Here is a 57671-nt window from a genome sequence, read left to right as displayed (position 1 = left end):
CCTGCGCCACTTCTACATGCATCTCGTTGTTAGCGCTCTCCGGAATCTCCAGTCCGAGCAGACGATAAAAATCCAGTGCTCTCTTCATGTCCTGCACGACGATTCCCACCATATCGAGTTTGATTCCCATCGTATTGTGATCACTCCTTCTATTCGGGGAGGGAAAGCTCCTGTCTCACGCGTTTCGGCAGCTTTTGAAGGACCATCTCATGGGCGTGAGCGATGAGCCGCTCCCACAGTTCATGGGGAATATCTGCATCAAAGTAAATGGAATTCCAATGCGTCTTATTCATGTGATAGCCGGGTATGATCCCCTCGTAAATTTCACGCAGCTCATCCGCACGAGCCGGATCACATTTTAATGTGAGGATGTCTTTCCCTTTCGCATCGCCACCGATCATGGCGAACATTTTTCCACCGACGTGATAGCGATCACACTCCCAGTCGACCTGATAATCATAGGTACAGCCAGGCAGCTTTCGGCAGTACGCGTCCAACGTTTCCTTGTTCACCAGTCTGCTCTCCTTTCGCAGGCAGCATTTCCCGCCCTTCCTCTTGCTTCCAGTATAGCCAAAGCACGAATGCCCGACTTGTAAAAAACGGACAAGTTTACGAGCGCACTTTCTTTGGTTCGCCGGCCATAAATACGCGGGAGGGAGGTATGCCGTAGTACCGTTTAAACTCTTTTATCAAGTGAGGCTGATCAAAATAGCCGTATCGATGCGCAAGCTGCGTCAGCTGGTCCTTTGGTGTCCGGAATAGCGCTTGCAGCATGCTTTGAAAACGTATAATCTGCGCCAGCTCTTTGGGCGAGACTCCCAGCTCGTAGTGAAACATCCTGCGCAAATGCCGTTCGCTGTAGCAAATCTTTTCAGCCAGCTCCTTTACAGACAGGCTGCCGTGTGCGTCGTACAGATAGGCCATACTCGTTTGCAAAAGGTTCTCCGAGAGCGATATCTGCTGCTCCAGGCAGTTGTACAGCTTTCTTTCTACGATCGCAATCCTGCCTTTGATGTCTTGTACTTCCTGCATTTCTTCTACCAGCAAGCCCGCCTCACTCCCCCAGAGATCCTCGAGCAGGGGATGACTGCCGTGGAATGCAGAAGCCGGGTAACGCAGGAACTTCCGGACCGTCGAGGAAAAAAAGCGAATGCCAAAAAGCGATTGAGGTTCCGTGAGATGGATCACTTCAAAGCTCGTCATCAGCTCCGAGATAAACGCTCCCTTGGCCACGTTCGCAGCGCGCAAATCGACGATGATATCGATGCAGCCATCCGGAACAATGCGATGCAGCTGTGTCTGCTCCCCTGGCAAAAACTCGCTCGTCCAGTAACACGCCACATAGGGCTCCAAGCTTTTGCCAGGCTCGTACTCGCGGTATAGATAATGCGGCTGCGAAAGCCCCTTCTCAAGGATCGGCGGCTGCAGCGGGCGATTCTCGCGCTTCATGGAAACCACCTCCCTTTCCCTTTTGTTCTCGGCGCAGATTCCTAGCTCTCACGCTTCTCCTGCCTGCCGTATATCATAACGAGAATGGACTATTTTTCAAGCGAGGTGCCTGGTGTATGATCTCCTCCTCTAAATGGAGCCTCCACAAGTTCTTTGCCAAAAGCCCGCACATCCGTCCTTTTTTGCCGCCGACCTCTCTGTATCAGCCCGCTTTGCTCAGCACCTATCTGGGCAAGTACGATACCGTCTACATCAAGCCGACGAGAACGCATATGGGAAAAGGCATTTTACGCGTACAAAAGCTCGATGACGGCTATCAGTTCGTGAAGGAACGAGGGGAAGCGGTTCGCGTCTCCACTCTCGAAGAACTGCAGAAAATGCTGGATAAGCAGCTTGTGGAGAAAAATTACATCATTCAGAAAGGAATCGATCTGGCACAGTTGAATGGACGTCCCTTTGACATCCGGGTCATGATGATGCGCAACGGCCTCGGCAGGTGGCAATACGCGGGAATGCTCGCAAAAGTAGCTGGGTCTGACAGCGTGATTACCAACGTAGCCCGAGGTGGCGGCTATGCGGTCTCGGTACCTCATGCCCTGGAAAAATCACTGTCCATGGGTGCCAGCGAGATTCGCAAAATCGAACAAAATCTCATTCGACTGAGCTATCAGGTGTGTTCTCATTTCAATAAATACAGGCACTCGGCCCAAATCGGCGTCGATTTTGCCATCGACAAGCACGGGGAGATTGTGGTGATCGAGGTCAATTACGACTTTCCCTCTCATGGACTATTCGCCAAGCTCAAGGACAAAACCTACTTTCGAACGATCAAACGGCTCCATTATCAGTACCGCAATCGGGTGAAACGAAAAAAGGCAGTGAAAAAGCGGCCAGTTACGTAGATGTAGGTACGGCTCCTTTCACGACGTTTCAGCAAAAAGGAAACAACCTGAGTCGCAAGAATTCCGAACTCAGGTTTCCCTCACGCCCTGATTTCTACGAATGGGCAGGCTGCGTGCCTTCCAGCATGGAGGTGCAATTCGGGCAGCGCGTCGCTTTGATCGGAATGGATGTGATGCAATGCGGGCATTCCTTTGTCGTTACTTCCGGTTTGACCTCTGCCTGCTTGCGCTTGAAGCGGTTCAGCTGCTTGATGACCATAAAGATCGAGAAAGCGATGATCAAAAAGTCAATGATACTGTTGATGAACAAGCCGTAGTTGAGTGTCGCTGCTCCTGCAGCCTTTGCATCTTGGAGTGTCGCATAATGCGATCCGTTCAGGCTGATAAATAGATTGGAAAAATCAACTTTGCCAAGCAGCAATCCGATTAAGGGAGTAATGATGTCATTTACCAAGGAAGTCACAATCTTACCAAAGGCCCCCCCGATCACGACACCGACTGCCAGATCGAGTACATTTCCTTTCAGGGCAAACTCTTTAAACTCTTTTATCAAGGCTATCCTCTCCTCATTCCCGTTTTATACTCCAAATGCTCTACATGACGTACTTCAAAAAGTGCTCGACAAAGCGCTCATGGTCTACCTCGAGGCAGACATCGACATTTGACGCGGAAGCAGGCTGCTCCCGTCTGTCCCCAATGGTGCGCGCGTCGCTGGCACTTCCTGATGTATCGACTTGGACGTGCATCGGATATGTCGTCACAAAGCTAGGGTCAATCACAACGCCGACTGCCAGCGGATCGTGCAGACCGCAGCCGAGTACATTTCCCACCTTGGCATAGGCGTCCATATAAACCTCGCACATATCCGCGAAGAAATGGCTGATCTTCGTATCACGCTCTCGCCACTGCTGCAGATGCTCTCTCGTAAGCAGCGTCTGCATCGTGACATCCAAGCCAACCAAGGTGATGGGGATACCCGACTGAAAAACGTAGGATGCGGCTTCTGGGTCTGCACAGATGTTGGCTTCTGCTACCGGCGTGCGATTCCCTGGCACGGTCACCGCTCCCCCCATCACAACCACTCGCTCTACCAGTGAGACGATTTCTGGAGCGGCCATGATCGCAAGTGCCAGATTGGTCATGCTCCCAACGGTAATCAGCGTGATTTTCTGCGGGTGCGCTTTGATCGTCGCGATCATGAATTCAGCTGCACGCATCGCCTGTGGTGCAGCGAAAGGAAGCGGCAGCTCGACATTTCCCAATCCGTTTTCCCCATGAAACAGCTTTGCTTTTTCCTTCAGCTCACGGACGAGCGGCTTGGATGCTCCTGGATAGACCGGAATCTCACCTGCTCCTACAAGCTCCAGCACCTGCAGTGTATTTCTCGTCGCTTCCTCCACCGTGATATTGCCAAAGGTTGTCGTCACGCCACAAATCTCCAGATCAGGAGAATGTACCGCGTAGGAAAGCGCCATGGCATCGTCGATCCCCGTGTCTACGTCAATGATGACCTTTTTCATGTCTACCAGCTGCCTCCTTCTGCTCTGCAAAGTCCACGCAGCCACTCTCGGAGGGAATCTGCTTCAACAGCAGCTGCAACTTCCGTATCGACCCCCACACTCGGCTTTTTGCGCAGATCCGCCAAGACGGCTCCACGAGACAGCGTGCTGTGACACTCTATGGAAAGCTTCATCTGCTGCTTATGTATGAGTTCCGGATGGATAGCGGCGACCATCGCGCCCCATGCGTGCAGGCGGGTACTCGCCCTTAGCGCAAGTTCGCCTGCTTCTTCTGACGCCGGCAGCATTCCTTTTTGTAAGGCTGCAGCCAAAATCGCTTGCCCCTCTTCCTCTGTCAGCCGCAAACGCTCTGTCGCGTCGAGTGGGACCAGCAGCAAGGGAAAACCAGCTGCCCATACGAAAGCAGCGGCTTTTGGGTCCGCATACATATTTTTTTCCGCGACAGCCGTCACATTCCCCGGTACACGAATAGCACCCCCCTGCACAACGACCTGCTTCACTTTTTCAGGCAGTCTAGGATCGATGGCCGCTGCCTTTGCCAGATTGGTCAAGCTTCCCAGCGTGATCACGGTAAGCTCTCCCTTCCATTCCTGCGCCTTTTCAACCAACAGACGTGCTGCCCCCTGATCCTCTACTTTCGGAGTAGAAAAAAGGGAGGCACCGTCACCCATCGCAACAGGAATCTCTACACCCGGCTTTGCAAGCTTCATGCACGCAGAGATGATGGATCTTCCCCATTCCGTCTCCGTGCTGCTGCATCCGATCCCTACGATCTCCGCAGCTGGCGATTGCAACGCATACCATAAGGCGATCATTTGATCACTGCCACCGCTGCAATCGATAAACAGCTTTTTCTTTCCAGTCAATGTACTCACCTCTTACCCAGCCTCTCCTATAACCCAATCAGGCACTACCCTATGTAGGAGTATTCATACTACTTCTCGCCTATTGCATCCTGCTAGCAACTATTTTACACTTAACGATGACTTCGACAAAATCCGCCACATTTCGCAAATTTCCTGACACGACCCGTCGGCTGTCGAAGCAATGAACCATTGGTCATGAACCAACAAAGGAGACAGGGTCATGTTTTCGCTTGAATCCTCGACAAATGAACTACTTTCCCTAGCCAAAGCACAGCTCATACGTGCGCTGCATCAACACAAAACAAAGCCTTATTTGCCCATATGGGGGGAGCTCTACACCTCTTTGCGTGACATCGTGCGGCACGGCCAGCAATGGAAGGAAGACGTTCTCGTCTATCCGATGCGCCCTACCGGAACCCTTTGGTATCTGTACAAGGACAATCACTTTCTGGCTGATCTCCCTGATCCGGGCATTACCATATCCATGACTCGAGAACAGCTGTTGGAAGCACTGCTCAAAGGCAGTTTTCCTCCTCTGCATAGCGAAGATAGGTCCATCGAAGGATAGTCGATATCCAGATGGGCCTTTTTATGTATGCGGTCCGATAGACAAAAAAAAAAGCCCAGGTAGCAAACCCTGGGAAGAGGTAGTACGGAAGTAATTACGTGAATAGCTTTATTTTATATCGAAAGACTTATATCATCTAGCTGTATTTTTAGGTATATGTACCTAATTTCACCTATTACAAAATGATTCAAAAAAAGTAGGCGGCCCTCCTGCACAGTTTGGGTGCCGCCATCCCGAACTTCCCCAAGTTCGTTCATACAGGCATTGTACTATGAATCTCTGATATCGAAAAGTGTCAGGTTTTGTTTTATATCAAAATATTGAAAAAATCGATAGCTTTGTCCAAGATTTTATGAAAGTGCCCTGGTTCTGTGTGTAGAGCCAGGGCAGCTTCTTTATTTGTTATCGCCACCTACCGCATCAGCTGCCCTAGGCCCAAAGAGAATGTACAGATAGACGTATTGACTTACACTCACTCTGGGAAAAACAAACGCGATGCTCGTCTTGCCTTCCATTTGCCTGACCATATACCGCAGGTTGCTCGTTTTGATCTTTTTCATAATGCGGGACGCTTCTCGCCACGTTACGGAAAATTGGACGTTTTTTTCCATCAGCCATACACCTCACGCGGCTAGTATGCCCGAATTGGAAAAATCCAACACCTGGTGTCATTCGTAACGCAGCGCATCAATTGGTTTTAACTGTGCTGCTTTTCGAGCCGGATAGACCCCAAAAACGACCCCTACCAGCGAAGATGTCAAGAACGCATAGAGAATAGGGGATACACTAATCGCGGTCGTCATGCCACCGAACTTGCTGATCAGTAGAGCTGCCCCCACGCCGATCACGATTCCGACAATTCCCCCGATGAGACTGAGCGTCACTGCCTCGATCAAAAACTGGCGCATGATGTCTCCCCGTTTTGCCCCAATCGCTTTGCGGATACCGATTTCTCGCGTGCGCTCTGTGACAGAGACAAGCATAATATTCATGACACCGATCCCGCCGACAATCAAGGAAATCGCGGCAATCCCTGACAACAACGCGGTCATGGAGCTGGATACCTCCTGTGCCGTGCTGAGAATGTCAGACTGGGAGGTAATGCGGAAGTCGTCTGCTGCTTGCGGTCGGAGATTGTGCTTGGAACGCAGCGTGCTCTGAATGTCTGCCTGCGCCTGCTCCATCTGATCTGCTGAAGCCGCTGATACATAGATGGTTCCCACGTTTTTGCCACCCGTCAGCCGACTCATCGCCGTGGTGATCGGGATGAGGATTCTGTCGTCGTTGTTCGTCATCCCGGAGCTTCCCTGGCTTTTTAAAACCCCGATAATCGTAAACGGTATCCGGTTGATTTGCACCGTCTGCCCAATCGGGTTGGTGCTATTGTTCGCAAACAGATTGTTGGCTACCTCGGTTCCGATTACCGCAACGTTGAACTGCTGCTTGACCTCAAAGTTGGAAAAGAAGCGCCCGCTCTCCACCTGCGCGTTTCGCACCTGCAAAAACGCAGCTGTCGTCCCTTCCAAGGAGCTGGAGTAGTTGCTTGCTCCCCAGACAATCTGGGCTCTCCCGTTGACGCTCGGTGCGACACCAGACACGGACTCCTTCTGCTCGATCGCTTCGGCGTCCGCCAGTGTCAGCGTATTGAGAGAACCCGCTCCCAGATTGACTCTCCCCTGCGTCGCCTGTCCCGGCGATACGATCAACAGATTACTCCCCAGCCCATTGATCTGGGAAGCCACACTGCTGGATGTCCCTTCTCCGATTGCGACCATCGCGATCACGGCTGCGACCCCGATGATAATACCGAGCATAGTGAGAATGGAGCGCAAACCATTGGCTCTGATGCTTCGAAATGAGATGCGTACACACTCGATAAAACTCATCGCTTCACTTCCTCTAAAAACGCTCTTCTACGCTTCGATACCACTTCATTGGAGACGATTTGCCCATCCCGAAAACGGACGATCCGCTTGGCGTATTCTGCGATATCCGGCTCATGCGTTACGAGAATCACCGTCTTGCCGGCGTCGTTTAGCTGCTGAAAGATCCCCATGATCTCTTCACTGGTCCGGGTATCCAAAGCCCCCGTCGGCTCATCTGCCAGCAAAATCACAGGGTCGTTGACCAACGCTCGTGCGATGGATACACGTTGCTGTTGTCCACCGGAGAGTTCGTTGGGTTTGTTGTTCAGCCGCTCTTCCAAACCTACATCGACCAAAGCTTGAATGGCTCTCTCTCGTCTTTCCCGAGCAGGTGTGCCTCCATACAAAAGCGGAAGCTCCACATTTTCTACCGCTGTCGTACGCGGCAGCAGATTAAAGTTTTGAAAGACGAACCCGATTTTTCGATTGCGAATCACAGCAAGCTCGTCATCGTGAGCTTCCGATACGGGATAGCCATCCAGGTAAAACTCCCCGGAGGTCGGTTTATCCAGACAACCGATCACGTTCATCATCGAGGATTTGCCTGAGCCGGACGGGCCCATGATCGCGACGAAATCTCCTTCCTCGATCGTCAGGCTGACACCTCGCAGCGCTTGAATTTCCTGATCTCCGATGCGGTACAGCTTTTTTAGGTCCTCGATTTGTATGACTGGTTTCATTTTCTATCGACCTCTCATTCCGCCGCCTCCCCCGCTTGGGAAGCCACCACCCATTCCTCCACCGAAGCCGCCCATGCCGCCGCCTAAGCCGCCCATTCGGCTGGAGTTTTGATTTGTCGAGGAAGAGGTCGCTGTATTCGCCAGGATGACGACTTTGTCCCCTTCGCTCAAACCTTCTGTAATTTCTACGCGATCTGAAGCAAAAAAGCCGATCTTCACGGGCTGAAAGCGATACTGTCTTGCCGCATTTCCTGCGTTCCCGCCGTTGCCGCCGCTTCGCGTGTTACCGGCGTTCTCTGTACCGCCTTTGCCTCGCGCATTGCCTGTGTTCTCTGCATTTTCAGTAGTAGCCGTATTGCCTGCCGTGTACAGATAGACACCGTCTTTCCCGTTCAGCGTTTGCAGGGCTTGAGCCGGAACGACCAGAACGTTCTGATGGGTACCGATTTCGATGGAGACATTCATATTCATCCCGATTTTCAGCATCCCATCCTTATTGGCTACCGACAGCAGGACATCGTAGGTCGTCACCCCGGATTCTGTCTTCGCCTCCGGATACACCAGCTTCACACTGCCGGTAAAGGTTTCGTCCGGATACGAGCTCGTCGTAAAGTTGACCTTCAGCCCTTCCTTCACTTTTCCGATGTCGCTTTGGCTAATTTGTGCCATGACTTCCAGATTTCCTGAGTTGGAGTTGTCCATAATGATGAAATCACTGCCGGGTATTTCGCCAACATTCCCATTCAGCTGTACGATCACTCCGTCCATCGGCGCTTTTAACGTTACGGCATTCAACGCCTTCTGGGCTTGCTGGAGCTGCGCTTTCGCCTGCTCTACCGCCGCCTTTGCCGACAGAACCGTCGATGCGTCTGGCCCTTCGTTGGCTTCATTGACAGCTTCTACAGCCGTATCATAAGCAGCCTGTGCCTGCTCGATTTTGCTGCCGGATTGGCCTTTGGTCTGGCTTGCTGTCAACACAGCGGTATTGTAGTCCCGCTGAGCAGAATCAAGATCGGTCTGCGCCGCATCGTACTCCGTCTTGGAAATCGCTCCTGCTTCATAGAGCGCTTTTTGGGAGGTATACGTTTTCTGTGCATTTTGCAGGGCAGTTTTCGCCTTTGCTTCATCGTTGGTCGCTTTTTGCGAATCGATCGACTGCTTCGCCTGGTCCAGCTCGATCTTCGCCTGATTGACCGCTGCTAGCAGCGTCTTCATCTCCGCCGAGGTTTTGCGTTTCTGCGCTTCCTCCAGCTTCGCCTGGGCCGATAACAGGTTTGCTTGCGCATTGGTTACCTGAATTTGCGCTACAGAATCATCCATCGTCGCGAGCACTTGGCCGGCTTTGACCTGATCGCCTACCCCTACCTTGATGGAGGAAATCGCATCCTTGGCGTCCTCGGCATCCGAAAAGGACAAGGAAGTACGCTTCGATGCCTGTACAGCACCTGATGCCAAAACCGTCTCCGAGACGTCACCTCTTTGTACATTCACGACCTGAAAGGCAGCCTGTGCTCTGCTCGGTGTTGAGAGAGACTGATAGCCGTACACCCCTCCTCCGATCAGTACGACTGCCAACCCTACTATGATCCATCGCTTTTTGTTCGTTCTCCCTTTGGAGAAAAACGTGCGTTTCTTATCGGTCTGGGTCACTTTTCAAACTCCTCCCGTGGCTTTCTTGTTTGTTGCTAGTAGCATCTGATGGGATCAATATACGGAAGAAATACGTCAGCATCGCGTCAGATTTGAGGAATGAATGGTGAAAAAAACGACCCTGCCAAAAAAGGCAGAGCCGTTTTCCTTCCAACACTATTTTCGTAGAATCAACGTAAAGGTCGTCCCTTGTTCCGAGCTTTGGGTCAGCACCAGATTTCCGCCCAATGCCTGCGCGATCATCCGGCTAAAGGACAGTCCAAGGCCAAGCCCCCGCACCGTATGCTTCTTCTCCTCTCCTCGATAGAAGCGATCGAATACATACGGCTGCTCGGACAAGGGAATGCCCATCCCATCGTCCTGCACGACGATCAAAATCTCTTGATCCGTCTCGGACAAGCGCACATCAATCCGTCCGCCAGGGCCTGTAGCCTGGGTAGCGTTGTTCAGCAAATTGTACAGCACCTGCTGGATGCGCAGGGGATCTGCCTGGGCAACGATGGTCTTTTCCGGCTTTTCAACCTGCAGCATCAGCGTGTCGTCTTCTTGACCAATCCGCCATTGATGCGTGATTTCCTGGACCAGCTCGTGAATGTTTTGGCTCTCCAGGCGAATACGAATATCCCCTACCGCAAACGAATTGAAATCGAGCAGATCTTCTACCATCTTTTGCAGGCGAGCCGTTTCCTTCGAGCAGATTTCCAAAAACTCTTTGGCTTCCACGCCACTGACGATATCATCCTTGACCGCCTGCACCAAACCGCTGATCGAGGTGACAGGCGTTTTCAGCTCGTGTGTTACTCCTGCGAGCAGCTCAGTCCGCATCATTTCCAGCTGGCGCAGACGATCCGCCATCTCTTTGAAGGAGTGAATCAGCTCGTAGATTTCGGTTTCCCGACTGCTTTTTTCCAGATGAATATCGTAGTCGCCTGTGACGATTTGCTTGGCCGCATCCGCCACGTCCTTGATCGGCTGAGACAGCTTTTTCGTCAGCAGGTAGATGACGAGCCAACCGAGCAAGCCCAGACTGACCAGCATGATAAAGAGCAGCTGAAACTCCGTGGTGCTGCGAATCATTTCTTTTTGCGGGGAGAACAGGACGACCCAGCCGATCTGCTTCTGCTGGTACGTAATCGCCCGCTTCACAAAAAGCAGTTCTTCTCCGCGCGAGGAAGTCAGCTCTGTAACGTCCTCCTTTGCACCCACTACTTCAGCCGCTCTCTTGGACAGCTCGCTGGCAAAGGGACCTGGGCCATCGAATAAGGAGCGTTTGTCCGCGTCAAGAATGATCATGGATGGCTTGTAGCTCAGCCGCAGGGATTCCTGTCGGCTATCCAAAATCCGAAACAGGAACGGCGCAATTTTGATGTTCCCTTCGCTGTCAACCACGCGCTCTGAAATTTCCGCTGCCGTCAGCCTCATAAAATCCAGACGTTTTTGCTTCTCGTTATAGGTGATCCACAGGCTGGAGGCAATTCCTACGACTAACAACCCGATGCATAGTGTAATGAGATAGCGTGTCGTCCAGTAGCGGAACAGCGTCGTTTGCTTTTCTTTACTCATACACACACAGCTTGTAGCCCAGTCCGCGATAGGTGCGAATTTCTCCCTCTGAGGCTGGCCAGTTCTCCAGTGATCTGCGGATGCGCTTGATCGCCAGGTCCACGGCGCGGTCGCTTCCTTCGTAATCCATCCCCCACACCTGCTCAATCAACTGCTCTCTGGTAAACGTCTGGTTCTTGTATTGCGCCAAAAACAGAAACAAGGAGAGATCTTTTGGGGTGAAGGCCAATTCAATTCCGTGCAAGGTGACGGTATACGCCTTGAAGTCTACCTTCAGGCTGCCGAACTGCTTGAGGGAATTGCCCCGGGTAATATTCGTCGATCGGCGCAGCACCGCCTGGACACGGGCAACGACCTCATCGGCGATGAACGGCTTGGTGATGTAGTCGTCTGCCCCCTGGTGCAAGCCCATCAGTTTATTGTCTATTTGTCCCAGTGCCGTCAGCATGATCACCGGGCACGAGCTCTTTTTTCGTATGTATTCCAAAATGCTCCAGCCGCTCCTGCCTGGAAGCATCACATCCAGCAAAACCAGTGCGGGGCTTCCCGCATCAAATTTTCGGACGGCCTCTTCGCCGGTAAACGCCTGCTCTACCTGAAACTGGCTCTTTTCCAGGTACGCCTTCAAGACGCGAGAGATCGGCAGTTCGTCCTCCACAATCAGGATGTTTTTCATTCCGGCTTCACTCCTCTCTCGATTGCACAGACTCTCCTCTTAGCGTATGAGAGGAATATGTCAAGCAGATGTCTGGATGGAATCCTCTTTCCCTATTAAAATGAGAGAAAACAGCTAGGATCAGGAGGGCTTTTCCAATCATGATTCATTTGACAGAGGAAGAAAAAATCGGATTGTACAAAGCGATCAGCAATCGCCGGGATATCCGCTCGTTTCGCAGCGACCCCATTGAGTCTGAAAAATTGACCATGATCTTCTCGGCTGCTCATCACGCCCCTTCCGTCGGGTTTATGCAGCCATGGAATTTTATTCTGGTTACCGCGGATTCCCTCAAGCGCGAACTCGCGGACAGTGCGGATAAAGAGCGGCGTGCGCTGGCCATTCACTATGAAGGAACAGGCCGCGAATCTTCCTTCTTGGAGCTGAAAATACAAGGAATCAAGGAAGCGCCCGTTACGATCTGTGTGACCTGTGATCCAACCCGTGGCGGTGACCACGTTCTCGGGCGAAACTCGATCCCCGAGACAGATATCATGTCCGTCAGCTGCGCCATTCAAAACATGTGGCTCGCGGCTTATGCGGAAGGCCTCGCTATGGGGTGGGTCAGTTTTTACAAAAAATCCGACGTTCGCCGAATACTGGACATCCCGCCGCACATTGATCCTGTCGCTTTGCTGTCCATTGGCTATACGGACCATTACCCGGATCGTCCATTGCTGGAAATTCACCAGTGGGAAAAACGGCAGGAGCTGCAAAAGCTCATTTTCCGGGAACGCTGGGGACAAAGTTCGTCTTAGCGCGTACACGAGCCGTAACAAAAAAATGGGCTGCTTGCGTACAAGCAACCCAATGAGTAGAGGGGTAGTTACGAAATACACTTACCTCCCAGACGTAGCTACCCTCCATGAAAGTTTCAGAACATTGCCTACTTACGAATATGGAACTACACAAATGAGTGGATACTCCCAAAGCTGCAAAGGTCAACTAGGAACGCGGTCGCGTCCGATTGGTGGGAATCGCCTGCAGTGGATCATCCGGCCAATAATGCTTTGGATAGCGTCCCTTCAAATCTTTCTTCACTTCGAAATACGTGTTCTGCCAAAAGCTCGCCAAGTCTCTCGTCACTTGTACAGGACGCTGGGCGGGTGACAGCAAATGAAGCGTCAGCGGTATGCGGCCCATGCCGATGCGGGGCGTCTGGCTCCAGCCAAACAGCTCTTGTAAACGAACGGATAGAACAGGCGACTGCGGACTGCTATAGTCGATCGGGATTCGAGAGCCGCTGGGAACCACGATATGGGTCGGAGCATGCTCGTCCAGCTCACGCCGCTGCTTCCAGCTCAGCATCGCTTCCAAAATCGCGGTAAGGGAGAGGCGAGACAGATCATCCCGGCTTCTGCAGCCATGCACATGCGGTCCCAGCCACTCTTCCAGTGCTGCGAGCAAGGCTTCGTCCGATACATCCGGCCAGGCGCTGTCCAAGCGATGCATAAAGACGAGCCTCTCCTGCATCTGACGGGCAGAACGGTTCCACGGCAAGAGACCAAGCCCCTCCGAAGCAATCCCGCTCAGTAAAGCTGCGGTCACCGCCTCAGGATCTGCCTGGGAAGCAGGTGTCTCACGCAAGATCAACGCCCCAAGCCTCTTTCGCTTGCGAGCCCGCACCGATTGAGACGATTTTTCCCACCATACGGCCGTCTCTTCCTCGATGCTCTTCACGCAGACCTCTTCCAGCTGGGCTTCTGTCACACTGGCTGCCAGCACAATGCGGCTGTCTGTCCCTTGATCATCCAGCTCTGCCGCTACGATGTACGGGGCATAAGCCAAGGCTTGCTCAGATGCGAATACTGCCCCTCGTCCATTGCGAAGCAAATACTTTCCGCTATCCCTGCGTTGTCCGATTCGATCGGGATAGGCTTCTGCCAGCAAGGAACCGATCTGGCTGAGCGGATCTCCCGCTTCGTAGTTCTCCTTTTGCCTGTTGACCCATCTCTGTTTGAAATGGCTAGCCTCCTGCCAGATTCTTTGGCAGGCACCTTCGTCCACTGCCACGCCAGCCAGACTTGCCACTCCCTTCTGGCCAACGGAGCGCAAGGCTTCCAGCCGCAGACGCAAATCAGCATCGAGATGAGCCCTTCCACGCAAAATATCGCGCTCTCCTAGCAGCGCTGCCAGCTCACACGCCACTTCTGTCAGTCCTCTGTCCGTTGCTGCCCGAATCATATGGGCGATCCGCGGATGCAGCCCCATTTCCACGAGTTCTCTACCATGCGATGTGATTTTTCTGCCAGAATCCATGGCACCTAACTGAATCAACAGCTCCTGCGCATGCTCAAGCGCTGCTTTTGGCGGTTCGTCCAGCCATGCCAGCTCAGCAGGATCATCGACACCCCATGCAGCCAGCTCCAGTGCTAGAGAGGTCAAATCCGCCTCTCTGATCTCCGGTGTGGTATGCGCGGTGAGCCCACGCTGCTCCTGCTCCGTCCACATCCGATAGCACACACCTTTTGCAAGACGTCCGGCGCGGCCTCTGCGCTGGTCTGCCGAAGCTTTGGAGACCCGAGTCGTCTCCAGACGCGTCATCCCTGTTCGCGGCGAGAATCGCGGTACCCGCATCAAGCCGCTGTCGATGACAATCCTCACACCTTCCACCGTCAAGCTTGTTTCGGCGATCGATGTGGCGAGAACAATTTTTCGCTGCCCAGCTACACCGGGTTGGATGGCCATATCTTGTGCATCCTGCGACAGGGCACCATAGAGAGGAGCTACGACGGTATTCGCCGGCAAGCTGCTCTCCAGCAAGCCTGCCTCCACTCTTCGAATCTCTTTCGCACCTGGGAGAAAGACCAGGATGTCCCCTTCGTCCTGTGTCAGCGCCTCTCGAATCTTTTGGACGACATTTGGCTCCAAGCGCCCGGACATCTGCCGGTTGAGATACCTCGTTTCTACCGGATAAGCTCGCCCCTCACTCTGAATGACAGGCACTCCCCCCAGCATCTCGGCTACAGCCGCTGCATCGAGGGTAGCCGACATGACAACCATACGCAGGTCCTCTCGAAACAGATTTTGCGTTTGCAGACTAAGTGCCAGTCCAAGATCGGCGTGGAGACTTCTCTCATGAAACTCGTCAAACAGGATGAGTCCGACATCCTCCAACGCAGGATCTGCCTGCAGCATCCGCGTGAGCACGCCTTCTGTAATCACCTCGATTCGCGTACGGGGGCCTACCTTTGCCTCCATTTTCACCCGGCAGCCGACCGTCTCTCCTACCTGCTCCCCGAGTGCTTGTGCCATATATCGCGCGGAAGTCCTCGCAGCCAGGCGCCGGGGCTCCAGCAGGAGAATCCGACGCCCTGCAAGCCACGGCTCATCTCGCAGCGCCAGTGGGACGCGTGTCGTTTTGCCTGCTCCCGGTGCTGCGACGAGAACGGCGTTTGGATGCTCCCGAAGCCTCGCGATCAAGGATGGCATGATTTCTTCAATAGGAAGTTGCATTCATCTTTCACCTCTTGCCAAACAGCTTCATCCTCTCATCTTACACACCTTCCCTCGCAGCAAAAAGACTCTTGTAAATGACAGAATAGTCAAACAATCGTATAATAAGCAGGTGAGCTTGCTTTTTTCCACGGACAGAGGATCTTAAAGCAGGAAGGATTCCATGTGATTCACATCCACCATCATGAAGATGTCGTCTGCGTAGAAGGGATTGTCAGCAGGCAAGGACGCGATTCTTCCATCTATGTCTTTTTGACGGATGGCACGCTGATCGATACCGGACCGAAATTGCTCGAAGCCTCGTTGATCCCGTTCTATCAGTCTTCAGCCTTTGAGTCGGTCGTTCTCACGCACAGTCATGAAGACCACGTCGGAACAGCCGCCTGGATCGAAGCCAATCTCCAGGTTCCCATCTACATCCACGAGAAGGGAGTCACTCGTTGTTCTCACCCTGCCGATTACCCGGAGTATCGAAAGCTTACCTGGGGGGTTCGCGATCCTTTTGACGCCCATTCCCTCGGAAAGTCGTTCCATTCTCGCACGCTGGACTGGAAAGTGCTCGAGACCCCTGGCCACGCCCAGGACCATATCGCTTTGATTCACGAAAAGACTGGCCGTTTGTTTGCTGGAGACCTGTATCTGGGCGTAAAGACAAAAGTCATTTTGCGGGAAGAGTCGATCCCCACTATCATGAACTCGATTCGGCTTGTACTGGCTCACGATTTTCAGGCCATGTACTGTGCACATGCCGGCTATGTTCCCAATGGAAAAGCGATGCTGCAAAAAAAGCTCGAGCATCTGGAGAACCTCACAGGAGACATTCTGCACCTGCACAGCAAAGGACTGAAAGCAGACGAAATCAATCGGGCCCTTTTTCCCCTGCAGCTTCCCCTCGTAGAAGCATCCGAAGGCGAATTCGATTCGATACATATCGTCCATTCCATCCTCGCAGCCTATGAACAGCACGAGAGCATATGCTGAGAAAATGGAATTGAACCAAAAAACGCGGAACCGTTTTTGCACGGCTTCGCGTTTTTTTGGCTGTTAGTCCTTTGGAAAGATCTGATTCAAATGGTGCGCCAGATGCTCGACATAATCGCTCATCAACCATTCCAAGGTGACGGTGGTTCCATCGGGCAGCTCACAGGCGTTTTGCCCATTTGCTGGGGGCATAGACGACATCACTCGCAAAATCGACTGGTTGAGTCCGACCCATAGCTGCAGGATTTCCTCCGCAGGACGATCCTGATAGGCCTGGAGACTCACCCACTCATTTTGCTGGTAGGAAATGACGCGGTAGGGCTGCTCCTGCTGTGCTCGTATAAAACGCCCCAGATTGTTCGTTGCGGAATCGCATAGATGGCCCAGTATTTCAAGCGGCGACCATTTCTCTGGAGCTGCTTTTTTCGTTACCTGTCCAACGGGTAATGCGCGAAAAGCTTGAGGAACCTCTGACAAATGCGTGTGCAGCTGGGCGATGGTCTTTTCCATCGGATCACCTCCTGATATTGCAGACTACACTATCAGGAATTTCCAGAACCGTCCAATCAATAGATCCGATGGCAGGAATCACGACTTTCAATGGGTTTTCATGTTCCGCTTGATCCGCAGCGCGAACATTTCCAGCAGGATTGCTATTGCCAAAATGAAGTAGGTGATGGCCCCGACTTCCCGCATGTCATAGTAAAATCCGCTTGCCATAAACATGTCATACCCGATCCCGCCTGCTCCTGCCGCTGCCCCCATCGCCACCGCGACAGAGAAATTGATCTCAAACCGCAGAAACGTCCAGGAAATCAGGTACGTAGCACAAGAAGGCAGGACGGCCTGGAAAACGATTTGCCACCAGTTCGCGCCGCTCGCCCTAAGTGCCTCGATGACGCCTTTGTCCAGCTCTTCGAATGCCTCGGAATACGCTTTGATCAAATAGCCAACAGAGTGGAAGGTCATACCGATGACAGCCGCTACGCTGCCCAAGCCTGCTGCTACAGAAAAGATCAGGACCCACAGTACGGTAGGGACCGCCCGAATAAACGCCACGACACCCCGAATCAAGGTAGAAGCGAGCTGCGTAGACAGGTTGCGGGCAGCCAACAGCCCTAAAAACAGCGCAATGACTGCTCCGAACAGCGTCGTTAGAAATCCTAAGCCCATCGTTACCAACACCTGATAGATCGCTTCGCCGAACCCAACGTGCTGCAAATGCGGCTCCAGCAGCACCGTTTTCATGGATTCCAGCGATTTGAGGATCGCTTCGCCGATGACGACATCCTTGTAGTCAAACGTCAGAAACCCGTAAATCGTGGCAGCGACCAAAACGAGCATCGTGAGCTGGATGATGATGGTTTCCCGATTGACGGTCTTCACCTTGATTGCTTTGATTGGCAAGGCTCCTTTGTGCTCTCTCGACTCCATGGACAGTGGCTTCAAGGACTCTTCCATTTCCACTACAAGATCTCCCTCCTAATGTAGTTGGACACGTTCTCGATGACCAAAATGGCGAAGACCACTACGAGGACAACGAGACTTGCCGCATGGTAGTTCAGATTTTTGTAGTACAGGCTAAAAGCAAAGCCGATTCCCGTCCCGGTCAAAATTCCGATAAGTGTCGCACTGCGGATATTCGTTTCGATCATAAACAGAATCCAGCTGATGATTTGCGGGATGCAAGACGGAATGACAGACTGAAAAATGATCGAGAAGTAGCTGGCACCAGTCGCTTGCAGGGCTTCCACCGAGCTGCTGCTGACTTCATCAATCGTTTCGGTAAAAGCCCTGGTCAAAAAACCAAAGGAGCCGAAGAACAGGGCAAAGTAGCCAGTCAATGCGCTTTGCCCAAAGGAGAACAGCAAGATCATGGCCCATGCAGATACATCAATATTGCGGAACAGCGTGGCGATCATTCTGGTTACTTTTCGCGTAAAGCCGTTGATGCCCGTCGTCTCCGAACCAAAGATGGCAAACAGCAGGGCAAAAAGCGACGCAACCGAGGCAGCTGCAATCGAGATCAGCACCGTTTCCTGCAGCTTGACCAAAATATCGGGCAGCCTCGTCCACGACTGTTCATTCGGATAAAAGTTGGAGAACGACCATGTTACCGCTTTGGGGATCGACGTAAAGCCTTTTTCCACATCGTACTCTGTTATCACGATGGCGACGAAGGTGACCAGAAGGAGCAGCGCCAGGAAGACGATAGAATTTCTCCGCCGTTTGGCAAAAAAGTCAGCCTGCATGTTTCCCTCCTACATCCATGATCAGATCCCCCATCTCAGAACCGTAGATTTCGTGAATCTGATCCGTCGTGATGTCATCGGGGGAGCCGTCATACACGACTCTTCCTTTGTTCACGCCAATAATCCGATCGGAATATTTCAAAGCGACCTCGACCTGATGCAGATTGATCAGCACCGTGATACCCATGTTCGTCGAGATGTTTTTCAAATGATCCATGATGATTTTGGAAGCATTCGGGTCCAAGGAAGCGATCGGTTCATCACACAAGAGCAGCTTGGGAGACTGGATCAAGGCCCGGGCAATGCCCACCCGCTGCTTCTGACCGCCGCTGAGCTGGTCTGCACGCTTGTACATCTGCTCCTCCAGGCCGAGGATCTGCAGCAGCGACGCAGCCTGCTGCTTCTCCTCCTCCAGATAGAGTCCGAGCATACCAGCCAGCGTCGACTTGTATCCGAGACGTCCATGCAGAACATTTTCGATCACCGACAAGCGATTGACCAGGTTGTAGTGCTGAAAGATCATGCCCATCTTCCTGCGGATCATCTTCAGCTCCCGCTTGCTGCTCCCACGCACATCTTGCCCGTCGAACCTGATCTCTCCGCTGCTCGCCTCGATCATCCGGTTGACGCAGCGCAGGAGGGTCGATTTCCCCGCCCCCGATGGGCCGATGATCGAGACGAACTCCCCCTCCTTCACGGAGAAGTCAACATCAGATAACGCCTTCGTATTTCCACCGTACTGCTTGGATACTTTTTTCAATTCCAGTAGCGTCGTCATCTTCGACTCTCCTCGCTCCGTCTGATTGTATGCGTCCGCCATTATTTCCCAAGCTCGCGAACGGGATTGAACCAAGCGTCTTCCACCTGAACAAATTTCTCATCACCAGAAGCCTTCTCGTACAGCGCCGTCTCCTTGCTGTCCTTGGGTGCGAAAATCTTCGGATTGCTAGCCGTTTCCGCCGCAGTGAAGGCAGCGAGGATCTTGTTTTTGTCCTCTTCGCTCACCGTGCCTGTGTTGATTACAAAGGGAGCGTTCAATACCGGTGTTACCGCGATGGAGACAAACTCCTGGCCTTCCAGCGTGTTAAATGGCTCGGCAGCCCCTTGTTTGACCTTGTACACAGCACCTGGCTTGTTTTTCTCTCCATCTGCCAGCTCAATGTAGTTATTGACACATGTATCGCAAAACGCGGCTACATCTGCCTTGCCTGTCAGCAGGTTCACTGCGGAGCCTTGGTGGGAGCCGCCGTACAAGACTTCACTGAAGAATTTGCCAGAACCACCCTCAAGCAAATCCTCCGCCTTCAGCGACTTGAAAGCGTCCTGCTTGCTGAAATGGGAAACGATCCCGGTAGAAGGAACTTTAAAGCCGGAAGTAGAGCTGTTGGAAACAAAGGAGAACTTCTTGCCCGCGATCTTGTCGATGGAAAAGCCGTCGCCGCTCTTGTACTGGTCTTCCTTTCCTTTTTTCACGTTGAGCCAGCTGTAGTATACCGCGTCCTCTAAAGTACCGGACTTGCCGCTCGGTACGACGAGAGGAAGCACTTTTTGGTTTTTGTCGTGTGCCTGGATGTAGCCTTCTGCGCCCAGGAAGGCCAGGTCCGCATTGTCATTGGCGATCGACTCGACCGCAATAATGTAGTCCGTCGTCGTCTTGTGTTCGACCTTTTTCCCCGTCGCCCTTTCAATCATGGCCCCTATTTCATCACGAGAAGTCTTCATGTCTTCCCCTGATTCGTTTGGCAGCCAAGCGATGGTGAGTGTGTCTTTCCCTTTGCCAGAGCCTGCTTCGGTTGTAGAGCAGCCTGCTGCTACCGCTGCGGCAAGAATACCTGTGAGTATCAAGGACCATGTTTTTTTCATCGTCATGCTTCCTCCCGATTGATCATTCGAATTATGATTCGGATATCAAACACCAGCGCCTTGCCTTTCTACTGCATCTACGAGCCTTCCATTTTGCATGCTGTACTCTCTGTCGCACAGGTTGTTCATGAATTCGAGGTCGTGGAAAATGCCCAGCATCGTCGTGCCTTCGCTCATCAGCTGCTCCATCAGCTCACGAACCTTGATTTTGGAGGCATTGTCCAGGCTTGCGGTCGGCTCGTCGAGAAGCAAGAGTCTCGGGCGCTTGACCATAGCTCGCGCGATATTCAGGCGCAGCTTTTCCCCGCCTGAGAAAGTAGCCGGATAGCTGTCCCACAGACTCGGATCGAGCTCGAAATGACGGAGAATCTTCTCGGCTTCCCGCCTGGCTTCTTCGTGCTCGCGGCCCATCTCCAGAAGCGCCTGTTGGACCAGCTCTCTCGCTGTCGTACGCGGCATGACGTGCAGAAACTGGGAGACGTACCCGATCTCGTTTTTGCGCAGATCGATCATTTCGCGTTCGGAAGCGTGAACGAGGTCGATGGGACCGTACCTCTGGGAGTTGTACCAAATGCTCCCTCCTTGGGGCAAATAGGTTCGGTAAATGCACTTCAGCACGGTCGATTTGCCGCTGCCGGACTTCCCGGTGATCCCGACAAATTCGCCTTCTTTTACATGGATGTCGATTTGTTCGATGGCCTTGATCTGCTTGTCGAGATTGTGCAGCGTAAACGACTTGGACATATTTTCAATGGTCAGTATGCGTTCCACCCTATCACCCTGCTTTCCCCTTGCTTGGAGGTATCGATCAAATGCGGTAATTGGTCTTCTGGACGAGTTCTCCATCTACAAACACGGCTGTGATCACCGGAAAGTCCGGATCAATTTTTTCGATGATTAATAGGTCTGCCTTTTTCCCTTCCTGAATCGAGCCGATCTCTTGGTCCAGACCGACCGCTTTGGCGGGGTTGATCGTGATCAGCTTGAACATCTCAGCCAAATCGAGGCCGTAGCTTTTGTTCAGCTCAAAAATGGCGTGGAGCATAGCTGCGGGGTAGTAGTCGCTGCACAAAATGTCGATGTAATCGTTCTGGATCGCTTCTGCCGCCGACAGATTTCCATTGTGGGAGCCGCCCAGCATGACGTTCGGAGCGCCTGCGATGGTGTGCATGCCTTGCTCTTTCGCTTTTTTCGCGATTTCCAGTGTGATCGGAAACTCGCTGATGGTCGCGCCAAAGGTCTGCACCAGCTCCACTTTTTCGATGCTGTCATCGTCGTGGGAGGCGATGGAGATCGCCACTTCCTGCGCCATTTCTGCAACCTCGCGGATTCCTTCGATGGTCATCTTGCTCTGCGACTGACGATTGGCGATCATCGTCTCGATCTCTTCATCCGTCATGTTGCCATAGCCTTTGATCGTCTTGCGATACATCTCCAGATCGCGGTATTGTCCCTGGCCTGGCGTATGGTCCATGAACGACACGAGATGGACTTTGCGCTCGGCAATAAAGCTTTTCAGATTATCGATCTGGTCGATGTTGTCGATCTCAAAGCGCGCGTGCAAGCGATGGCGCACCAAATGCTTGGTATGACGCGTCTGATCGACCAAATCGATGAACTTGCGCACATTTTCCGGCTGGCGAATCGGCTTGTAGTTATACTCGGACCCTTTGTACAACGAGAGCGAGTGGTACATCGTCGTGATGCCGTGCGAGATGAGCTGTTTTTCTGCCTCTCGCAGACTGAGATGAAAATCCATCAGAGAGGTTGGGCGTGGTGCTGCCATGTGCTCGATATAATCGGAATGAAGGTCGATAAAGCCGGGAGAAACGTACCCGCCTTTGGCATCGATCATTTGCGCATCGTGCTCTGGTGCAAGCTCCCCCGCACGCGCGATTCTCTCGATCCGGTTTCCAGACAGGAGCAGATCAAATCCGGTCAAGATCCCTTCTTCTGTGACGATTTTTCCGTTGGTGATTACGTACACGCGTCGTTCCTCCGTTTCTGATAGGGCCTGTGGTATCTAGACCAGGGAATGCACCAGCTGCTGGGTATACGGGTGCTGCGGGTCCTCGAGAATCTGATCCGTCAGCCCTTGCTCGACTACCTTTCCATCGAGCATGACCATCGTGCGGTCTGCCAGCATGCGAATGACACCCAGGTCATGCGACACGATGATGATGCTGATATTCAGCTCGCGTTGCAGCTGCTTGATCAAATCCAGCACGCTTGCCTGCACAGACAAGTCCAGTCCTGTCGTCACTTCATCCAAGAGCAGAATCGGCGGATTGTTGGACAGTGCCTTGGCAATTTGCACCCTTTGCTGCATGCCGCCGGAGAAGTTCTTCGGCGCTTCCTTCATCCGGTAGGTCGGGATATTCACATGCTCCAGCAGCGCCATCCCGCGCTCTTCCATAGCGCCAACGTGCCGGCTGCCTGCTGCGATCAGCTTTTCCGCAATATTGCCGATCGCCGAAAAATTCATGCGCAGACCCAGAAGCGGATTCTGGTACACCTTGCCCAGCACATGATTGCGGATGTATCGCTTTTGCTGAGCGGATTCCTCGAAAACGTTTTTGCTTCCGTCCTGATACGTGCGAATATAAGCCTCTCCGCTCGTGACTTCCTGGTCAAAGTACAGACATCTCATCAGCGTCGATTTACCGCTCCCGCTCTCCCCGACAATCCCAAGAACCTCCCCAGGATACAGGTCAAAGGAGATATTCTGGCAGGAGTAGACCGTTCGGCAGACCGGACAAAAGTTTTTCATCAAGCTGTCTGGCGTAAGGACACGACAATGGTCGCAGCCGTTACCGAACTGCTTGTTTACTTCCCGTACGGATAAAAGGGGTGTCGCAAACTCATCCATGAACGGTCACCTCCACCGGTTTTTCCTGGCTGTTCAATCGGGACAAGCAGTAGCTCGTGTCATTGCATTGGTGATACGTCTCCCCTGATTCCTCTTCCACCAGCTCATCCATGAAGACCCCTGTTGCACCGCACACCTTGCAGCTTTGCTGAGAGGATGCCTCCGGTTGGAAGGGATAGTCGTCAAACGCAAGCGAGACAACCTTTGTATAGGGAGGAACGGCAAACACCTTTTTCTCCCGGCCCGCTCCAAGCAAAATCAATGCCTCGGAATGATGCATTTTCGGATTGTCAAAGCGCGGGATAGGACTTGGCGTCATGACGTAGCGGTCTTGAACCATCACCGGATGAGCGGCCCCAGTCGACATGCTGCCATAGCGCATAATCTGTTCAAACAGCATCAGCCATGCCCCGCTGTATTCCTTTTCGCCGTGCAGCTTCTTCGTTTCCCGCTCGCTCGGCTCATACTCGCGCAGGGGCTCGCAGATCGGAACCTGCAACACCATGATTTGCTTGGAGTGGAGCGGAATCTCCGGAATGCGGTGGCGGGACTGAATGATTGTCGCTTCGCCCGTTTCCTCCGTCTCACGAATTCCTGTGGTTTTGTTTACCAGCTTCTTGATATTTACGGCATTGACAGACTCATCGGAGCCTTGGTCGATGACCTTGAGCACGTCGTCCTTTCCTACGAGTGAAAGGGTTAGCTGCAATCCGCCCGTTCCCCAGCCTCTTCCGATCGGCATTTCCCGGGAGGCAAAAGGAACCTGATAGCCCGGAATGGCGACCGCCTTCAAAGTCGCTCTCCTGATTTCCCGCTTGGAGCCTTCATCAAAAAAGGCAAAGTTGTAGTCGCTCATCAGTTGCCCTCCTTTTGCTCGCTTGCTTCCTTGCGCTTCGTTTTGCGTGCGCTGTCCAGCTTCGATTGGAATGTGACGTAGTGCGGCATTTTCAGGTGCGAGATGAAGCCTGTCGACTCGACCGAATCGATGTGGAACAGGACGAACTCCTCATCGCTTGTCGGGTATTCCGGATTGCCCTTCTCCAGGCTGTTGTCCAGGATTCCCATCGCGATCGCTTTGGTCTCGTTTTGTCCATAGCACAGACCGTAGCCGATCTGAAACTCGATTTCCTTTTTGCCGTGCTCCTTTTCCACTGTGACGGGAACGATCATTTCAGCCTCGGTCAGCTTGATCGCCCCGATGTAGTACGTATCCTCATCCTCCGTTTCCGGATGGATCGGGTTGTCGATGTAGATCGGTATTTGTCCGACACGCAGTTCCCCTACTGTGGGATGAATCACGCCATAGGCACGGATGACAGCATAGGCGAGAGAGGTAACGGCTCCTGTCTGCCCCCGTGTCAGTACCTGCAAACGCTGGCTGCGGCTCGTCGGAAACGTCAGGCTCTTTCTCGTGACATCATCTGGCTCCAGGTCTTGATCCTCGCAGTCGGCCAGCAAGCCTTCCTTGCGCAAATAGTCCATCACCTTCGGATAGCGGATCAGGTCCAGCTGCTCTTGCTGCCCCTCGTTTTCCTCTGCAAATTGCACCAGCCACTCCAGCGCTTCTTTTTGTGTCTCCTCGATCAAATCAAAATCCAGCAAGCGATGCGTGTAATCCTGGGTCGCCCCGAGGATTTGCCCGCCGGGAATGTTTTTGAAGGAAGCTGAGATTCGGCGCTCAACCCGCATCTCTTCGGACTCGATGGGGCGGGAATAATGCTTTCTCGGAAGCGTCGAACGATAGGCACGGAGCAGGAATACGGCTTCCTCTGGATTTCCCTCCGCCTGCTTGATGGCGATGGCCGCCAGCTTTTCATCGTATATGCTTCCTTCTGACATGATCTGATCGATCAGACCTCTCATTCCGCCTTCGATCTCTTCAATCCCTAGCACCGTGCCTTTTTTCACTCGTTCGTATTTCAACCGTTTTATCGACTCTTCAATCGCGAGTGTGCCGCCTTTAACCGCTATGTAGCCCATTTATGCCATCACCTGCTCTATTTGTGTCGTGCGGGGCAGCCCCAACAGCCGATGCTCTTCATCTACGAATAAAAGGTCAATCCCCAGAGGGAATTCTGCATTTTTCTGTGCGCGTGCACGCATCCATTCGCCGCTGCGCTCGACGCGAGCCATGCTTTGGGTCTGGATGCCGGGTCCTTTGAGCAGCATCCCTCGCTCGTTGCTCACCAGCTGTGCTTCTACGATAATCGTTGCGGATTCGTGCGGATTGATCAGCTCGCCCGCTTTCGCCAGTTCGATTGCCGCCTCCAGCTGCTGCGGTTCGGCGCTCTTCAGGACGAACACATAGTTGGCCTGGTCAGCGTCTACTTCCTTGGCATACGTAAGCTGGTTGATCAGCCTTTTGACTTGCTCCTGCTGCTCACGGACACCTACTACCGCAAATGTCACTTCCGTATCGAGCAGCATCAGGGCTAGAATCAAGGTCGTCGGGTAGCAGTCGCAGTCGATATCCAGACGATTGGCCTGATCTGCCAGATGAGATACCAAGCCTGGGCGTGACAGGGAATCCAGTACGCTGCGATAAGCAGTCTGTATGTCATGAACGATGTCCAAACTCATTGATTTCCCCTCCTTACTCCTCATCCATGGTTTCAAAGCTGACCTTTGTCTTGAGCACGCCGCTCTGTTCTGCCAGTCTTTGCTTTTGATACGCTGCTTCTTCCTGGATCAATCGATCTGTCCAGTCAGCTGTCTCTTTCAATCCCGCTTCATAAGCGGCATCGATGACAGCCAAATGATAAGCCAGCTTTCGATCATGCGAGTGGAGGACGCCCAGACCAATCGATCCGTTGATCTGTACCTTGCACTCGGTTACGAGAACTTCCCCGAGGTAGAACAGGCTTTTTTGCGCCGTCTCCCTGACTTTGACCATGACCAGACCTTGATTCGGTTCTTCTATCGTTTTCACGTCATATCGTTCCAAAATTTCCTCTGCCAATTGGGCTGCCAGATTTCTGGAGCCATTGATCAGGATTTCTGTTCTCCTTTTCCTCTTCATCCGCTTGCCTCCCTAGCTCGTAATCTCCTTGCCCTTTCAATCTATCTTGTTGCCAAGTTCGTGGAGGTAAAGACTGCGTTAAGGATGTTTGCGTTTTGTATAGGAACTGTTTCTTTTTTGTTAGGCTACAGCACATACGTGAAGCAGTCGCTTCGATAGAGCGTCCGGGTGCATTCGAGCATTTTGCCCGCTACCAGATCTCTACAGCCGGACTCCAGGACAAGCAAGGGTACTAATCCTGCGCATTCCAAAAGTTCGCGTTCGTATTTGGTAGGCACCATGACGCTTAAAATGGTCTTCTCGTAGGCACGCTCCGTGAAGCCCTTCTCCTGATAGAAGTCGTACATCGAGGTGATCCGGCTTCCTTCCGTGCGAATGTCGGGAAACACGGATTCTGCCACAAAGGAGGTATGCAGTGCGATGGGCTTTTGATCTACGAGACGCAAGCGGCCGATTTTAAACACGCTATCCTTCTCGTCAACACCGAGTGTTTGTGTGAACAGGGAATGGTCTTCTACTTCCTCGCAGTAAATATTGCGGGATTCGTAGTTGTACCCGAGCTCGATCATCTTTCTGCTGAAGCTGGTATTTCCCGTGAGAACCAGCGGAATTTGCTGCAGCCTGTCTTTCACATAGCTCCCCATTCCTTGTCTGGAATACACATACCCAAGCTCCTGCAGACGATTGTAGACTTTGCGCGCTGTCATCCGAGGAACCTTGTACTGATCTGCCAGTTCATTTTCGGAAGGCAGCTTGTCGCTTGGCTTGTATTTGCCCGCGTGAATATCTGCAATCAGATGATCGATCATTTCCATTTCCTCTACCAATTCCAACCGCCCCTTTATCCTCACAATCAAAGGAAAACGGCATACCCAACCGCCCTGCGAGGTATGCCGTTTTCCTTTGTGATTGAATCAAAAAGCTTTTCCCTTCCGATCCGTCATTATCCAAAGTGTCCGTATTTTTCTATAAAACTGTCCAGGTCATTGAGTTCATGGAAACGTTCCTCGATCATCTCGCGCGGCCACTCCCACCAGGCAATTTGCAGCAATTTCTCGCGTATTTCCTCCGGGAAGCGCATCTTGATCGGCTTAGCTTGGACGCCAGCGACGATCGAATACGGCTCTACATCCTTGGTCACGATCGCCCCGGAAGCAACGACTGCTCCTGTGCCGATAGTGACTCCCTTCATGATGATCGCTCCGTGACCGATCCACACATCGTGGCCGATTTTCACCCGATTTTGCCGGCGCCAGTCAAAAATGGACTCGTCATCTGTAGCTGCGAAGCCATAATCGATTCTGCGGTAGGTCATATGATGCTGAGTGACACGATCCATCGGATGCTGAACGGGATTGATACAGACGTGAGAGGCAATCGAGCAGTATTTTCCAATCTCGGTATAGTTGATCGTGACGTCATCCATCGTGTAGGTATAGTCGCCGAGGACAGATTCGATGATCTTGTTGGAGGAACCTATGGACGTCCAAGCCCCTGCCCTGGAATGGACGACATTTGCTGTCTCATGGATGATCGGCTCGCCGGACGAACGGGTAGGCTGTGCAACTTGGTGAATGGTCTTCATATCGCTTTGCACCTCTTATCGCTGTGTCATTTGCTGTTCGGCAATGGCATTTTGGCGGGCCTGGATCGCGTGAACGGCAGAGATACCCGGACTTTTTTCTCCCAGCACAACCTCTTTTTCGCCGTAAAAGCCGTGGAAATCGGTGCCGCCCGTCATAATGAGATCGTATCGGATTGCCAGCTGCTTGGCTTGTTCCTCCATAGCCGCATCGTGCAAAGGGTGACGGACCTCGATGCCTTCCAGTCCGCAGTCAACCAGCTCCGGCACGGCTTCAAAGTTGCCGTATTGCCCCGGGTGAGCCAGAACCGGAACGCCTCCTGCCTGGCGAATCGCGGAAATGGCGTCTTTTGCAGCCACATACTCGAGCGGCATGTACGCAATCCCTGGCTTCTCACCATTTTGGCCACGGGAAAACAGCTTTTTGTACAAGTCCCCGTAAATCGATGCTGTGTAGCCTTTTTCGATCAACGCATGCATAATATGCTGCTTGTAGACGCCCGTCCCGCCTTTGGCATATTCCATGACCTGCTCCCACGTAATTTCATAGCCTGCCTCCATCAGAGCCTGTACCATGACAGCGGAAGCCTGGTGGCGCTTTTCGATCAGCGGCGCGCAAATACGGTCAATGGCAGGATGACCGGGCTGGATATAGTATCCGAGTACGTGGACTCTCCGGCTTCTTGCAAAGTCGTAGGCAGATATTTCAATTCCGGGAATGATCTCGACGCCTTTTTCTTTCCCCAGCTCGACCATCTCGGCAAGCCCCCCGGTTGTATCGTGATTGGTAATCGCCAAATGAGAGACTTGTTCGTTTACAGCCAACTCTATGATTTCTTCAAAGGTCAGTGAACAATCCGATAGCTTCGTATGGCAGTGCAGGTCTACCTTCATAAAATGACCTCCTCCCTTTCCATTTCCGAGTGGGCGGTGCGTATGAAGTAACTGTAACTTGGCACCAAGCAGCACGGGTTAATTCCGCTTGAACCCGGCGTAAATATCCTGTAAAGGCACATTTACAATGGAAGCTCAATGGAAGCTCCATCCATTGAAACAAAAAAAGGCCTCCCGGACGACACGCGTCCCGAAAGGCCTCTTGGGTCTGTTCCTTATTTTTCTACTTGGATAAACGGAGTCGCTCCCCCCGTTACATTTGGCAGCTTTCCGTCCCATTTGCGGATAGCTTCCAGCTGCGCCTCGATCTGTCTGAGCTGAATCAGCTCCGGAGTGACCTCCTGTTTTTGCAGACGCAATGCTTCCGCCTGAGCCTGCGCTTTCGTAATCTCCTGCTCTTTCTCGATCTTGATCCGCTCGAGGTCCAGCTTGGATTTGAGCGCTTGCTGCTCCGCTACCTGTTTGGATTCAATCGCTCGGTTGAATTCGTCGCTGAATGTGAATTCGCGGATGTTGATCTCATCCAGAATGATATTGTAGGTCGAAAGCTTTTGCTTCAGAGCATCTTTTACTTTGTTGCTCACCTCGGACCGCTTGGAGATCAGCTCCTCTGCCGTATACTGCGCAGTTACCGCCTTGAGTGCTTCCGCGATCGCCGGGTCTACAATCCGACTGGCGTATTCGAGACCGACCTGCTGATACAGCTTGTTGACGTTTTCAGAATCCAGATGGTGGTTGACCGCAATCGTCGTCGAAACCGTTTGCAAATCACGCGATGCAGAGGTCTGACTCGTCTCGGACTTTTGCACCCGTACCTCCATAGGAATAACCGTTTGAACGAACGGAATCTTGAAATGAAGCCCTTCCTGTAGCACTTTTGGCTGTACCGCTCCGAGCTGCAGGACCACTCCACTGTGACCAGCTGAAATAATCGTAAAGGATTGAGTTCCGAGCAACACCACGACAAGAATCACTACGATAGCTGTAAGCAGCCGTCCGGATTTAAAGGGACTCATTTTCACCACATTATCGTCTGCCATGTTCCGCCTCCCCTTTTCTTTTTTATATGTCTATATAGGCATACGGATAGGGGGGATATAAGTTTCGTTTGATTTCTTTCTGGTTGCTGGTAAATATATGAGGCGGCTGAAAAAATTAGACGGCCGTTCCTGTTTCCCACTGGGACGCCCCATTCCCAAGCCTCCGCTTCAGCCCTCCATGAACTGATCTAACGGCTTGCAAAATCGATGGAATAGACCTTCTTTGGCCGCCCTTTCAGCTTCTCTTGCTTCTTGTACGAAATTTTGGCGGCACCGCTTTCCTCCAGCCTTTTCAAGATCCGATTGGCCTGACGTAATGTCAGATTTAAATGATAAGCCAGCTCCTCGCCTGTGAGCTCATTACTTTTCCGCTTGGCCAGGACAGCAAGTATTTTTTGGATTTGCAGGACAGAGACGCCATGTGCTTCACTGAGTCGTTCCACGTGCGGCTCAACGGTATGGGTGAAATGAATACAGGTGTCCTCTCCTAACGGCCCGATCACTTCCTCGTTTTCCGTTATGACATAGGAGCAGTCAAGCTCATGGGAGACAGCCGCATGACTCGCTTTTTGCGCACAAATTTTCGCCTGATAGAGCGTAGAGCCGACACCCCAGCCGATGTTTACGGGAAACGGCAAGACCTGCTTCAAATACTCGAGGATGGCGCATGCCGTGAACTGATTCGTCATTTGCTTTAATTCACCAAATGTCGTAATCACTTCAAAATGCCCCGATTTCTTCTGAATGACGGACAGTACCTTTTCCTTGTTGTGAAACTCAAGCAAAGCCTTGTGCAGCAAAATTTCCTTGAAATCATCTGGTTCTGACAGAGAGAGGATGCCGACCGCGCTCTGGTTTTCCAGCAAATTGGTGATTCGCAGCTCGCTTACGATCTGCTCGATACGCTCCACGATCGTTTCCTTGGACGCCAGCATGACAATATTTGGAATCCCCACTTGATTTAAACGCTCGACGACGTTGCCCAAACCGGTAATGGACAGATCGATTTTTCCCTGCTGCCATAGCATTTGGTGATGCTTAAACACTTCATCGTAGACGTCATAGGTGTATTCCAATTGTATGTAATGGGGGAATTCCTTCTCTGGCAAGGCATCCCTCAGCCCCATGAAGTTGTTCTGCTCATGGATGAAATCGATGAAAACCCGAGAAAAATCCAGCTGTTTATTCCCGTTGCTGATGGAAAAAAGACGTTTATAGAAGTCCCCTTCTTTCATCGTCACAAAGTACGTGGGGGTTTCAAATTCCTGCCATTCCTGCTTCGCGATCGAGTAGCCGAGCGGTCCACTAAACAAAATACCGTGGACATAATGCCGGTGCTTTTCATACAAATCTTTGATTTCATGCAGCTGGGCATAAGGAATCGGGACAAGCTCGCATTGCCCTTGCAGCATCGGCTCTGCGTCCATAATTTGTTGCATCGAATAATTGGCCGCAATCACACCAATTTTAATCATGATCTCGGTTTCCTTTCTGTCCTGATGAATCTAGTTCTTATTATACATGGAAAAGTTAGTCATCAAAATGCGCTAATTTTCTTGCAATAGCCAAAAGTTAGACTTATAATCCATTTTAAGAAATGTCCAAAACATTTCCTAAAATAAATAAGTTGGGAGGAAGCTGAACTTACAACCGTCCGTTTTACGAAGAATGGCAGAGGGGGAGGTTTTCACCGCATGGATGAAAGCGCATACAACAAAAAGACAAAAACCATTGTACTCGTTCTTCTGTTCTTGACCTGGATCGTCAACTACCTCGACAAAAACTCGATGAACATTGCGATTGTGGCGATCTCGAAAGAATTTCAGCTGAACCCCACCCAATCTGGAATGGTGATCAGCAGCTTCTTTCTCGCCTATGCCATCATGCAGCTGATCGGCGGATGGCTGACCGATAAACACGGAGCGCGCAAGGTCATCCTGGTCTCCCTGTTGGTCTGGTCTGCCTTTACGGTCTTTACCGGCTTTGCTTGGTCATTCGCATCCCTGCTCGTCATCCGCTTCCTCTTTGGAATCGGCGAAGGCAGCTTTCCGTCCGCCAGCTCTGTCGCCCTCGCAGAAACATTTCCGAAAGAAGAACGCGCTCGGGCAAAAGGTGTGCTTACCTCAGCCACCGCAATCGGCGCCATCGTCGCTTCCCTTCTAGCTGCGCTCATGATCAAGCACGTTGGTTGGAACGTCATGTTTTATTTTTTCGGTGTACTCGGCTTTCTTTTCTTTCTCTTGCTTTGGAAGTACCTGCTCCCACCGGGACAAAGCGCGCAAGTAAAGCGGCCTCAAGTCTCGATGAAAAAGGTACTGAAAAATCCCCTCGCCTGGAAGCTGATGCTGATCTATTTCGGAATCAGCATGGTGAACTGGGGACTCAGCTCCTGGATGCCATCCTATTGGATCAATGTGCGTCATATCGAACTCGTAAAAACCGGAATGATCTCGATTATTCCCGTCGTCTTTTCCCTGATTGCGATAAACAGCAGCTCCTGGCTCATGGACAAAATGGGCGCTGGCAAAGAAAAATTTATTATTGCTACTGGTTCTCTTATTGGCATCATTTCGCTATTCCTGATGATGAACGCCTCCTCGGTTACGATGGCGGTGACCTTCCTTTGCCTCGCGAATTTCGGGATGGGCTTGTCGGCAGTTGTATTGGCGATGCCGCTCAAGTATTTCTCTCAGGAGGCGATGGGCTCGACAGTTGGAATTATGTACTTCGGGGGGCAAATAGCGGGAACGATTGCGCCTACGCTGCTCGGCTACATGATTACCCTGTTTAACGGCTCCTATGATGCTGCCTTTACCTTGTTGATCATCGCATTGGTGATCCCACTCATCACCTGCTTTTTTCTTCGACTACAACAGACTCAAAATGAAAAAGGGGAGAAGGTCGCATGAACGATTTGCAGAAGATTGTCCAGTTCATTGAAAACAAAAAGGAAAAGCTGATTCAGGTAAGCGACAAGATCTGGGGATTTGCTGAAACCCGCTTCGAAGAGTTCCAGTCAGCCGAGCTGCTCTGCGAAACATTGGAAGCGGAAGGCTTCACCGTAGAAAAGGGCATCGCCAACATGCCGACAGCCTTCGTAGCCAGCTTTGGACAAGGAAGTCCCATTGTAGCGATTCTAGGGGAATACGATGCCCTGTCCGGGCTTAGCCAAGAAAAAGGAAGCGCGACCGAAAAGGCCATCCAGGCAGGCGGAAACGGACATGGCTGCGGACACAATCTGCTGGGAGTAGGCTCGCTCGCTGCTGCCATCGCCCTGAAAGAAATGATGGAACGGGAAGGTCTCCAAGGGACAGTCCGGTACTACGGCTGCCCTGGTGAGGAAGGCGGTTCCGGCAAAACGTACATGGCGCGCGAAGGCTGCTTTGATGATATCGATTTCGCGCTTTGCTGGCATCCGCATACGGTGAATTCCATCATGCCGGGTAATTCACTCGCCAATTATCAGGTCTACTTCAAGTTTAAAGGAAAGAGCTCGCACGCCGCCGCTTCCCCGCATCTGGGGAGAAGTGCACTCGATGCCGTGGAGCTGATGAACATCGGCGTCAACTACTTGCGCGAGCATATTATTCAGGACGCGCGTATTCACTACGCGATTACGGATGCCGGCGGTTATTCACCAAACGTCGTTCAAGCGCAAGCAGAGGTGCTCTATCTCATCCGTGCGCCGAAAACCGGACAGGTGCAAGAAATCTATGAGCGCGTGTGCAACATCGCCAAAGGTGCGGCCCTCATGACTGGTACGGAAGTCAAAATCGTTTTTGACAAGGCGTGCTCGAATGTCATCCAAAACGCTACACTCGAATCCACGCTGCATCAAGTAATGGGCGAAATCGGTGTACCTACTTTTAGCGAAGAAGAGCTGGCGTTTGCCAAAGAGCTGCAATCCAGCTTATCTGCCGCAGACATCGCCGAGGAATTCGGCAGATATCCGAAAGAGCTTGAGGCTGCTTTGAAAGAAAAGCCAATGGCCGAGGTCATCATCCCATACTCCCCTGCCTCCAACCGATCTGTCGGTGGCTCTACAGACGTAGGAGATGTAAGCTGGATCGCCCCGACAGCACAAGTTTTCACGGCTTGCTGGGTCCTCGGCACTCCTGCCCACACTTGGCAGGTCGTGACCATCGGCGCGACTTCCATCGCCCACAAAGGTATGCTCCAAGCAGGGAAGGTGCTGGCCGGAGCGGCTTTGGAAGTCATCAAAAACCCAGAGCTGCTGGAAAAAGCGAAGCAGGAGCTCAAAGATCGGCTTGGCGACACTACGTATCAATGCCCGATTCCTGCCGATGTCATGCCTTCCCGTTATCGTAACGGATAAGCGAGCTTTGCTGCTTTTCCTTGCTTCCAACTTAAAAAGCCGCCAGGAGCATCTTCCTGGCGGCTTTTTCGTGCTTTCTCGATCGTTTTTCTTTCTTACAGATTCTCCCCATAGAACGCGGTCAGCTTCGTTACCGCCTGCGCGACATATTCGGGAATATCGTACATGGCGATATGCGTCGCGCCTTCGACCCAGAACAATTCCTTTGGTCCATTCGACAGCGCGTAGAAGTGCTCGCTGTAGCTGCGTGTATCTGCCTCGCTTCCCACTACCAGCAGGAGCGGCTGAGTGAGGTAGGCGCCGATCTGGCTCGATGCCGAGAAAGCCATGAGTTTATCGAGGCTGCTAAACAGGAAGCGATTCGTAGAATTCGGGTGCAAAGCGCGCGGCGTACGATAGTAATCGTAGGCTTCACGCATGAGTACAGCCGTATTTTCATTGATTTCTTCCGCGCAATTCGGTGCCCAATTCAGGTACATCGGTTCTGCTCCCTTTGCCTCGGCTGTGCGCTGTTTCGCAACGGCTTCAAGTGTTTGCAGGTTCGCAGCAGTATCTTCTCCGCGGAACATCGCCCCGATATCCACCGCGCTGACCGTCGCTACCGCCTTGATGCGGCGCTCTGTTTGCGAAGCTGCTACGGCATAGCCGCCGCCTGCGCAAATGCCTAGTGCCCCGATTTTTTCTTCATCCACAAACCCAAGAGCCGACAAATAATCCACGGCAGCGCGAACATCTTCCACTCTGGCAGCCGGGTCTTCGAGCAGACGTGGTTCGCCGCCGCTCTCCCCTTGATAGGATGCATCAAATGCCAGGGTAACAAAGCCTTGGTTCGCAAGTTTCTGCGCATACAAACCAGCAGTTTGTTCCTTGACCCCGCCACCGGGATGAACGGTGACAAGCGCTGGGTATTTTTTGCTTTCCTCAAAGCCGGCTGGCAAATAAAGATCGCCGGCCATTTGGATTGTGCCATTCTTAAAGGTGATGGATTTTTTCATGGTTATTCTCCTTCGCACTATGATGGTTGGTAGGTCTGAAATAATAAGCATTGTTCAATTAATGAACTTATGTTTATTATTATAAGTGTGCCTAATAAAACTACAATTGTTAGTTTCACTCCATTTGTATAGTAGTGAACACTATGCAGGAATCTGTTCATTATCTTCAGAAAGAGCGGTGATCTCTACGATGCCGAAAGTGGATCGAAGAATACTCAAAACACAAGAAGCCCTTCGAAATGCCGTAGTAGAGCTCATGTCTGAAAAAAGCTTTGATGACATCACCATTCAAGACCTCTCAGACAGAGCAAACGTAAGCCGCGGCACGATTTATCTTCACTATCAGGATAAATATGATTTGCTGGATAAGCTGATCGAATCCCATATTACCCAGCTGCGTGAGCTGTGCGAAGCGGTGGCTGAGCTAGACTTTATAGAAGCGACCCAGATCTGGTCCCAATACTTCGAAGAAAACTATTCGTTCTTCTCGTTGATGGTAACGAGTAAAGGAGCCCCCTCTTTTCGCTCTCGCTTCCTCAACTACCTGATTGAAGAGGTTCGAAAAGAAGTGAACGTCACGCAGGGAAAAAACGAAGGTTGGAATGAAGAAGTGATTGTTCAGTTTGTTGCATCTGCTATCGAGGGGTTAGTGGAATGGTGGTTTACCAATGAAAGGCCAGTGCCGCATCAAGTGCTGGCAGAACAAATGGGGAAACTGCTGGAGAGAAATCTCTAAAAAAAATAGTGGTAGCCTGCTCCTCGGCTACCACCATCCATTATTCACAATCATCTTGGGAACGCGCTGCCTCAAGCAGAACCCGTCCCATCCGCTCGGCCTCAATCCGGCAAAGCTCAAATTCGACTTCGCCAGAGACGTGGGAGATGAGCTGGATGATTTCCGCACAACCGTGGCTGCAAATGAGAAAGGACGCCCACTTCCCTTCCGCTCGCGGGACTTTTCTGGCGTGAAAGCCGCTTTGAAACCCGCCAAGACTCACACTACCACACCTTCCTTTTTTCTTTTACCACCCAAAAACTAACCAGCCACACATGCAGGTATAATAGTGAGGCGAGCATGCCAAAGCCCGCTGAGAAAAGGGAACGGCTTGTCAGTAAATGGATTGTAATCCCGAATTGCAACAGCGCCATCAGCAAAGCTCCCGCAACCGCGTACGCGATAAAGCGAAACAAGTACACAATCACGGGATTCGCCCAAGCGATTTGACGGTTCAAAGCTTCTATTCCTATGGAAACGGGCACACCTCCCACTATATAGACGGGGATCGCATAAATCAGATAGATCGCCACCAGTGAGAAAAATGACCAGTAGTACGTGTTCGGCTGCTGCTGTGCTGCCGGGATGTAGTTGAACCACGCCAATATCACGCAAAACAAAAGCGAGGAGATCAGCGCGACCACCACTTTTCGAATCATGAAGCGTATACCTCCTTCCTTTCGGTTTACCAAACTGCCCACCTAACTATACCCTTCATTTGGAACGACGGAACCTATTTTCACAAAAATTGTTTCGATTTCGACACCGCTTCCATGATCGCGGATTGGCTCCAAAAAGAAAACACCTGCCTCTAAGCAGGTGTCTCTCTCCTCGTTAGTTTCCGTTTTCTGCTTCAAACTCGCGGGCTATCCGTTCCAAGGCTTCTTTGATGACAGGTCTTGGCGAAGGGAGACAAATTCTCTGGTATTGCCGCCCCTCTTCCCCAAACATGCCCCCATCCTCCAGCAGCACATTGGCTTTGTTGTAAATCCGATCATGGACCTCCTCTGGCGACAGTCCATAGCCGCTAAAGTCCAGCCACATCAAATACGTTCCTTCGGGAATCCTCGTTTTGACTTTCGGCATTCTTTCCGCCAAAAAGCCCATGACATATTCGATCGTACCGTCGATATATTCCTTTAGCTGGTCCAGCCAATCCTCCCCCTCTGTATAGGCGGCGATCAGAGCGGTGATGGTAAATGGCGACGCTAAGTGCATGCCCAGTGTTTTACGGAACGTCTCTCTATACCCTTCGTTGGGGATGATGACATTCGTACAGTGCAGCCCTGCTACGTTAAAGGTCTTGTTGATCGCCGTACATGTGATGATGTGATCCGCACGCTTTGCTGCTTTGGCGATTGGAATGAAGGTTTGATTTCGCCTGATGAGATCTCCATGAATTTCATCTGCGACGATCAGCACGTCATTTTTTGCGCAAATGTCTGCCAGCTGCTCTAGCTCTTCGCGGGTAAACAACCGTCCCGTCGGATTATGAGGGTGGCACAAAATGAACATCTTCGTATTTTCGTCTTTCGCCTTGCGTTCGAAATCCTCGAAGTCAATCGTGTAATAGCCCTCTTCATCACAGACCAGCGCATTGTTCACCACTGTTCTTCCGTTTCCTTCTATGGCCCCTGTAAAAGGCGGATACACAGGACGCTGAATGATGATCCCGTCTCCGGGGTTTGTAAACGCCTTGACCGCCACATGCAGGGCATGAACCGTTCCTGGACTGTAAATGATCGCATCCTTTTGAATCTCCCAATCATGCCGTTTTAAAAACCACTGCTGGATCGCTTCAAAGTACGCTTCCGGAAAAATAGAGTAGCCGAATATTTTATGATCGACCGTTTTATGCAGGGCATCGATCATGGGCTGCGGTACGGGCAAGTCCATGTCTGCTGTGTATAAGGGGATCGTCTCCTCGTCATATCGCTCCGTCAGCCCATGACTTTTGATGAATTCCCCTCCATCCCATTTCAGCGAATACGTCCCTCTGCGTTCCGTGATTTCATCAAAATTGTACTTCATGGGACAGCCCCCTCTCGTTTTTTCGTCCTTTGTTTGGGGAACCGGCGATTTCTCTCGATACCCCCAAGGACAGCTAGTCAACTGCGCAGCGCATACTGGATATCCACGATCTCAATCTTCGGGCCCTCCCGCAGCTCAAACCTCTCAGGCAGACTTTTCACGATCGGCCCGTCCAAGTACGCTTGGAGTGCCTCCCCCGTCTCCCACAAATAAACTCCCCCAACTTCGCCTGTTTCTTCATAACGAACGTAATATTTTTGGATGAGACCTGGCAGCGAACGAAATTTTTCGAACCCTGCCTCTGACAACTGACTTAATTCTTCCGCTGACTTTTTGGTTGAAAAACGCATGATCAACATTTTCATGAAGCGACCCTCTCCCTTCTATTTATGCATAGTACTTGCTTCGCATTTTATTTCTGCTTTCTAGCTCGCAAGCTCCCTTTTATTGATTCACTCCGATTTTATGATCATGGATGGGACCTACGTTTATCGGCCGCTCGTCCTCAAACCCGGACATCTTTCGGTTCTTCATCCGCGGGGTTCCTCCCACAATCCACACGTACAATGCCGCAAATACGATGAAGCCGATCGAAAAATACAGACCTGTTGCCGGGATTTCCTTCATGAGCAAGAATCCTTGAAAGAGCTGGATCACCACTGTTACACCGACGAGGAGATTTAGATTTTTGGGCTTCAGCTTGATGAATGACTTTTCGTATAAATCCGGGTATTTCTTCGGTAATTGAGTCGCGGCCAAGACAGGCAGGACGCTGTTGAGCAAAAACAAGCCGAGTCCCATCTCCGTGACTGTCTCCAGCGATACTTCCGTGACGACGGGGATCACTCCGATCAAATAAAAGATGGTAAGCAGCCAGTGAGGTGTGCCGTACTTTTTATTGACGGCCCCGAGACCTTTGGGAAGCCAGCCGTCATCGCAAGCAATGAGGAAGCCTTTGGTCACCCAGGAAAAGGTGGCATTCAGCGTCGATGCGATGGCGAACAGTGAGCCTCCGATAATGAAGAACAGAAATAAAGGCTGAGGAAGAATGGCTTTCGCGACTTCATCGAGATGCTTCCCGGCTACTTGCTCAATCGGCAGAACACCGGACGCTACGGCTGCCATGAACGCGTAAATAACGGCGATACCGGCAGTCGTCAAAATGATCGTGAGCGGAATGTCTCTTTTGGGGTTCTTCATCTCTCCCCCCAGCTCAGCGACAATGCTCGCTCCCCCGGTTGCAAAAGAGACTAGGCCCGTCGCCGTTAAAAACCCGCCTAAGCCGCTGGGAAACATCCCTGTCACTGCAAGCGTATCCCACTGAATCTTGGGAACACCCCACAAGATGAAGACGAACACTGCTATTACTTTTACCACGACCAGAAACCCTTCCGCGGAAGCAGCCGATTTCACCCCAAACATATTCACTACATAGCAAAGAGTAAGGATTAGGACAGCAATCAAGCTAAAATTCACAGAGGGAAGGAGCGATTGAAAGTACTTGGCGAAGGAAATGGCGTACGTGGCAAGGGTCAGATTGGCGACCAAGAAGATAAGCAAGTAGAAAAAGCCAAGGCGAGGAGAGAGAAGGCGGCTCGTGTATTTGTAGGGCCCTCCTGTCGTTGGGATGGAAGCCCCCATGATGGCAATGGGCAGCGTCGTGATCAGTGTCAGCATGGCAGAGAGTACGAATGCCGGGGTCACACCGCTTCCCGTTAAAGCGATTGCAATCCCTGTCAAAGACATGACACCTGCACCGATAATCTGTCCGATTGCCATGACAACCACATGCCATAGGCTCAACTCTTTTTTAAGCTGGTATTCTCCATTCATGTTTGATTCCCCCTTCGATGATAATTTTTTATCACGATCATAATTTATTATTGTTCATCATTTCTGTAATTGCAAGTATTTTTATAATTTTCTATCAATTTAAGTTTTTATCTCTTCCTTCCCTCGACCCACGAAAAGAGCTACAATAGTTTTTGTAAGTAATTTCCATGTCCACCGTGTAACAGGCACAGAGTCATCTGGGAAAGGAGAATTCCAATGATTGACCAAGTAAGAGCCTTGATCCTCGAGCAGGGACTGCAGGAAATGGCCGAGCAGATCCTCCACCATTTGCACGAGTGCATCTATGTAGAGCCCACTGCAGCTGTAACCCATCTGCTGGGTGCAAGCAGGCTAGGCGGCAACCCGGATTTGCCTGCCGGATGGAGCTATCCCGTATTCCACGACGAGCCGCTCGTTTTCATCGGGCAGCTAAACCTCGAGGAAATTCAGTCCATCGGCGTCCCGAACGAACTTCCGCAGCGCGGTCTGCTGTACTTTTTTTATGAGGCAGTTGAACAGTCCGTATACGGAGAGCTGGCAGATCGGGATGGGTGGAGAGTGCTTTTTTATGAGGGAGACTTCTCTGCACTGACTCCTGTTCCGTATCCTGGCGACGATCCACATGGGACACTCCCGGCAAACAATCTGCATTTTTCCAAAGGGCTCTCTCTTCACATGGAAGCGATCTCGGTTCCTGATGCATGCAAGGCTGCCTACTACGATCGTTTTCTTTCGGCCTTTGCCAAAATAAATGGTTCCTATGCGTGGAATCATCAGATTTTGGGTCACCCGCACAACATTCAGGGAGACGTCTTCGAGGAGATCGATTCCTTCCGCAACGTAGAGTCAGGCTGCCCCTACACCTTGCTGCTCCAGGTCGATACGGATGAGACGAACTTGAAGATCATGTGGGGCGATGTTGGGACGATTTATTTTGTCATTGCCAATGACGATTTGCGTGCCAAACGCTTTAACCAAACTTACTTTTCTTATCAGTGCTGCTGATTCTGGTGAACCACCCTATTAGAAAACTTGGCTCTGCCAAGCCTTCTGGCGGAGCCTTAGTTGCACTTAGGCTGGATAAGAATCTTATAAATTCTTACTATACAAAAAAGCCGAAGAATGGATTCTTCGGCTTTTTCTCTACCCAAACGATTCTATTATTGGTGGTAACGGTTCATCCAGGTAAGGAAATTGGCTACTACCGTATCGAGGAACTGAACGGTAGGTTCGTGGATCAGCTTGCCCTCGGCATCAAACTTCTCATGAGCAGCACCTACATACACTTCGTTGCCCGGAAGCAGCGGCGAAGAGACGCCCATCGCAAACAGGATGTCGCGAAGGTGCAGCTGTGCCTTCACGGTTCCCAGCTGCCCCATCGAAGCACCCATGATCCAGGACGGTTTGCCCACGAGAACTTTATCCACACGGGACATCCAGTCAATCGCGTTGACCAGTACGCCTGGGACCGTACCGTTGTACTCAGGCGTGAGCCACAGAACGGCATCAGCGGCTTTCACTTTTGCTTTGAAGGAATCGACAGCCTCATTTGGCTCGTTTTCCAGATCTTGATTGTAGAACGGAAGTGGCTTCAGGTCCAAAATTTCCAGTTCGAACTTGTCTTGATAGCGGTTTTTTACATGCTCGGCCAGTTTGCGGTTAAAGGATTCCTTGCGAATGCTCCCCACGATTGCTACGATTTTCATTTGGTTTCCCTCCATACGATCCAAGATGGAATCTGCCATACTCTTTTATTATAAAACCAAATTTATACATAGCAACCTTTCTAAACACTTATCTAGCACAAGCAGCACCCACAAGAGGCCAACCTATTTCTTTTCGACTGCATGCCCACCGAATTCATTGCGCAGGGCAGCTACGACTTTCCCATGGAAGGTATCCTGCTCGAGCGAGCGATAGCGCATCAACAGGGACATCGCAATCACCGGTGTCGCGGCTTGCAGATCGAGTGCTGTCTCGAGTGTCCATTTTCCTTCCCCGGAGGAATGCATAACGCCGCGAATTTCGTCCAGCTTCGCGTCTTTGCGGAAAGCGCGCTCCGTCAGGTCCATCAGCCATCCACGAATGACCGAGCCATTGGCCCACACGCGGGCTACTTCTGCGAAATCGTAGTTGTACGGGCTCTTTTCCAGCACCTCGAAGCCTTCGCCGATCGCCTGCATCATGCCGTATTCAATCCCGTTGTGAATCATCTTCAGGAAATGCCCGGCACCAGCTTCTCCTGCGTACAGGTAGCCGTTTTCTACATTGATGTCACGGATCATCGGCTCGATATGATCAAACGCCTCCCGGTCACCACCGATCATCATACAAGCTCCATGACGTGCTCCTTCCATTCCCCCGCTCGTACCTGCATCCAGGAAGTGAATGCCCTTCTCCTTCAAACGGGCATATCGATCAAGCGACTGCTTGTAGTGAGAATTGCCCCCATCGATTACGATATCTCCCGCAGAAAGCAACGTAGAAAGCTTGTCCACCAGCTCATCTACGATTTCTCCCGCCGGAACCATCAGCCAGATCACGCGAGGTGCGTCCAGCTTGGAGACGGCATCCTCAATCGAATAAGCAGGAATGGCCCCTTCCCGTCCCAGTTCATCTGCCCGCTTTGGCTCTACGTCGTACGCGACAACCTCATGCTCGTGGGAAAGCAAATTCAGTGTCAGATTGTAACCCATCTTCCCTAATCCAAAAATCGCCAGTTTCATAGTCGATACGTCACTCCTTTGAGAAAGTCTCTTGTTAGCTCGATTATATGATAATAATTTTCGCATTTCATTAGAAATGAAGAAAATTTTTTTGAAACTAGGAAATCGTCCCCATCCTTTTCTATAATGAGTAGCAGATCGCCATCTTTTGGAGGTGCTTTCCTTTTGGCCGATACATCTACTCATCATCCACCCAGCGTCCTCACTCAGCTGCGTGCCATCTACTCACAACTGAGCGGCAAGGAGCAGCAAATTGCCGATTACATTTTAGAGCATGCCAGTGACGTTGTTCATCTGTCGATTACCGAGCTTGCCGATCAGAGCCAATGTGCCGATGCGACCGTTTTCCGTCTGTGCCGACGCCTCGGCTTTCGCGGATATCAGGCGTTTAAAATTGCTCTGGCAAGTGAAGTGACAAACCCGAAGCAATCCATCTATCAGGAGATCAATCTCGACGACGACGATCTCGGCTCCATCGCCGAAAAAATTTTCACCGCCAATATAGAGACCTTGCGTGACACCCAACAAATCATTGACAAGGAAGCTCTGATGAAGATCGTCAGCTGTCTCGAGAGCGCACGGCGGATCGAGTTTTATGGCTCGGGAGGATCAGCTGCTATCGCGCAGGATGCCTACCACAAGTTTATGCGGACAGGCATCCCCTGTATCCATCACTCCGATGCCCATTACCAGGTCATGTCTGCCTCTCTTCTCTCCAAGGGGGATGTAGCCGTTGGGATTTCTCACTCCGGCTCCAATGAAGATATCCTGGAAGCGCTCCGTGTCGCAAAAGAAGCGGGTGCTACAACCATTGGAATCACCAGCTACGGCAAGTCTCCGCTCGTGCGGCTCGCAGACATCTGTCTGTACACGACATCGCGGGAAACGGTCTTTCGCACGGAAGCACTTTCCTCCCGGCTGGCTCAGCTCAGTCTGATTGATCTACTGTACGTCGCCGTTTCTCTGCGCCGTCAAGAAGAGACTATCCAAAACATCCAGCATATCCGGGAAGCCATTTCGCTCAAGCGCCTGTAAATTCTACAGGCGTTTTTCTTTTTCAGTCCGGTGGGTAATACTACCACCGAGGTATAGATCGTTATGAAATAATTTTTTTCTTTAGTATTAACAAATGAAAAAAATTTCGTTATAATCGCGTTATCCTTTAGAGCCATCATGAAAGCGTATACAAGAGAAGGTGAACCCGTATGAAGCAAACCTATTTTATTGGACTGGATATCGGGACGACGAGTACCAAGGCGATCGTCTTTACGCCGTCAGGTGCTGTACGCGGTGTCGGTAACGTCGATTATCCTTTGCTCGTTCCCCAGCCATCCTGGGCAGAGCAGGATCCGGAAACCATTTTTGCTGCCGTTATTTCGGCACTAAAAACCGCCATTGAGAAGGCGGATGTAGACAAGCGTGCGATTGGCGGGATCGGCTTTTCCACTGCCATGCACAGTTTGATCGCTGTGGATCACCAAGGCAGTCCTTTGACGCACAGCATCATCTGGGCGGATAACCGCAGCACCTCCCAGGTAGATCAGCTCAAGCAGGATGGCGTCGGACACAGCATTTACCTCGCGACAGGGACACCGATCCATCCGATGTCTCCGCTGCCGAAAATCATGTGGCTGCGCGAACAAGCGCCGGACACATTCCGCAAGACAGCCAAATTCATTTCCATCAAAGAGTACGTCATTCATCGACTCTTTGGGCAGTATGTGGTCGATTACTCCATCGCATCGGCAACGGGACTTTTTCATTTGCGCAAGCTCGATTGGGACGAGAATGCCCTGCAGGTAGCAGGCATCACGAGACAACAGCTGAGCGAGCCCGTACCGACTACCCATATTTTGCGCGGCATGAAGATTCGTTACGCTGAGGAAATCGGACTGGATGCGGATACGCCATTCGTCGTGGGTGCCAGCGACGGTGTTCTCGCCAATCTGGGAATTGGTGCCATCGATCAGGGACAGGTCGCCATCACGATCGGGACGAGTGGTGCCGTACGTACAGTCGTACCCGAACCTATCACGGATCCAAAGGGTCGTACCTTTTGCTACCTCCTGACCGAAAACCATTGGGTGATCGGTGGGCCGTCCAACAACGGCGGGATCATGCTGCGCTGGTTCCGTGACGAGTTTAGCTGGCCGGAGGTAGAAAAAGCAAAACAGATGGGAGTCGATCCCTACGATGTCATGATCGAGGCAGCCGAGCATGTTCCCGCTGGAGCCGAAGGTCTGCTGTTTCTCCCCTTCCTCTCCGGTGAACGCGCGCCTTACTGGAATGCGCAGGCACGCGGCTCCTTTTTCGGGATCGGGTTGCATCACAAACGGGAGCATTTTATCCGATCCGTTCTCGAAGGCATTCTCTTTTCCGTCTACAGCATCGGCATCGCCCTGCGCGACCTGGCCGGCGGTGCGACTGAAATCCGCGCCTCGGGAGGCTTTGCCCGCTCCCGGCAATGGCGGCAAATCATGTCCGATATGTTCGGCTACGAGGTACTGATTCCCGAAAGCCATGAAAGCTCCAGCTACGGTGCAGCCCTGCTCGCCATGCATGCTCTCGGCGCCTTGAACGATTTGCACGATGTGAAAAACATGATTCACATCTCGCATCGGCATGAGCCCAATCTGGAGCGCTCCAGCACGTATTTGCAGCTGTTTTACATTTATGAGCGCGTCTATTACAACCTGCTGGAGGAGTACAAGCTCATCTCCGAATTCCAGAAGCAGCTGAATAAATAGATATCCCAATCCATCACGGAAGCATTCGACACCAAGGGAGGGTCTCTCATGCCATTAGTCATTACCTTGATTTCTATCGTTTTGCTGCTCATCCTCATTACCCGCTTTAAAGTAAATCCATTCGTCTCCCTCTTGCTCGCTGCCGGATTTGTAGGGATCGCATCTGGTATGCCACTCGTCAAAGTAGTCGATTCGATCAAAGACGGTATGGGCGGGACACTTGGTTTTATCGCCATCGTACTCGCCCTGGGGACCATGCTCGGAAAAATGATGGCAGAATCGGGCGGTGCCGAGCGCATTGCCCGGACACTGATCAACCGGTTTGGCGAGAAAAACGTCCATTGGGCGATGATGTTCGTTGCCTTCATCGTCGGGATTCCGGTCTTTTTCCAGGTCGGCTTTGTTCTGTTGATTCCGCTCGTCTTTACGATCGCTCGTCAAACGGGAGTATCCCTCGTCAAAATCGGGATTCCTCTCATCGCGGGCCTGTCCATCGTGCACGGCATCGTTCCCCCGCACCCGGCTGCGATGGCCGCAGTCGATCTGTTCCAAGCCGATGTCGGGAAAACCATCATGCTGTCTATCATCGTCGCGCTTCCTTCTGCGATCATCGCCGGTCCGCTTTACGGCACCTGGATCAGCAAACGGGTCCAAACAAGCATCTCGCCTGAGCTCGCCGCACAGCTGAGCGAGCCAAAGGACGAACGTGATCTGCCTAGCTTCGGGATCACGGTGTTTACCGTATTGCTCCCTGTTTTGCTCATGCTGCTTGCGACCATCGCGGATGTGAATTTGCCGAAAGAAGATATGCTGCGCCAATGGGCTGACTTCATCGGCAATCCGATTACGTCCCTGTTGATCGCCGTCATCATCTCGTTCTGGACGCTCGGCTTCAATCGCGGGTTTACGAAGGATGACATCCTGAGGTTCACCAATGATTGTCTGGCTCCCACTGCTACGATCCTGCTCGTCATCGGAGCAGGCGGCGCCTTCAATAAAGTGCTGCTCAACAGCGGCGTTGGCGACTACATCGCGGAGCTGGCTACCGCATCGGCCATTTCTCCCATTTTCCTCGGTTGGCTGATTGCTGCTCTGATCCGTGTAGCGACAGGCTCTGCCACGGTATCCATGATGACTGCAGCAGGAATCGTAGGTCCGATCGCCCTGCAGATCCCGGGTACAAGCCCAGAGCTGCTCGTCCTGGCTACCGGTGCTGGCTCCTTGATCTTGTCTCACGTGAACGACTCTGGCTTTTGGCTCATCAAGGAGTATTTCAACATGTCCGTACAGGATACCCTGAAGACTTGGACAGTCATGGAAACCATATTGTCCGTCGTAGCCATTATCCTGATCATGGCGCTGTCCCTTGTGGTGTAAATATAGGAAGGACCGTCGCCCTCACCATTTTGTGGGGGCTTTTTGATGGACCCCCTTTTTTCACCCGTTTAACATTTCATTAAATATAATATTTTACTATAAAATTACAATGCGATAGAATAAACTGCGTATGTACCTGTGCTGACAGAAGCTGGAGGTGAACTTCTGCACCCTCTTGAAAAAAAAGAATAAGCTTTGCATAACTGGTTCAGTATTTAACTAATGCGACACTCACTTTGAAGGAGTCCCTTCTTTTATGGAAATTTTACTCATGGTACTCGTGCTGTTATTGCTCATCGGCGTTTCCAATGTCCTTTCACGCTTCGTCCCTTTCATTCCCATCCCGCTCATTCAGATTGCACTTGGGATCGTTGCCGCTTTTTTGCCCAGCCTGCATCACGTTCCGCTTAATCCTGAGTTATTTATGGTCCTATTCATTGCCCCGCTCCTGTTTAACGACGGAAAAATCACACCCCGCGATGAGCTGTGGAAGCTGCGGACATACATTTTGCTGCTTGCCTTAGGGCTCGTTTTTGTCACCGTTCTCGTAGCAGGTCCATTCATTCACTGGCTCATTCCTGCCATTCCGCTCTCTGCTGCCTTCGCGCTCGCCTCCATCCTTTCTCCAACGGATGCTGTCGCCGTCGGTTCCATTGCGGGAAGAATCAAATTGCCCGGGAAAATCATGCGCTTGCTCGAGGGTGAGGCACTGATGAACGATGCTTCCGGGCTGGTCGCGTTTAACTTTGCGATAGCCGCCACTGTCACCGGCTATTTCTCCCTGCCAGAAGCAGCGGGTAGCTTTATCGTCATCGCAGCTGGAGGATTGCTGATCGGCGCTCTGCTCGGCTTTTCCGTCGTCTGGCTGCGCCTCCTGCTGCGCCGTCTCGGGATCGAGGATGTGACGCTGCACATGCTGATCATCATCCTCACACCTTTCATTATCTACATCGCTGCGGAAGAATTCCATGTCTCGGGGATCCTTGCCGTCGTCGCTGCCGGTGTCGTGCATGCCATTGAACGAGATCGCGTGGAATCCGCATCTTCCGTTCAGCTTCGCGTCGTGTCTGACAGCACCTGGTCCGTCATCCTCTTCTCGCTGAATGGACTTGTGTTCCTCCTCCTCGGATTGGAGATCCCGGGTGTGGTCACGAAAATTTGGGAAGACCCTGCCTATCAAAATGGGAAAGTAATCGGATATATCTTCCTGATTACTGCCGTGCTCATGATTTTGCGCTTCCTCGTCGTCTGGGCGAGAGATCGTCAGCTTCACACATCCTTGATTACCGCCCTTTCAGGTGTTCGCGGCGCGCTGACTCTTGCCGCTGCCTTTTCCATTCCGATGGTATTGCAGAACGGAAGCCCTTTCCCAGAGCGCAATCTGATTCTGTTTATTTGCGCTGGTGTCATCCTGTTGACTTTGATATCCGCCAGTATTTTTCTGCCTATGCTCGTCAGAAAATCGGAGGATGCCACCCATCAGCCAGAAGATCGCAGCGAAGAAGAACGATCGGCCCGAATCCGCGTTCTCGATGCCGGGCTGCGCACGGTACGTGAAGAGATGGACGACGCGAACAGGCAAGACGGTCTGGAGCTGATCGGAGAGTATACCCGTCGAATTCAGCAAACCAGGCTGGAAGGCATATCCGATATGGGCGAGGCTTGGAAGCAGGTCGTAGCCATCCGTCTGGCAGCCGTACAAGCGGAACGGGAGGTTGGCGAGCAATGGCTCCGTGAGGGTCGGATCTCGCCACAGCTTGCTGCTTATTTCAAGGCTTCCTTAAACCGGGTCGAGCTGCTGCTTACCAACCGGGTAAAAATCAAGCTGCTGATTGTACTCGCCTGGACAGCCATCCGCCGTTTGTTTCAGGGAGGCAACCGGATACCAGCTTCGATCACTCCGTCCGACCCGCAGTGGGACAGCTACAAAGCGTTGAAGCTGGAAGCCGTCCAAAGAGCGATCAGCCAAGTGAAGCAGCTGGAAAATGAGGAAAATCGCGATGCCGTGCTCACCGTACTCGCGGCTTACAAAGGGCTCGCTCTGCAATATCAAACCAACAAGCGCCGGACAGGCAGCAGACGCCAAGTGAGCCTGCAGCGTAAAGAGCTCGAGCTGAAGGCGATCCAGTCCGAGCGCAACGAAATTCAAGCGCTGTACGAAAAAGGCGACATTGACCGCCAGTTCGCAGGGAGACTTCGCATGGACGTCAACTATCGGGAAGCAGGTCTTTTTGAATCGCAGGAAGGCCACTGAGAACCTTTGATTTCCCAATGCTGGCTCAGGCAACAAAACAGCGGCAATCTCGGACTTTCCTCTTTGTCCTGACTGCCGCTGTTCCTCATTTATTTCGCTATCGAAAGCTTTTCCGTTCCCTTTTTACTCGCCAAGGCTACAGCTGTAGGGATTTTGGATAAGTAGGCAGCGAGTACAAGTCCGAGCAGCAAGAAGCCTGCGATCATCCCGACGACGCCTCCCCAGCCAAAGGAGGACCAGAACAGCCCACCCAAAGTTCCGCCAATACTCGAGCCCGCGTAGTAAAAGAATAAATAGAGCGAGGAGGCCTGGGCTTTGTCGTGCAAAGCCCGTCGTCCAACCCAGCTGCTGGCGATCGAGTGGCTTCCGAAAAAGCCAAAGGTCAATACAGGCAAACCTAAAATTTTCACCCACAAGTGCGCGTCGAGCGTAAGGCATGCCCCCAGCAGCGTAATGATCAGGGAGACAATCATAACTTTTGCCCGTCCGTGCTTTTCAGCCTGTTTGGCCATCCAGACCGAGCTGACAGTCCCCACCAGAAAGACGATGAAGATCCATCCGACGAGCGACTGGCTCAAAGCGTACGGCTGTGCAGTCAGTACGTAGCCGATGTAGTTGTACAAGCCTACGTTGCTGCCCAGGATGAGGAAGCCGATCCCGAACAAGCAGAGCAAGCCCGGATCCTTCAAGTGGCTGCCCATCGAGGAAATGAGCTTTCCTACTTCCGGTGCGCGCGGATGGAAATTTTGCGACTTCGGCAAATTCAGCCAGAAGATCAGGCTCGCGATCAGGCTGATGACACTGATACTGCCCATCGCTACATGCCAGTTGAAAAAGTCCGTCAGCATGCCGCTGATGATCCGACCGCTCACGGCTCCCACGGAGTTGCCGCTGATGTACAGCCCCATCGCAACCCCCAGACTGGATGCCTCTACTTCTTCCCCCAAGTACGCCATGGCGATAGAAGGAAGTCCCCCCAAAGCAATCCCTTGGATAATCCGAAACACCAGCAAGCTCTCAAAGCTGGTGCTGCACGCCGTCAAAATGGACAGGACAGAAGCGAGCAGCATGGACATGATCATGACAGGCTTTCTTCCCCACACCTCGGATATGCTTCCAAAAAACAGCATGCTGACTGCCAGAGCAATCGTCGTAACGGACAGCGACAAGCTCGCCATCGTCGGTGATACGTGAAACTCCTCGGAAAATACCGGCAATAATGGCTGTGTACTGTATAAAATCGCAAAAGTGTTGAATCCAGCCGCAAAAAAGGCAAGATTGGACTTGCGAAAAGCAGCTGTGCCTTGCTGAATGTAACCCATGATGATGCCAACCTCCCAAAAGTCCGTTCCTTTCCTGCCTTTATACTATCATTGACAATTCATAATGTATAATTTATTGTATTCATGATTTTCATGCGTTTTGGTAATGATTTCAACACATACATCGCATAGGGAGGACGCCTATGGAATGGCAACAGCTCGAATATTTTCAAACACTTGCTCGCATCCAGCACGTCACCCGCGCCGCAGAGTCCTTGTCACTGTCTCAGCCTGCCCTGAGCCGTTCCATCGCTCGCCTGGAGGATGAGGTCGGCGTTCCCCTTTTTGACCGCCAAGGGCGCACAATCGTACTGAACCGCTACGGCCAGCTTTTGCTGAAACGGGTCAACCGCATCCTGAAGGATTGGGAGGACGGCAAACAGGAGCTGCGCGACCTCATTCACCCGGAACACGGGGAAGTTTCTATCGGCTTTTTGCACACGATGGGAACGAGCTTGATACCCGACCTGATCGGAGCCTTTCGCGTGCAGGCTCCGCAAATCAGCTTTTCCCTCATGCAAAATCATAGCTACTCCCTGCTGGAGCATCTCGATGCAGGAGAACTGGACCTTTGTCTGCTCGCAGAACCAACCGAAACAAAAATGTCGATCCAATGGACCCCTCTATGGGAAGAGGAGATCTTTGCCATCGTTCCCCTTGGACACCGTTTGGCTGACGCAGAAAGCATCTTGCTAAGCGAGCTCGCGGATGAAGCATTCATTTTCTTGAAAAAAGGGTATGCACTGCGCCGCACGACGGACCGCCTGTTTGAGAAGATCGGCGTAAAGCCCCGAATTACCTTTGAAGGGGAGGAAGCCGCTACTGTGGCAGGACTGGTCTCCGCCGGTCTCGGCGTGTCTCTGCTTCCCGATCTGCGGGGTATCGATAAAAGCAAAATCATCCACATCCCGATCCGCGAACCGCATTGCCACCGGGTGATCGGGATGGCTTTGATCGAGGGCGCCTACTTGTCCCCCGCGTCCCAGCGCTTCAGGGATTTTGTCCTTGCTCATTTCGGACGAAACTGAAAAAAGGCTGTCCCCAAACACTCGTCGTGTCGGAAAACAGCTTCTCTAATCCCATGCATCCCTCGTGCCTCACTCCGCCGAGGCTTGCAGGTTTTTGAACTGGTTGAAAAACAATTGATGGTAGACACCCTGTTGCTCGATAAGAGACTCGTGGCTTCCTTTTTCCACGATCTCCCCGCGATCCACGACCATGATCGTATCCGCATCCCGAATGGTATTGAGACGGTGCGCGATGACAAAGCTCGTGCGGCCCTCCATGATCGTGAGCAAGGCATCCTGAATGTGAAGCTCGGTACGCGTATCGATGCTGCTCGTCGCTTCGTCCAGAATGAGCAGCGAAGGCTTGGCGAGAATCACGCGGGCGATCGCGAGCAGCTGACGCTGACCCTGACTCAGATTTCCACCGTTCTCGGTCAGCTGTGTATCGTAGCGTTTGGGCAGGCGATTGATAAAGACACTGGCATTTGCCATGGCAGCGGCTGCCTCAACCTCTGCATCCGTCGCATCGGGTTTGCCGTATTTGATATTTTCCTTGATCGTCCCCGAAAACAGATACGTATCCTGCAGCACAAAGCCAAAGCTGCGCCGCAGACTGTCACGGGTGTACTCGCGAATATCTTTGCCATCCAGATAGATGGTCCCGCTCGTCACATCGTAAAAGCGAGTGAGCAGGTTCACCACCGTGGTTTTTCCTGCCCCTGTTGGACCAACCAGCGCAGTCGTGCTTCCTGCCTCGGATTCGAAGCTGACGTTTTTCAAGATCAACTGATCCGGTTTGTATCCAAAGCTGACATTTTCAAAGACGACATGCCCTTTTGGCAGCTCAAGCGTCTTCGCATCTGGTACATCTTCCGGCTCCTCCTGCTCATCCAGCACTTCAAAAACCCGCTCCGCACCAGCTACTCCTGACTGCAGGACGTTGAAAATATTCCCCAGGTCGTTGAGCGGCCGCACGAACTGACGTGAATAGCTGAGAAAGCTGGCGATCACCCCGACGGTAATCATCCCTTTGACGGCAAGCACGCCGCCGACCACCGCCACGACGGCAAAGCCGAGGTTGTTGATCACGTTCATGATCGGCATGAGAAAGCCTGACAATATCTGTGCCCGCATCCCGATCCGGCAAAGCTCCGTGTTGATCTCATCAAATTCCTGCGTCGCCTTATGCTCGTGGTTAAACGCTTTGACGACTTCGATGCCGGACACGGTCTCCTCGATATGACCGTTCAGCTTCCCTAGCTGGATTTGCTGGTTTTTGAACAGTACACTGGTCTTTTTGGCAATGGTGCGCGTGAGTAAATAGACGAGCGGCACGGTAATCATACACGCGATCGTCAGGATCGGGCTCAAGATGAGCATCATGACCAGCGATCCTACGATCATGATCGCCCCGGACATCAGCTGTGCTGTCGATTGTGAAATGGAGTTGCTGACATTGTCGATATCGTTGGTCAGCCGACTCATCAGCTCACCGTGCGGACGAGAATCGAAAAAGGCGACAGGCAGCTTCTGCAGCTTTTCAAACAGCGATTTTCGCAGGTTTTTCACGATCCGCTGGGATATGCCTGCCATCAGCCAGCCCTGTAAAAACGTCAGCGCTCCGTCGAGTATGTACGAGATCAAAAGGGCAAGCACTGTGACCCCTAAAAGTCCGAGCGTCGCTTCTCCCCCCGTCATCGCATCAACGGATTTTCCGATCAAATACGGCGCCGACAGCATCAGCAGCGCATCTACCAGCACGATCAGGAACACGAGCGGAAGCCTGCGCTTTTCCTGCCCAAACGCCTGCCACAGCCGGCGAAGTGTCCCTTTGAAGTTTTTTGGCTTCACCACAGGTCCTCTCGCTCCATGCCCGATGCCTCGTCCGGGCCTGCTCGGAAAGACCGGCGGCTGTTGACTTTGCTGGGACATACTACTGCACCTCCTTGCCGATCTGGGATTGGAAGATCTCCTGGTAGACACGGCAATCCTTCAGCAAGCTCTCATGGGTCCCGATTCCGACCAGCTCTCCCTGATCCAGCACGACAATCTTGTCAGCATCCATTACCGACGTGATCCGCTGTGCAATCAATAGGCACGTCAGACCTTGGGCGTACTCACGCAAAGCCTCTTTGATCTTCGTCTCTGTCGCCACGTCTACCGCACTCGTGCTGTCGTCGAGAATGAGAATCTCCGGTTTGCGCACCAGTGCCCGGGCGATGGAGAGGCGCTGCTTTTGTCCCCCGGAAAAATTGATGCCGCCCTGTCCGACCCTTGCCTGATAACCGTCCGGGGTACGCTCGATAAAGTCGTGGGCCTGTGCCATTCGGGCTGCCAGCTCCATTTCTTCATCCGTCGCCTCTTCCTTCCCCCAGCGAATGTTTTCCTTTACTGTCCCGGTAAACAGCACCGTCTTTTGTGGAACGATGGCCATTTTCTCGCGCAGCAGCTTCGGGTCCACCTCTCGGACATCTACTCCATCCACCCGCACGGTTCCCTTCGTGGCATCGTAAAAGCGCGGGATCAGCCCGACCAGGCTGCTTTTCCCAGAGCCCGTCGACCCGATAATGCCCACCGTTTCCCCCGGCAAGCAAGAAAAGGTGATATCTTTTAAGACACTTTCTCCATGCCCGCCTTCATAGGAAAAGGATACATGCTCGAAGTCGATCCGTCCCTTCCCATCTCCCTGAAGGCTTCCCTGCTCCTTCCAGGTCATCCGATTTTCCTCGGCAAACACTTCACCGATGCGCCCTGCTGAAGCCTTTGCCCGCACGAACATGTTGAACACCATGGAAATCATCATGAGCGAAAACAAAATTTGCGTCATGTAGTTTGTAAACGCGATGATGTGACCGACCTGCATGTCTCCTTGCTCTGCAGCCAAGCCTCCCATCCACAGTACAGCCACAATCCCCAGATTGACCGTCAGCATAATGGCTGGACTGAAAATGGACATCACGCGAGTAGCCGAGATTGACTTGGTCTGAAGCTCCTCATTCGCATGGCTGAACTTGTCGACCTCAAAATCGAAGCGGTTGAACGCTTTGACGACCCGAACTCCGGACAAGTATTCCCGCATCACACCGTTTACCCGATCCAGCGACTGCTGTACTTTCATGAAGAAAGGAAACCCGATTTTCATGTTCAGGTAGATAAACAGACCAACAATCGGCACGACTACGGCCAGCACCACAGCCAATCGAGGATTCAGCTGTGTCGCCATGATCAGACCGCCAATGCAAGTGAGCGGTGCCTTCACGAAGATGCGCATCATGCCGTTGACAAATACCTGCACCTGATTGACATCGTTGGTAAGCCGGGTCACGAGAGAGGCACGATCGAACCTGTCGATGTTCTCAAACGACAGCGACTGGACCTTTTTAAACAAATCCGATCGCAGCTGAGCTCCGAAGTTCTGTGAAACGTAAGTAGACAGCAGGTTGCGCATCGTGGCGGCGACTGCACCGATCGCGGTCACGCCCAGCATCAGCCCACCGGTCGACAGCACGTAATTCAAATCGCGCTGTGCCACACCCACATCGACGATTCGCGACATGATCGTTGGCTGCAGCAGGTCGCACACCGCTTCCAAGGTTAAAAAGAAGAGGGAGACACAGAAAACGACTCCGTATTTTTTGATGTATTTGGTGTATAAACGCATGTCCTCACCCCATCTTCACAATTGCACGAAAAATCCTACTCTATCACATCATACCAGTCAGGATTTGAAAAGGGGGTTTTTTGGGGGTGGGTTTGCTTCCTTTCAGCTATCACCTTTAGGTTATTGCCTACATATGATGTTCCCAAAATAATCCAAGGGGATCTGTATGGAAAAGGCTTTTCCACGCTCTCAAGAGTCCATGATTTCGATCATCCGAAATGGTCTTCCCAAAACCTCTTCTCCCAAACAAATCGTGATCGTCGGGGCAGGGATGGCTGGGCTGGTTTCCGCCTCTCTACTGAAAGAAGCCGGGCATCAGGTCACGATCCTCGAAGGCTCCGATCGGGTTGGCGGCCGTGTCTTCACCCTTCGTTCTCCTTTTCATGATGGTGGGTATATTGAGGCTGGGGCAATGCGAATTCCTAGCACCCACCTATTGACGCTGAAATACATCTCGAAATTTCGTCTCCCCCTAAACGAGTTTATTAACACGACACCCAATGATCTGTTCTATGTGAATGGAGTTAAAGCACGTCGGTGGATGTATGAAAAAAAGCCGAGCATCCTTCGTTTTCCGGTAGCTCCTCAGGAAAGAGGGAAGACGGCTGACGAATTAGCTCAGCTTGCAGTTAAGCCTATCACAGACTTTATCAATCAAGATCCTGAAAAGCATTGGCCTATCATCATCAAAGAATTTGATAAGTACTCCATGGAGCTTTTTTTGCGTGACAATCCCGTGGGCGTCTCTTTGTCCGCAGCGGCCGTAAACATGATCAATGTGATGTCTGGCTTCGAAGGATTCCCGGAGCTTTCCTTCCTGGAAATCTTGCGCGACTTTATCCTCTTCACGCCTTCTACTCGGTTTTATGAAATCACAGGCGGTTTTGACCAGCTGCCTTGTTCGTTCCTTCCCCAATTACAGGACAACATTTTTTTCAACTGCAGGATGACCAAAATCAGGGGCAGTGGGAACAGCGTAGCGATTGCTGGCGATTTTACCGACCGGGCAAAGCCGTTTGAAGTAACGGCGGATCACGCCATCATTACGGTTCCGTTTACCGTCCTCCAATTAGTAGAAGTGGAGCCTAACAACCTGTTTTCTTATCACAAATGGAATGCCATTCGTCAGCTTCACTACGTCTCCTCCACCAAGATCGGCATCCAGTTCTCGCGTCGCTTCTGGGAAGAAAATGGATTGTACGGGGGGCAAACAGTCACAGACTTACCGATTCGCCTTTCCTATTATCCCAGTCATCATTTTGGCGGAGCTGGTGGTGTTGTCTTGGTGAGCTATACCTGGGAAGATGATGCCTTGCCCTGGGTCCATTTGTCGGAGGAAGAACAGGTCAGGAAGGCACTGCAAGTCATGGCTCGCATACATGGGGAAGTCGTTTACGAGACTTTTGTCACAGGGACTGCGCATAACTGGGTGATGCAGCCATTTGCGGCTGGCGCTTTCACCATGTTCAAGCCTTTTCAGGAAACGGAATTGGGTCCCTACATCTCTACTCCAGAGGGTAGAGTCCATTTTGCGGGTGAACACGCTTCAGATTATCACGGCTGGATCCAAGGAGCGATACAATCGGCGATTCGAGTCGCGGTGGAGATTCATTCCAGCACTCGGTATGCCTAGACTCGTCCTACACCTATTTTCTTTCCAGCAAATGCTTCAGTTTCTCTCTGACTTCTGACCATTCCGTATCGAGTATGCTGTAAAACACATTATCGTGGACAGAACCGTCGGATTTGATTCGATGCTTGCGGAAAACCCCTTCCTTTTTCGCTCCGATTCGTTCCAGTGCTTTTTGTGATCGTTCGTTGTGCCCGCTCACGGAAAACTGCACACGAATCGCCTCGGCTTGTTCGAAGCAGTATTGCAGCAGGAGGTACTTGCACTCTGTATTGACTCTCGTTCTCCAGTATGCAGGAGTAAGCCATGTCCAGCCGATCTCCACATTGCGGTTTGTCACGTCGATATCGCCTAGGCGCGTGGTACCGATGACTTTGCCTGACTCCTTTTCCAGGATGGTAAAAGGGATATGCGTTCCTTGCCTTTTTTGCTCCATTGCCAGGCTGATGATTTCATCGAGATCTATCTCCGACGATATTTTCCGCCAGGTGTACTCCCAAATTTCCGGATGATGTAAGGCTTTACGCAGCTCGTCCCGATGACTTTCTTCCATCGGTGCAAGAACAATAGATGTACCGGTCAAAATCTCGCTTCCACTCATTTGCATCCTGAATCCCCTCTTTCGTCACGTCATTTCTAACGGAAAATTCTTCGTGACCTCATCATAATCAGAAGAGCTGGCCTTCACAAGCTTTTCCAACAGTCCCAATGCAAGGGGCCCCATTAGAAAACTTGGCCCCGCCAAGCTTTGTGGCGGAGCCTTAGTTGCACTGATACTGGCTAAGAATTTTATCAATTCTTACTGTACAAAAAAAGAAGACCCGTCCTCACAGCCGGATCTTCCTTGCTTCCAAGTGTTTTATTCGATTTCCTTTTCAGATTCTCTTGGCTGGTAGGATAAGCCGTGGCCAAACTCGTAAAGGGCGCCACCCTTGCCATCCGGGATCGTCACTGGCAGCTTGCCGGTTGGGTTGTTTTTACCAAAAATCGTGTCTGCCGTTGCCGCGAAGCTCGCATTTCGGAAGCCGTACTGGGCGAGATAAGCGTCTACTTCCGGATAAGCCATGATGTCGTACGGATTGCGGATGCCGACAGCGATTACGGGCTTATCCGTTTTCTGGATGATTTGCTTGTAAATGCCCATCAGAGCGTTATCGGGTGATCTGCCTTTGACATCGAACGT

Annotated in this window: 57 protein-coding genes (2 of these 57 running past the window's edge); 14 read left to right on the top strand and 43 right to left on the bottom strand. The window is 51.9% G+C overall.

Annotation, left to right across the window (positions count from 1 at the left end; translation table 11 throughout):
• The 3 genes from EDM59_RS16045 to EDM59_RS16035 form a co-directional block, all read right to left on the bottom strand.
• Positions 1-130: the start of a VOC family protein gene (locus tag EDM59_RS16045; RefSeq protein ID WP_122924516.1), read on the bottom strand. The gene continues 248 nt to the left of window position 1, outside the view; 130 of the gene's 378 nt are visible here — the first part of the coding sequence; it begins with the start codon at positions 128-130; its stop codon lies off the left edge, out of view.
• Between the two features lie 19 nt (positions 131-149).
• A complete protein-coding gene (locus EDM59_RS16040) occupies positions 150-512 on the bottom strand; it encodes an MmcQ/YjbR family DNA-binding protein (protein WP_122924515.1) in 363 nt (120 codons plus the stop codon).
• A 97-nt stretch (positions 513-609) separates the two neighbouring features.
• On the bottom strand, positions 610-1449 hold the full coding sequence (locus EDM59_RS16035) for a helix-turn-helix transcriptional regulator (protein WP_122924514.1): 840 nt from the start codon (positions 1447-1449) through the stop codon (positions 610-612).
• Positions 1450-1565: 116 nt separating this feature from the next.
• Between EDM59_RS16035 and EDM59_RS16030 the strand changes: the two genes are divergently transcribed.
• Positions 1566-2351: a YheC/YheD family protein gene (locus EDM59_RS16030; protein WP_122924513.1), complete on the top strand. Its 786-nt coding sequence runs from the start codon at positions 1566-1568 to the stop codon at positions 2349-2351.
• A gap of 94 nt (positions 2352-2445) precedes the next feature.
• On the opposite strand, the gene mscL is transcribed toward EDM59_RS16030, so the two are convergent.
• From mscL to EDM59_RS16015, 3 genes are read right to left on the bottom strand one after another with little or no spacing between them, the layout of a single operon-like run.
• Positions 2446-2904 carry a large conductance mechanosensitive channel protein MscL gene (mscL, locus tag EDM59_RS16025; protein ID WP_122924512.1) on the bottom strand — a complete coding sequence of 153 codons (459 nt, stop codon included), beginning with the start codon at positions 2902-2904 and terminating at the stop codon, positions 2446-2448.
• A 40-nt stretch (positions 2905-2944) separates the two neighbouring features.
• Complete coding sequence (locus tag EDM59_RS16020) at positions 2945-3871, bottom strand: nucleoside hydrolase (RefSeq protein WP_122924511.1); 927 nt, start codon at positions 3869-3871, stop codon at positions 2945-2947.
• 2 nt (positions 3872-3873) lie between these two features.
• Positions 3874-4746: a nucleoside hydrolase gene (locus EDM59_RS16015; RefSeq protein WP_148040845.1), complete on the bottom strand. Its 873-nt coding sequence runs from the start codon at positions 4744-4746 to the stop codon at positions 3874-3876.
• 211 nt (positions 4747-4957) lie between these two features.
• Between EDM59_RS16015 and EDM59_RS16010 the strand changes: the two genes are divergently transcribed.
• The gene (locus EDM59_RS16010) at positions 4958-5305 is read left to right on the top strand and encodes a hypothetical protein (protein ID WP_122924509.1); all 348 of its coding nucleotides are present in this window, start codon (positions 4958-4960) and stop codon (positions 5303-5305) included.
• Between the two features lie 395 nt (positions 5306-5700).
• On the opposite strand, the gene EDM59_RS16005 is transcribed toward EDM59_RS16010, so the two are convergent.
• The 6 genes from EDM59_RS16005 to EDM59_RS15980 all read right to left on the bottom strand — a co-directional run bounded on the left by EDM59_RS16005 (position 5701) and on the right by EDM59_RS15980 (position 11799).
• The gene (locus tag EDM59_RS16005) at positions 5701-5916 is read right to left on the bottom strand and encodes a hypothetical protein (protein ID WP_092265964.1); all 216 of its coding nucleotides are present in this window, start codon (positions 5914-5916) and stop codon (positions 5701-5703) included.
• Between the two features lie 57 nt (positions 5917-5973).
• Positions 5974-7191, bottom strand: coding sequence for an ABC transporter permease (locus EDM59_RS16000; protein WP_122924508.1), 1218 nt, complete (start codon positions 7189-7191; stop codon positions 5974-5976).
• Entirely contained in the window at positions 7188-7910 is a 723-nt protein-coding gene (locus EDM59_RS15995) for an ABC transporter ATP-binding protein (RefSeq protein WP_122924507.1), read from the bottom strand. Before EDM59_RS15995 ends, EDM59_RS16000 begins: the two co-directional genes overlap by 4 nt.
• Positions 7911-7913: 3 nt before the next feature.
• Entirely contained in the window at positions 7914-9560 is a 1647-nt protein-coding gene (locus tag EDM59_RS15990) for an efflux RND transporter periplasmic adaptor subunit (RefSeq protein ID WP_122924506.1), read from the bottom strand.
• A gap of 156 nt (positions 9561-9716) precedes the next feature.
• Entirely contained in the window at positions 9717-11123 is a 1407-nt protein-coding gene (locus EDM59_RS15985; RefSeq protein ID WP_122924505.1) for a HAMP domain-containing sensor histidine kinase, read from the bottom strand.
• Positions 11116-11799, bottom strand: a complete 684-nt coding sequence (locus tag EDM59_RS15980) for a response regulator transcription factor (protein ID WP_122924504.1) — start codon at positions 11797-11799, stop codon at positions 11116-11118. The genes EDM59_RS15985 and EDM59_RS15980 overlap by 8 nt, the downstream gene beginning before the upstream one ends.
• Positions 11800-11939: 140 nt before the next feature.
• Between EDM59_RS15980 and bluB the strand changes: the two genes are divergently transcribed.
• On the top strand, positions 11940-12596 hold the full coding sequence (gene bluB / locus EDM59_RS15975) for a 5,6-dimethylbenzimidazole synthase (protein ID WP_122924503.1): 657 nt from the start codon (positions 11940-11942) through the stop codon (positions 12594-12596).
• 187 nt (positions 12597-12783) lie between these two features.
• Here bluB and hrpB read toward each other — a convergent pair whose 3' ends face one another.
• Positions 12784-15294, bottom strand: coding sequence for an ATP-dependent helicase HrpB (gene hrpB / locus EDM59_RS15970; RefSeq protein ID WP_122924502.1), 2511 nt, complete (start codon positions 15292-15294; stop codon positions 12784-12786).
• Between the two features lie 165 nt (positions 15295-15459).
• On the opposite strand from hrpB, the gene EDM59_RS15965 reads away from it, so the two are divergent.
• Positions 15460-16275 carry an MBL fold metallo-hydrolase gene (locus EDM59_RS15965; protein ID WP_122924501.1) on the top strand — a complete coding sequence of 272 codons (816 nt, stop codon included), beginning with the start codon at positions 15460-15462 and terminating at the stop codon, positions 16273-16275.
• 63 nt (positions 16276-16338) lie between these two features.
• Here the strand turns inward: EDM59_RS15965 and EDM59_RS15960 are convergent, their stop codons facing one another.
• The 17 genes from EDM59_RS15960 to EDM59_RS15880 all read right to left on the bottom strand — a co-directional run bounded on the left by EDM59_RS15960 (position 16339) and on the right by EDM59_RS15880 (position 31269).
• Positions 16339-16785 carry a DinB family protein gene (locus EDM59_RS15960; protein ID WP_122924500.1) on the bottom strand — a complete coding sequence of 149 codons (447 nt, stop codon included), beginning with the start codon at positions 16783-16785 and terminating at the stop codon, positions 16339-16341.
• Between the two features lie 87 nt (positions 16786-16872).
• A complete protein-coding gene (locus tag EDM59_RS15955) occupies positions 16873-17736 on the bottom strand; it encodes a PhnE/PtxC family ABC transporter permease (RefSeq protein ID WP_122924865.1) in 864 nt (287 codons plus the stop codon).
• 5 nt (positions 17737-17741) lie between these two features.
• Complete coding sequence (locus EDM59_RS15950) at positions 17742-18527, bottom strand: PhnE/PtxC family ABC transporter permease (protein ID WP_122924499.1); 786 nt, start codon at positions 18525-18527, stop codon at positions 17742-17744.
• On the bottom strand, positions 18517-19305 hold the full coding sequence (phnC, locus tag EDM59_RS15945) for a phosphonate ABC transporter ATP-binding protein (RefSeq protein WP_122924498.1): 789 nt from the start codon (positions 19303-19305) through the stop codon (positions 18517-18519). Before phnC ends, EDM59_RS15950 begins: the two co-directional genes overlap by 11 nt.
• A 41-nt stretch (positions 19306-19346) precedes the next feature.
• Positions 19347-20390: a PhnD/SsuA/transferrin family substrate-binding protein gene (locus tag EDM59_RS15940; protein ID WP_122924497.1), complete on the bottom strand. Its 1044-nt coding sequence runs from the start codon at positions 20388-20390 to the stop codon at positions 19347-19349.
• Between the two features lie 45 nt (positions 20391-20435).
• Positions 20436-21161 (bottom strand): phosphonate C-P lyase system protein PhnL, encoded by a 726-nt coding sequence (phnL, locus tag EDM59_RS15935; RefSeq protein ID WP_122924496.1) that lies wholly within the window; start codon positions 21159-21161, stop codon positions 20436-20438.
• A 37-nt stretch (positions 21162-21198) separates the two neighbouring features.
• Positions 21199-22413: a phosphonate metabolism protein PhnM gene (gene phnM, locus EDM59_RS15930; protein WP_281274576.1), complete on the bottom strand. Its 1215-nt coding sequence runs from the start codon at positions 22411-22413 to the stop codon at positions 21199-21201.
• Positions 22414-23259 carry an ATP-binding cassette domain-containing protein gene (locus EDM59_RS15925; RefSeq protein WP_122924494.1) on the bottom strand — a complete coding sequence of 282 codons (846 nt, stop codon included), beginning with the start codon at positions 23257-23259 and terminating at the stop codon, positions 22414-22416. It lies immediately after the preceding gene.
• Positions 23252-24118, bottom strand: a complete 867-nt coding sequence (locus EDM59_RS15920; RefSeq protein WP_122924493.1) for an alpha-D-ribose 1-methylphosphonate 5-phosphate C-P-lyase PhnJ — start codon at positions 24116-24118, stop codon at positions 23252-23254. Before EDM59_RS15920 ends, EDM59_RS15925 begins: the two co-directional genes overlap by 8 nt.
• Entirely contained in the window at positions 24115-25239 is a 1125-nt protein-coding gene (locus EDM59_RS15915) for a carbon-phosphorus lyase complex subunit PhnI (protein WP_122924492.1), read from the bottom strand. The genes EDM59_RS15920 and EDM59_RS15915 overlap by 4 nt, the downstream gene beginning before the upstream one ends.
• Complete coding sequence (gene phnH, locus EDM59_RS15910; protein ID WP_122924491.1) at positions 25240-25839, bottom strand: phosphonate C-P lyase system protein PhnH; 600 nt, start codon at positions 25837-25839, stop codon at positions 25240-25242.
• A 13-nt stretch (positions 25840-25852) separates the two neighbouring features.
• Positions 25853-26278, bottom strand: coding sequence for a phosphonate C-P lyase system protein PhnG (gene phnG, locus EDM59_RS15905; RefSeq protein WP_122924490.1), 426 nt, complete (start codon positions 26276-26278; stop codon positions 25853-25855).
• Positions 26279-26403: 125 nt separating this feature from the next.
• A complete protein-coding gene (locus EDM59_RS15900; protein ID WP_342769209.1) occupies positions 26404-27111 on the bottom strand; it encodes a GntR family transcriptional regulator in 708 nt (235 codons plus the stop codon).
• A 110-nt stretch (positions 27112-27221) separates the two neighbouring features.
• A complete protein-coding gene (locus tag EDM59_RS15895) occupies positions 27222-27863 on the bottom strand; it encodes a DapH/DapD/GlmU-related protein (protein ID WP_122924488.1) in 642 nt (213 codons plus the stop codon).
• A gap of 15 nt (positions 27864-27878) precedes the next feature.
• A complete protein-coding gene (locus EDM59_RS15890) occupies positions 27879-28754 on the bottom strand; it encodes a PHP domain-containing protein (RefSeq protein ID WP_122924487.1) in 876 nt (291 codons plus the stop codon).
• A 215-nt stretch (positions 28755-28969) separates the two neighbouring features.
• Complete coding sequence (locus tag EDM59_RS15885) at positions 28970-29794, bottom strand: prohibitin family protein (RefSeq protein WP_122924486.1); 825 nt, start codon at positions 29792-29794, stop codon at positions 28970-28972.
• A gap of 188 nt (positions 29795-29982) precedes the next feature.
• Positions 29983-31269, bottom strand: a complete 1287-nt coding sequence (locus tag EDM59_RS15880) for an HTH domain-containing protein (RefSeq protein WP_122924485.1) — start codon at positions 31267-31269, stop codon at positions 29983-29985.
• Between the two features lie 219 nt (positions 31270-31488).
• On the opposite strand from EDM59_RS15880, the gene EDM59_RS15875 reads away from it, so the two are divergent.
• Together EDM59_RS15875 and EDM59_RS15870 are read left to right on the top strand one after the other, a co-directional pair.
• Positions 31489-32703 carry an MFS transporter gene (locus EDM59_RS15875; RefSeq protein WP_122924484.1) on the top strand — a complete coding sequence of 405 codons (1215 nt, stop codon included), beginning with the start codon at positions 31489-31491 and terminating at the stop codon, positions 32701-32703.
• Complete coding sequence (locus tag EDM59_RS15870) at positions 32700-34130, top strand: M20 family metallopeptidase (RefSeq protein ID WP_122924483.1); 1431 nt, start codon at positions 32700-32702, stop codon at positions 34128-34130. Before EDM59_RS15875 ends, EDM59_RS15870 begins: the two co-directional genes overlap by 4 nt.
• A gap of 95 nt (positions 34131-34225) precedes the next feature.
• Here EDM59_RS15870 and EDM59_RS15865 read toward each other — a convergent pair whose 3' ends face one another.
• On the bottom strand, positions 34226-35125 hold the full coding sequence (locus tag EDM59_RS15865; protein ID WP_122924482.1) for an alpha/beta hydrolase: 900 nt from the start codon (positions 35123-35125) through the stop codon (positions 34226-34228).
• A gap of 190 nt (positions 35126-35315) precedes the next feature.
• Between EDM59_RS15865 and EDM59_RS15860 the strand changes: the two genes are divergently transcribed.
• Positions 35316-35861: a TetR/AcrR family transcriptional regulator gene (locus EDM59_RS15860; protein WP_122924481.1), complete on the top strand. Its 546-nt coding sequence runs from the start codon at positions 35316-35318 to the stop codon at positions 35859-35861.
• Positions 35862-35901: 40 nt separating this feature from the next.
• Here the strand turns inward: EDM59_RS15860 and EDM59_RS15855 are convergent, their stop codons facing one another.
• The 5 genes from EDM59_RS15855 to EDM59_RS15835 form a co-directional block, all read right to left on the bottom strand.
• The gene (locus tag EDM59_RS15855; RefSeq protein ID WP_122924480.1) at positions 35902-36123 is read right to left on the bottom strand and encodes a hypothetical protein; all 222 of its coding nucleotides are present in this window, start codon (positions 36121-36123) and stop codon (positions 35902-35904) included.
• 1 nt (position 36124) lies between these two features.
• Complete coding sequence (locus EDM59_RS15850) at positions 36125-36559, bottom strand: hypothetical protein (protein WP_122924479.1); 435 nt, start codon at positions 36557-36559, stop codon at positions 36125-36127.
• A 175-nt stretch (positions 36560-36734) separates the two neighbouring features.
• Positions 36735-37931: a MalY/PatB family protein gene (locus tag EDM59_RS15845; RefSeq protein ID WP_122924478.1), complete on the bottom strand. Its 1197-nt coding sequence runs from the start codon at positions 37929-37931 to the stop codon at positions 36735-36737.
• A gap of 77 nt (positions 37932-38008) precedes the next feature.
• Positions 38009-38296 carry a YdhR family protein gene (locus EDM59_RS15840; RefSeq protein WP_122924477.1) on the bottom strand — a complete coding sequence of 96 codons (288 nt, stop codon included), beginning with the start codon at positions 38294-38296 and terminating at the stop codon, positions 38009-38011.
• A 79-nt stretch (positions 38297-38375) separates the two neighbouring features.
• The gene (locus tag EDM59_RS15835) at positions 38376-39764 is read right to left on the bottom strand and encodes an APC family permease (protein ID WP_122924476.1); all 1389 of its coding nucleotides are present in this window, start codon (positions 39762-39764) and stop codon (positions 38376-38378) included.
• A 216-nt stretch (positions 39765-39980) separates the two neighbouring features.
• Between EDM59_RS15835 and EDM59_RS15830 the strand changes: the two genes are divergently transcribed.
• The gene (locus tag EDM59_RS15830; protein ID WP_122924475.1) at positions 39981-40769 is read left to right on the top strand and encodes a YwqG family protein; all 789 of its coding nucleotides are present in this window, start codon (positions 39981-39983) and stop codon (positions 40767-40769) included.
• 155 nt (positions 40770-40924) lie between these two features.
• Here EDM59_RS15830 and EDM59_RS15825 read toward each other — a convergent pair whose 3' ends face one another.
• Both EDM59_RS15825 and gnd read right to left on the bottom strand, forming a co-directional pair.
• The gene (locus EDM59_RS15825; RefSeq protein ID WP_122924474.1) at positions 40925-41470 is read right to left on the bottom strand and encodes an NADPH-dependent FMN reductase; all 546 of its coding nucleotides are present in this window, start codon (positions 41468-41470) and stop codon (positions 40925-40927) included.
• A gap of 123 nt (positions 41471-41593) precedes the next feature.
• On the bottom strand, positions 41594-42490 hold the full coding sequence (gnd, locus tag EDM59_RS15820; protein ID WP_122924473.1) for a phosphogluconate dehydrogenase (NAD(+)-dependent, decarboxylating): 897 nt from the start codon (positions 42488-42490) through the stop codon (positions 41594-41596).
• A gap of 165 nt (positions 42491-42655) precedes the next feature.
• On the opposite strand from gnd, the gene EDM59_RS15815 reads away from it, so the two are divergent.
• From EDM59_RS15815 to EDM59_RS15800, 4 genes are all read left to right on the top strand, one after another.
• Entirely contained in the window at positions 42656-43525 is an 870-nt protein-coding gene (locus tag EDM59_RS15815) for a MurR/RpiR family transcriptional regulator (protein ID WP_246011073.1), read from the top strand.
• 170 nt (positions 43526-43695) lie between these two features.
• Positions 43696-45237, top strand: coding sequence for a gluconokinase (locus EDM59_RS15810; RefSeq protein WP_122924471.1), 1542 nt, complete (start codon positions 43696-43698; stop codon positions 45235-45237).
• A 48-nt stretch (positions 45238-45285) separates the two neighbouring features.
• Positions 45286-46614 carry a GntP family permease gene (locus tag EDM59_RS15805; RefSeq protein WP_122924470.1) on the top strand — a complete coding sequence of 443 codons (1329 nt, stop codon included), beginning with the start codon at positions 45286-45288 and terminating at the stop codon, positions 46612-46614.
• A 256-nt stretch (positions 46615-46870) separates the two neighbouring features.
• Positions 46871-48868 carry a Na+/H+ antiporter gene (locus EDM59_RS15800; protein WP_122924469.1) on the top strand — a complete coding sequence of 666 codons (1998 nt, stop codon included), beginning with the start codon at positions 46871-46873 and terminating at the stop codon, positions 48866-48868.
• Positions 48869-48957: 89 nt separating this feature from the next.
• Here EDM59_RS15800 and EDM59_RS15795 read toward each other — a convergent pair whose 3' ends face one another.
• Positions 48958-50190 (bottom strand): MFS transporter, encoded by a 1233-nt coding sequence (locus EDM59_RS15795; RefSeq protein WP_122924468.1) that lies wholly within the window; start codon positions 50188-50190, stop codon positions 48958-48960.
• A 143-nt stretch (positions 50191-50333) separates the two neighbouring features.
• Here EDM59_RS15795 and EDM59_RS15790 point away from each other — a divergent pair, with 143 nt between their 5' ends.
• A complete protein-coding gene (locus EDM59_RS15790) occupies positions 50334-51218 on the top strand; it encodes a LysR family transcriptional regulator (protein ID WP_122924467.1) in 885 nt (294 codons plus the stop codon).
• Between the two features lie 69 nt (positions 51219-51287).
• On the opposite strand, the gene EDM59_RS15785 is transcribed toward EDM59_RS15790, so the two are convergent.
• Both EDM59_RS15785 and EDM59_RS15780 read right to left on the bottom strand, forming a co-directional pair.
• The gene (locus EDM59_RS15785) at positions 51288-53129 is read right to left on the bottom strand and encodes an ABC transporter ATP-binding protein (protein ID WP_122924466.1); all 1842 of its coding nucleotides are present in this window, start codon (positions 53127-53129) and stop codon (positions 51288-51290) included.
• A gap of 1 nt (position 53130) precedes the next feature.
• Positions 53131-54858 carry an ABC transporter ATP-binding protein gene (locus tag EDM59_RS15780; RefSeq protein WP_122924465.1) on the bottom strand — a complete coding sequence of 576 codons (1728 nt, stop codon included), beginning with the start codon at positions 54856-54858 and terminating at the stop codon, positions 53131-53133.
• A gap of 166 nt (positions 54859-55024) precedes the next feature.
• Here EDM59_RS15780 and EDM59_RS15775 point away from each other — a divergent pair, with 166 nt between their 5' ends.
• A complete protein-coding gene (locus EDM59_RS15775) occupies positions 55025-56491 on the top strand; it encodes a flavin monoamine oxidase family protein (protein WP_122924464.1) in 1467 nt (488 codons plus the stop codon).
• A gap of 13 nt (positions 56492-56504) precedes the next feature.
• On the opposite strand, the gene EDM59_RS15770 is transcribed toward EDM59_RS15775, so the two are convergent.
• Together EDM59_RS15770 and EDM59_RS15765 are read right to left on the bottom strand one after the other, a co-directional pair.
• Positions 56505-57095 carry a GNAT family N-acetyltransferase gene (locus EDM59_RS15770; protein ID WP_122924463.1) on the bottom strand — a complete coding sequence of 197 codons (591 nt, stop codon included), beginning with the start codon at positions 57093-57095 and terminating at the stop codon, positions 56505-56507.
• A 252-nt stretch (positions 57096-57347) separates the two neighbouring features.
• Positions 57348-57671, bottom strand: the 3' portion of a protein-coding gene (locus tag EDM59_RS15765; protein ID WP_122924462.1) for a glycoside hydrolase family 3 protein. 1803 nt of this gene lie beyond the right edge of the window; 324 of the gene's 2127 nt are visible here — the last part of the coding sequence; its start codon lies off the right edge, out of view; the stop codon is at positions 57348-57350.

Origin of the sequence: Brevibacillus nitrificans, from assembly GCF_003710965.1 — a bacterium.
GTDB lineage: Bacteria > Bacillota > Bacilli > Brevibacillales > Brevibacillaceae > Brevibacillus > Brevibacillus centrosporus.
The sequence above is the reverse complement of the archived record's forward strand: the minus strand, read 5'-3'. Positions and strand labels throughout refer to the sequence as shown.

Bases quoted from the DNA above. Each gene is read 5' to 3' on its own strand.
- gnd (WP_122924473.1), bottom strand. From the start codon at position 42,490: ATGAAACTGGCGATTTTTGGATTAGGGAAGATGGGTTACAATCTGACA.
- EDM59_RS15925 (WP_122924494.1), bottom strand. From the start codon at position 23,259: ATGGATGAGTTTGCGACACCCCTTTTATCCGTACGGGAAGTAAACAAG.
- bluB (WP_122924503.1), top strand. From the start codon at position 11,940: ATGATTCATTTGACAGAGGAAGAAAAAATCGGATTGTACAAAGCGATC.
- EDM59_RS15985 (WP_122924505.1), bottom strand. From the start codon at position 11,123: ATGAGTAAAGAAAAGCAAACGACGCTGTTCCGCTACTGGACGACACGC.
- EDM59_RS15790 (WP_122924467.1), top strand. From the start codon at position 50,334: ATGGAATGGCAACAGCTCGAATATTTTCAAACACTTGCTCGCATCCAG.
- EDM59_RS15780 (WP_122924465.1), bottom strand. From the start codon at position 54,858: ATGCGTTTATACACCAAATACATCAAAAAATACGGAGTCGTTTTCTGT.
- EDM59_RS15825 (WP_122924474.1), bottom strand. From the start codon at position 41,470: ATGAAAATCGTAGCAATCGTGGGGAGCATTCGCAAGGAATCCTTTAAC.
- EDM59_RS15845 (WP_122924478.1), bottom strand. From the start codon at position 37,931: ATGAAGTACAATTTTGATGAAATCACGGAACGCAGAGGGACGTATTCG.
- EDM59_RS15830 (WP_122924475.1), top strand. From the start codon at position 39,981: ATGATTGACCAAGTAAGAGCCTTGATCCTCGAGCAGGGACTGCAGGAA.
- EDM59_RS15955 (WP_122924865.1), bottom strand. From the start codon at position 17,736: ATGGAAGAGTCCTTGAAGCCACTGTCCATGGAGTCGAGAGAGCACAAA.
- hrpB (WP_122924502.1), bottom strand. From the start codon at position 15,294: ATGCAACTTCCTATTGAAGAAATCATGCCATCCTTGATCGCGAGGCTT.
- EDM59_RS15860 (WP_122924481.1), top strand. From the start codon at position 35,316: ATGCCGAAAGTGGATCGAAGAATACTCAAAACACAAGAAGCCCTTCGA.
- EDM59_RS15810 (WP_122924471.1), top strand. From the start codon at position 43,696: ATGAAGCAAACCTATTTTATTGGACTGGATATCGGGACGACGAGTACC.
- phnH (WP_122924491.1), bottom strand. From the start codon at position 25,839: ATGAGTTTGGACATCGTTCATGACATACAGACTGCTTATCGCAGCGTA.
- EDM59_RS15805 (WP_122924470.1), top strand. From the start codon at position 45,286: ATGCCATTAGTCATTACCTTGATTTCTATCGTTTTGCTGCTCATCCTC.
- EDM59_RS15795 (WP_122924468.1), bottom strand. From the start codon at position 50,190: ATGGGTTACATTCAGCAAGGCACAGCTGCTTTTCGCAAGTCCAATCTT.
- phnC (WP_122924498.1), bottom strand. From the start codon at position 19,305: ATGACGACGCTACTGGAATTGAAAAAAGTATCCAAGCAGTACGGTGGA.
- EDM59_RS15995 (WP_122924507.1), bottom strand. From the start codon at position 7,910: ATGAAACCAGTCATACAAATCGAGGACCTAAAAAAGCTGTACCGCATC.
- EDM59_RS15915 (WP_122924492.1), bottom strand. From the start codon at position 25,239: ATGGGCTACATAGCGGTTAAAGGCGGCACACTCGCGATTGAAGAGTCG.
- EDM59_RS15840 (WP_122924477.1), bottom strand. From the start codon at position 38,296: ATGAAAATGTTGATCATGCGTTTTTCAACCAAAAAGTCAGCGGAAGAA.
- EDM59_RS16030 (WP_122924513.1), top strand. From the start codon at position 1,566: ATGATCTCCTCCTCTAAATGGAGCCTCCACAAGTTCTTTGCCAAAAGC.
- EDM59_RS15875 (WP_122924484.1), top strand. From the start codon at position 31,489: ATGGATGAAAGCGCATACAACAAAAAGACAAAAACCATTGTACTCGTT.
- EDM59_RS15950 (WP_122924499.1), bottom strand. From the start codon at position 18,527: ATGCAGGCTGACTTTTTTGCCAAACGGCGGAGAAATTCTATCGTCTTC.
- EDM59_RS16010 (WP_122924509.1), top strand. From the start codon at position 4,958: ATGTTTTCGCTTGAATCCTCGACAAATGAACTACTTTCCCTAGCCAAA.
- EDM59_RS15895 (WP_122924488.1), bottom strand. From the start codon at position 27,863: ATGAAGACCATTCACCAAGTTGCACAGCCTACCCGTTCGTCCGGCGAG.
- EDM59_RS15940 (WP_122924497.1), bottom strand. From the start codon at position 20,390: ATGAAAAAAACATGGTCCTTGATACTCACAGGTATTCTTGCCGCAGCG.
- EDM59_RS15880 (WP_122924485.1), bottom strand. From the start codon at position 31,269: ATGATTAAAATTGGTGTGATTGCGGCCAATTATTCGATGCAACAAATT.
- EDM59_RS15960 (WP_122924500.1), bottom strand. From the start codon at position 16,785: ATGGAAAAGACCATCGCCCAGCTGCACACGCATTTGTCAGAGGTTCCT.
- phnG (WP_122924490.1), bottom strand. From the start codon at position 26,278: ATGAAGAGGAAAAGGAGAACAGAAATCCTGATCAATGGCTCCAGAAAT.
- EDM59_RS15770 (WP_122924463.1), bottom strand. From the start codon at position 57,095: ATGCAAATGAGTGGAAGCGAGATTTTGACCGGTACATCTATTGTTCTT.
- EDM59_RS15835 (WP_122924476.1), bottom strand. From the start codon at position 39,764: ATGAATGGAGAATACCAGCTTAAAAAAGAGTTGAGCCTATGGCATGTG.
- EDM59_RS15785 (WP_122924466.1), bottom strand. From the start codon at position 53,129: ATGTCCCAGCAAAGTCAACAGCCGCCGGTCTTTCCGAGCAGGCCCGGA.
- EDM59_RS16020 (WP_122924511.1), bottom strand. From the start codon at position 3,871: ATGAAAAAGGTCATCATTGACGTAGACACGGGGATCGACGATGCCATG.
- EDM59_RS15980 (WP_122924504.1), bottom strand. From the start codon at position 11,799: ATGAAAAACATCCTGATTGTGGAGGACGAACTGCCGATCTCTCGCGTC.
- EDM59_RS15885 (WP_122924486.1), bottom strand. From the start codon at position 29,794: ATGGCAGACGATAATGTGGTGAAAATGAGTCCCTTTAAATCCGGACGG.
- EDM59_RS15775 (WP_122924464.1), top strand. From the start codon at position 55,025: ATGGAAAAGGCTTTTCCACGCTCTCAAGAGTCCATGATTTCGATCATC.
- EDM59_RS16035 (WP_122924514.1), bottom strand. From the start codon at position 1,449: ATGAAGCGCGAGAATCGCCCGCTGCAGCCGCCGATCCTTGAGAAGGGG.
- EDM59_RS15865 (WP_122924482.1), bottom strand. From the start codon at position 35,125: ATGAAAAAATCCATCACCTTTAAGAATGGCACAATCCAAATGGCCGGC.
- EDM59_RS15870 (WP_122924483.1), top strand. From the start codon at position 32,700: ATGAACGATTTGCAGAAGATTGTCCAGTTCATTGAAAACAAAAAGGAA.
- EDM59_RS16005 (WP_092265964.1), bottom strand. From the start codon at position 5,916: ATGGAAAAAAACGTCCAATTTTCCGTAACGTGGCGAGAAGCGTCCCGC.
- EDM59_RS15890 (WP_122924487.1), bottom strand. From the start codon at position 28,754: ATGAAGGTAGACCTGCACTGCCATACGAAGCTATCGGATTGTTCACTG.
- EDM59_RS15800 (WP_122924469.1), top strand. From the start codon at position 46,871: ATGGAAATTTTACTCATGGTACTCGTGCTGTTATTGCTCATCGGCGTT.
- EDM59_RS16000 (WP_122924508.1), bottom strand. From the start codon at position 7,191: ATGAGTTTTATCGAGTGTGTACGCATCTCATTTCGAAGCATCAGAGCC.
- EDM59_RS15850 (WP_122924479.1), bottom strand. From the start codon at position 36,559: ATGATTCGAAAAGTGGTGGTCGCGCTGATCTCCTCGCTTTTGTTTTGC.